This is a genomic window from Tsukamurella soli, from assembly GCF_039541155.1.
Classification (GTDB): domain Bacteria; phylum Actinomycetota; class Actinomycetes; order Mycobacteriales; family Mycobacteriaceae; genus Tsukamurella; species Tsukamurella soli.
Genome location: NZ_BAABFR010000039.1, coordinates 1 through 44,328, shown reverse-complemented (window position 1 = coordinate 44,328; position 44,328 = coordinate 1). Strand labels below are relative to the sequence as shown.

Below are 44,328 nucleotides of genomic sequence, written 5' to 3'. Positions count from 1 at the left end.
CTTCCTAAGACCGCTTGGCCTCCGACTTGTTCGCGGCCCCCCGCGCGACGCGGGCGCTCCCGCCGGCGAACCACGCGGCCAGCGCGCCCGTACTCGAGATGTCCGGTTTCTGCACCGGGCCAGGCTAACAGCGGTCGCTGACACCGACCCTGGCGATCACCCCAACGGGATCCGGGCGATCAGCGCGCGGTGGTCGGATCCCGGAATGCTGTACGACCTCACGGAGGCGACGGAGGCACCCCGGACGAGAACGTGGTCGATCTGCAGCATCGGCGGGTACCAGCGATTCGTCGGGTACGTCGGCAGCCACTTCGCACCCACCGTCTCGGCGGCGTCGCGGTACCCGCCGCGGAGGAACTCCCGATACTGCCGGTGGTCCCACGTGGAATTGAAGTCCCCCAGGGCGATCACTCGCCGGTCGCTCGGCACGGCGGCGAGAGTCGAACGGGCACGGTCGATCTCGGTCGACCAGCGCGTCGCGTGCGGGTACGGCGGGATCAGGTGCAGGGCATACAGCTGCACGATGCCGCCACCGGGCACTAGCGTCACCGCCGAGAGGTTGGTCATCGCGTAGCCGTCCATCTGCTCCGTCGACTCGAGCGGATAGCGGCTGTAGATCCCTGTGCCATCGGCCTGCGGCAGGGCGTTGGTGTACGTGTAGGGCAGGTCGAGGCTGAGGGTGCTCCCGTCGAGCTTCGTCATCGCGTCGACCGTCAGCTCGGACACCGCCAGGATGTCGACGTGGTTGTCGCGCACCAGTTTCGCGAGCGCAGCGGGGTCGCCCTCACCCAACCTGATGTTGGCCTGCATCACGGTGAGCACGACGCCGCGGTCGGCCGCCGCCGTCCCCAGGAACATCGGCAGTTGCACGACGACGCACAACGCCACCGTCAGCACACCGATGAAGGATCCGAGCCAGCGACGCAGGATCGCGAACAGGATCAGCCCCACCAGCGGCGCGATCAGCCATGCCGGCCCGAACGCGGTGAACGCGATCGCCGGTGCCGAGCTGTAAGTGAGGAAGTGCGCCGCGATCGACGCGATCCCGATCAGGACGAGAAGCGACGCCAACACCAGGAACACGAGCCGCAGGGCCTTGCGCATGGCGGCCATTGTGCCCACGCGGCCACCGCGCGAGGGCCAGCGACGCGCCCACTCGAGGCCGTCGCTACCGAACCGAGACCTGTCGGTGCCGACTGCGACCCGCTACTCGCCCCAGAACACCCGGTCGACCACGGCGCGGGCACGTCGCGTGGTTCGGAGATAGTCGTCGAGGAAGTCGAGCGAGCTGCCCTCACGCCAACCCGCCACGTAGGCGACGTTGGACAGCACCGCACCGGGGCCGGGCAGCTGGTCGATGGGCTTGCCGCGCACCAGGAACAGTGCGTTGCGGGCGCGGGTCGCGGTCAACCAGGCGTCCCGCAGCAACGTCACGTCGGATTCGGCGAGCACCTCGGTGGCGCCGATCGTGTCGAGCGACTGGAGCGTCGATGTGTTCCGTAGGGCGCGAACGGCGCTCGCGTGCCGCAGCTGCAGCAGCTGCACCGTCCACTCGATGTCGGACAGCCCGCCGCGACCGAGCTTGGTATGCGTCGCGGGGTCCGCACCGCGCGGCAACCGCTCGGAATCGACTCGTGCCTTGATCCGCCGCAGTTCCCGCACCGTGTCGGCGGACACCCCGCCGTCGGGGTAGCGGATCCGGTCGATCATGTACAGGAACTCGAGGCCGAGTTCCTCGTCACCGGCCACCTGGGTGGCGCGCAGCAGTGCCTGCACCTCCCAGGGCTGGGCCCATTGGTCGTAGTAATGGCGGTACGCAGCCAGAGTGCGGACGACGGGGCCGTTACGCCCCTCCGGGCGCAGACCGGTGTCGATCTCGAGTCCGGGGTCCACCGACGGTGCCCCGAGCCGCTTCCGCACCGCCTCGGCGATGTGGTCGGCCCACTTGACCGCCTCCGACTCGCTGTCCGGGCCGCCTTCGACCGGGTCGCACACGAACAGCACATCGGCGTCCGATCCGTAGCCGATCTCGTGCCCACCCAGCCGACCCATGCCGATCACGGAGATCCGCGCCGGTGCCTGGTCGCCGCGGCCCGCCGCGCGCCGCTCGGCCACCGACGCGTTGATCTCGGACACGAGCGCCGCGTTGACCGCCGCCGACCAGACCGATGACAGTGCGGAGCAGACCTCCGGCACCGTGAGCATGCCCAGGACGTCCGCCGACGCGATCCGCGCGATCTCTGCGCGCCGCATGGCACGGGCGACCGCGATCGCCCTGTCCCGGTTGGCCGCCCGAGTCACGGCGGCGAGCATGCCGTTGGTCACCTCGCCTGGCTGCACCTCGACCAGCTTGGGTCCGTTCGCGCCGTCGGCGTACATGCGGATCACCTCGGGCGACCGCTGTAGCAACTCGGCGACGAACGTCGACGATCCGAGCACCGTCATCAGCCGCTGCGCCACGACGGATTCGTCGCGGAGCACGCGCAGGTACCACTCGACACCCGCGAGAGCCTCCGACAGCTTGCGGTAGTTCAGCAGGCCGGCATCGGGATTCGGTGTCTCGCTGAGCCATTCGAGCAGCGTCGGCAGCAGGATCGTCTGGATCCGGCCGCGGCGCGATCCGTCGGCCATCGACTTCAGGTGCTGCAGCGCGTGTTCCGCCTGCTCGAAGCCCAGGGCCTTGAGCCGCAACACGATCGACGCGTCGGACAGCCGCACCTCATCGGCGTCGAGTTGCGCTATCGACTCCAGCAGCGGCCGGTAGAACAGCTTGGTGTGCAACCGGCGGACGCGGGTGGCCTGCCGGCGCACCTCCGCTCGCAGCACGCCCGCAGCATCCCGGTCACCGTCGGGCCGCACGTGCGCCGCGCGCGCCAGCCAGCGCCACGCCTCGTCGTCGTCGAACGGCGGCAGCGTATGTGTCCGCTTGAGCCGCTCCAGCTGCAGACGGTGCTCGAGCAGCCGCAAGAACCGGTACGACGCCGAGAAGTTCGCGCCGTCGTCGCGCCCGACGTAACCCCCTTCGGTCAGCGCGGCCAACGCGTCGAGGGTGCCGCGGACCCGCAGGGACTCGTCGGTGCGACCGTGCACGAGTTGCAGTAGCTGCACCGCGAACTCGACGTCCCGGAGGCCGCCGCGGCCGAGCTTGAGTTCGCGCTCGCGCAGCTCCGGCGGGACGTTCTCCTCGACTCGGCGCCGCATCTGCTGCACCTCGGGCACGAAGTCTGCGCGCTCCGACGCCTCCCACACCATCGGGCTGAGGGCATCGACGTACGCCTGCCCCAGCGCCATGTCGCCGATGGCCGGGCGCGCCTTGAGCAGCGCCTGGAACTCCCAGGTCTTGGCCCACCTCTTGTAGTAGGCGATGTGGGAGTCGAGGGTGCGGGTGAGGCTGCCGTTCTTGCCCTCGGGCCGCAGACCGGCGTCGACGTCGAAGAACGCCATCGACCCGATGCGCATCATCTCGCCGGCCAGCCGCGCAGACGGACCGTCGGCGGGTTCGGCGACGAAGATGACGTCGACGTCGGAGACGTAGTTCAGTTCGCGCGCACCGCATTTACCCATCGCGATCACAGCGAGGCGACCCGGTACGGGCTTGTCGGGGTAGACGGTGGCGACGGCGACGGCCAGCGCCGCCGTGAGGGCCGCGTCGGCCAGGTCCGCGAGATACTCGCCGACCTCCACGAACGGCAGCCACGGCTCGTTCTCGACCAGGTCCGCCATGTCCCGCGCGGCCACGACCATCATCAGGTCGCGGTGCTTGGTCCGTAGGGGCGGCACGGCCGTGGCCCCCGCGATGGCGGCCCGGTACAGCAGATCGTCGTCGGGGCGACCCGGCTCCTTGACGGCTCCCACCGCGGCGAGCATCTGCTCGCGGAGCTGCTCGCGGCCGGCCAACGGCCCGCGTTCGGCGAGGAGTCGCCACGCGCTCGGATTGCTCACCAGATGGTCGCCGAGCGCCTCGGAGCCCCCGAGGACACCGAACAGTCGCCCACGCAACGTGGTGTCGGACCGGATCGCGGCGTCGAGCTCCGGCCACCCGTCGCCGAGCGCCTCCCGCAGCCGAACAAGCGCCTTGAGGGTGATGTCGGCGTCGGCCGAGCGGGACAACGCCCAGAGCACATCGACGCTCTCCGGCTCGAACCAGCCGAGGCTCGCCAGGTTGGTCTCGGCGGTCGGCTCCAGGAGCCCCAGCCTGCCGACCCCCGGGATCCGCGATCGTTGCGTATTGGGATTCACGGTGTCTCCGATGGTCGTGTCAGACCGTGAGGAAGCGCTTCAGTTCGAATGGCGTGACCACCGATCGGTAGTCGTTCCACTCCGACCACTTGTTGCGCAGGAAGTACTCGAAGACGTGCTCCCCCAACGCTTCCGCAACCAGCTCGCTCTTCTCCATGAGCACCAGCGCGTCGTCCAGGCTGGCGGGGAGGTCGCGGTAGCCGAGCGAACGCCGTTCGCGGGCCGTCATCCGCCACACGTTCTCCTCGGCCGCCTCGGGCAGGTCGTATCCGCCCGCGATTCCCGCGAGTCCGGCCGCGGCGAGCACGGCGAACGCCAGGTAGGGGTTGCACGCCGAGTCGGGTGACCGCACCTCGATGCGGCGCGAGCTGGCCTTGTTCGGGGTGTACAGCGGCACCCGGACCATCGCGGACCGGTTCGCCGCGCCCCACGTCGCCGCCGTCGGCGCCTCGTCCCCGGCCACCAGCCGCTTGTAGGAGTTGACCCACTGATTGGTCACGGCCGAGATCTCCGGCGCATGGTGCAGGATGCCCGCGATGAACGCCTTGCCCGTGGCCGACAGCTGGAGCTCGTCGTCGGGATCGTGGAAGGCGTTCGTGTCGCCCTCGAACAGGCTCATGTGCGTGTGCATCGCCGATCCGGCGTGGTGGGTGAACGGCTTCGGCATGAAGGTGGCGTGGACGCCCGCGTTCATCGCCACCTCCTTGATCAGGTAGCGGAAGGTCATGACGTTGTCCGCCATCGACAGTGCGTCCGCGTACCGCAGGTCGATCTCCTGCTGGCCGGGTGCCGCCTCGTGATGGCTGAACTCGACGGAGATGCCCATCGACTCCAGGGCCCCGATGGCGTCCCGCCGGAATGTCGGCGCGACGTCGTGCACCGCCTGGTCGAAGTAGCCGCCGTTGTCGGCTGGTATCGGCTCGCTGCCGTCCGTAGGGAGGTTCTTGAGCAGGAAGAACTCGATCTCGGGGTGCACATAGCAGCTGAATCCGAGGTCGGCGGCCTTGTTCAGCTGGCGCCGCAGCACGTGTCGAGAGTCGGCCCACGACGGGGTGCCGTCGGGCATCGCGATGTCGCAGAACATGCGGCACGAGTAGTGCCGGTCCCTGTCATCGGTCCACGGCAGGACCTGGAATGTCGAGGGGTCGGGTTTCGCGACGGTGTCGGCCTCCGACACTCGCGAGAAGCCCTCGATGGAGGAACCGTCGAACCCGATGCCCTCGCTGAACGCACCGTCGAGCTCGGCGGGCGCGATCGCGACCGACTTGAGGAACCCGAGGACGTCGGTGAACCACAGCCGCACGAAGCGGATGTCCCGTTCCTCGATCGTGCGAAGGACGAACTCCTGCTGCCGATCCATGCTGGTGACCCTATTCACATCGAGTTAACTGCGTGTAATGACCCCGCGATTCGTGGTGCGGCGCCCCGGATAGACCCTACGCGGCTCGCCGGCCCCACACCGGGATGCCCTTCCCACACGCGGGTGTTCGGCCCCCGTGCACGGGCATCGGGGGCCGAACATCGCCGTGCGCGAGGTTCTACTCGCTGCAGCGCAGACCGGCGGGCGGCACCGTGAGCGACTGGAAGTAGCGGGTCACCGCGCCGTCGACGCAGGTGTTCCCCTCGAAACTCGCGGTGTGCTGGCTGCCCTCGAAGGTGATCAGTGCGGCGTTGAGCTGGTTCGCCAGACTCACACCGTTCGCGTACGGCGTCGCAGGGTCGTGGGTGGTGGACACCACGACCACCTTGGCCATGTCGGCCGGGACGACCACCCTGTGCGGGCTGAGCGTGTTCTTCGCCGGCCAGTACGCGCAGGCACCCTTCGCGGCGTGGCCGGTACCGCGACCGTCGTCGTTGAACGGCGCGGCCTGCCGCAGCTCGGTGTCGAGCCGGCCGAGCGCGACAGGGTCCGTGATCGCGGGGCTGTCCATGCAGTTGATGGCCGTGAAGGCGTCCATCATCCCGCTGTAGTGGCCGTTCGCATCGCGCCCCTGGTAGGCGTCGGCGAGCCGCTGCATCATCGTGCCGGTCCCCGTCCGCAGCTGTGCCAAGCCCACCGTCAGGGCCCTCCACAGGTTGGGCGAGTACATCGCCTGGATCGTGCCGGTGGCCGCGTCCTGGTAGCTCAGCGGCCGCCCCGGTGAGGCGGGCACGGGGTGGTCGATCAGCGGCCACACCAGCTTGTGGTAGTTGTCGACGGCCTTGGTTGGATCGGTTCCCAGGGGGCAGGCCGCGGACTTCGCGCAGTCCTTGGCGTAGTCGTCGAACACGGTCTGGAACCCGGCCATCTGCCGCACGTTCGATTTCGACGGGTCCTCCGACGGGTCGACCGCGCCGTCCAGCACCATCGCGCGGATGTTGTGCGGGAACTTCTCGGCGTAGATCGCGCCGATGAACGTGCCGTAGCTGAAGCCGATGTAGCTCAGCTTCTTGTCACCGAGCACCGAACGCAGCACGTCGAGGTCCTGCACCGTGTCGGCGGTGCCGACGTGTGCGAGGAAGTTCGTCCCCATCTTCTGGTCGCACAGCTCGGCGTTCTCCTTGTTGAACGCCTCCTGCTTGATGATGCCCTCGGGGCTGTTGTCGTCGCCCAGGGTCGATTGTCGGTTGGCGTCCACCTGCGCATCGGTGTAGCAGCGGATCGTCGGGGTCGACGCGCCCACCCCGCGCGGGTCCCAGCCGACCATGTCGAAGGTCTGGTTGACGGCGAGCTTGCTCCAGTTGGTCGCCGAGCCGCCGACGAGTTGCACCCCGGAACCGCCGGGCCCACCGGGGTTGACGAGCAGCGAGCCCTGCTTGGTGCCCTGAGCCAACAGCCTGTCGACGGCGATCGTGGCGTCGCCCGCGCCGGGGTTCGAGTAATCGATCGGGACGGTGATCGTGCCGCATTGGAGCCTGCTGGTCCCCGGATCATCGAAGTCGTCGGTCGCCGCGAACGAACTGCAGGACCCCCACGCGATCGACTGGTCGTAGTACTTGCGCAGCGCCTGGTTGGGCGCGCCGCCACCCGCCGTCGACGCCGGTGCCGCCACCGACGCCGTGGACTCGCCGCCGGCGGACGATTGCGCCGGAGTCGAGCGGCCCGGCACCGTTGTCGAGCACGCCGCAGCGAGCGCGACCACCGCCACCGCCGCCACTGGTGCACTCCATCTCGGCCGGGGCAAAGTCATCCGCATTGCAGCGATACTGCCAGAAGCAGCTGACAGGCCGAGTGTGTCGGACCCGCCCCGGCGCGGAGTGCATTCGGTCGCCTAGTGTTGCGGTATGACGCCTGTCCGTGTCGCCGCCTGCCAGATGAACCCCGTCGTGGGCGACCTGGACGCGAACGTGCGGCGCATCACCGCCGCGGCGAAGGACGCCGCCGAGCAGGGCGCGCAGGTCGCCGTTTTCGGTGAGATGGCGCTCACCGGATACCCCGTCGAAGACCTGCTGCTGCGGCATTCGTTCGCGGTCGACTCCCGGCTCGCGGTGCACCGGTTGGCGGAGTCACTGGACGCCGCCGGCTGCGGCGACCTGATCGTGATCGTCGGCTATCTCGACCGCGACAGCGACGTGCCGCGGCGCACGGAGGGGACGTACGACCCGCGACCGTCCGCCCGCAACAGCGCCGGGGTCCTGCACGGCGGCGCGCTGGTGGCCCGCTACGACAAGCACTTCCTGCCCAACTACGGCGTATTCGACGAGGACCGCTGGTTCGTGCCCGGCGAGCGGCTGGTGACGCTCGACGTCGACGGCGTGCGGCTCGGCATCACGATCTGCGAGGACGTGTGGTGGCCGGACGGGCCCGTCGCCGGCCTCGGCGCGCTCGGCGTGGACGCGGTGCTGTGCCTCAACGCCAGCCCGTTCCAGATCGGCAAGCCGGCGGAGCGGCGGCAGGTCGTGGCCGACCGGGTCGCCGAGGGCGGGGCGCCGATCGTCTACGTCAACCTCGTCGGCGGCCAGGACGAGTTGGTGTTCGACGGTGACTCGTTCACCCTGGGCTCCGACGGTGTCATGGGCCGCGCACCGCAGTTCGCCGAGTTCACGTACCTCACGGATGTCGCGCCGCTCGGGCGTGAGCGGACCGCCGCCGTCGCCGGGTGGGACGTGCAGACGTATCCGCTGCCCGCGCGCTCGACCGTCGGGGACGCGCTCCAGGTCACCGACCACACCGAGCTCGACGAGGAAGCACAGGTGTGGGCCGCGCTGGTCACCGGAACCCGCGACTACGTGCACAAGGTGGGCGGGCGGACGGTGGCGCTGGGCCTGTCCGGCGGCATCGACTCCGCGCTGGTCGCCGCCGTCGCCGCGGACGCGTTGGGCCCCGAGAACGTGTACTGCGTGTCGATGCCCTCGAAGTACAGCTCGGAGCACTCCAAAGATGATGCCGCCGACCTCGCCGAGCGGGTGGGCCTGCACTACCGCGCGGAGCCGATCGAGGACATGGTGCACGTCTTCGTCGACCAACTGCAGCTGACCGGCCTCGCCGAGGAGAACATCCAGGCGCGCTGCCGCGGCATGACGCTCATGGCGATCTCCAACGCGGAGGGCCACCTCGTGCTGGCCACCGGCAACAAGAGCGAACTGGCCGTCGGCTATTCCACGATCTACGGAGACGCGGTCGGGGCGTTCGCGCCCATCCGGGACGTCGAGAAGTCCCGGGTGTGGGCCCTGGCGCGGTGGCGCAACAAGGTGGCGTCAGAGCGCGGCGAGACCCCGCCGATCCCGGAGAACTCCATCACCAAGGAGCCGTCCGCCGAGCTTCGCCCCGACCAGAAGGACAGCGACTCGCTGCCCGACTACGAGATCCTCGACGACATCCTGCGCCGCTACGTCGAACTCGACCAGGGCGTCGCCGAGATCTCGCAGGCCGGCTACGAACCCGACCTGATCCGCCGGGTCGCGCGTCTGGTGGACCGCGCCGAGTACAAGCGGCGGCAGTATCCGCTCGGCCCCAAGGTCACTCCCAAGGCGTTCGGCCGCGATCGTCGGATGCCGGTCACCAATCGGTGGCACGACCAGACCTGAGATCACCGCTCGATCCAAGGAAGTGGAGAGATGCCCGAGAGCACGGTGTACGGGGGCGGCGAGCCGCCCGCGGACAAGCCCCGCCGGAGGAAGGTCCGCATCCAGCACCTTGGTGAGATGCGCGACCGCGGCGAGAAGTTCGCCATGTTGACCACCTACGACTATCTGACCGCGCAGATCTTCGACACGGCCGGCGCGCACGCGCTGCTGATCGGCGACAGCGCCGCCAACGTCGTCTTCGGCCACGACTCGACGTTGCCGGTGGGGCTCACCGAGCTCGCCCCGCTCGTGGCGGCGGTGCGCCGGGGCGCGACGTCGGCGTTGGTCGTGGCAGATCTGCCGTTCGGCTCGTACGAGCGCTCACCCGAGCAGGCCTTCGATGCGGCGTCGGTGATGATGAAGGCCGGCGCCGAGGCCGTCAAGCTCGAGGGCGGAGTACACATGGCGCCGACGATCGAATTCCTCACGCGCCGCGGCATTCCCGTGATGGCACACATCGGATTCACGCCGCAGTCCGTCAACACCCTCGGCGGCAATCGGGTGCAGGGTCGCGGCGACGCAGACGCCGAGCGGATCCGCGCCGACGCCAAGGCCGTCGACACTGCCGGTGCCTTCTCGGTGGTGCTCGAGATGGTTCCCGCCGCCGTGGCGAAGCAGGTCACCGAGGCCAGTGGAATCCCCACCATCGGGATCGGCGCGGGCGCCGACTGCGACGGGCAGGTGCTCGTGTGGCAGGACATGGCGGGCCTCGCCCGTGGCCGCGTCGCACGCTTCGTCAAGCGCTACGCCGATCTGGGCGATCAGCTGGAGCACGCTGCAGCAGAGTACGTCTCGGAGGTCGCCTCCGGCGAGTTCCCCGGCCCGGAGCACACCTTCTGATGACGCCGGCGACCCGCGACTTCTATCCCGAGATCGAGCCGCACTCCACCGAGCTGCTCGACGTGGGCGACGGCCAGCAGCTGTACGTCGAATGCAGCGGTAACCCCGACGGCAAGCCGGCTGTGTTCGTGCACGGCGGGCCCGGCGGCGGCACCTCCCCCGCCGTACGCCGCTTCTTCGATCCCGCGGCCTACCGGATCGTGGTCTTCGACCAACGCGGGTGCGGGCAGTCGGTGCCGCATGTCGCGGACGCCGTAGGCGGATCGAACGGCACAGCCGGTGTCCTTGAAACGAATACCACGTCGAACCTGATCGCGGACATGGAGAGGATCCGCGAGCACCTGGGCATCGAGCGGTGGCTGGTGTTCGGGGGGTCGTGGGGCTCGACGCTGTCGCTGGCGTATGCGCAGGCGCACCCGGCGCGGGTCACAGAGCTGGTGCTGCGCGGCATCTTCCTGCTGCGGCGCAGCGAGATCGACTGGTACTACAACGATGGTGCCTCGCATATCTACCCGGACGCCTGGGAGGGCTACCTCGCGCCGCTGGCACCGGCAGACCGCGGCCCCAGCGTCGACAAGGTAACCGCGTACCACAGGCTGCTGCACTCCCCCGATCCCGAGGTCGCCACCGCCGCGGCGATCGCGTGGACCACATGGGAGAAGAGCACCAGCTACCTGATCAACACCCCGGAGAAGACCGCCGGGGCCGAGGATCCGCGGTACGCCTTGGCGTTCGCGCGGATCGAGAACCACTACTTCGTCAACCACGGCTTCCTCGACGAGGGCCAGCTGCTGCGCGACGTCGGGCGCATCGCCCGCATCCCCGGGGTGATCGTGCAGGGCCGATACGACGTGGTATGTCCGGCGCGCAGCGCGTGGGACCTGCACCGAGCGTGGCCGGCTGCGGAGTTGCACATCGTCCCCGACGCCGGTCACGCCTCGTTCGAGCCGGGGATCCGGACTCGGCTGCTCGAGGCGACCGACCGATTCCGAACGCGCTGAAGGACTCCCGGCATGAGTGAGCAGCTCGAGATCGAGACCAAATACGAGGTCGACGAGGACACGCCCGCCCCCGATCTCAGCGCCGCCGACGGTGTGGCTCGCACGACCGTCGACGAGGTGTTCCACCTCGCGGCGACCTACTACGACACCGAGGTACTGGACCTGGCCCGGCACCGGATCACGTTGCGGCGCAGGGTGGGCGGCAAGGACGACGGCTGGCACCTCAAGCTGCCTGCGGGCGCCGACCGGCGAGAGGTGAGCGCGCCGCTGTTTCCCGACGACCCGACCGCGCCCGCACCCGGCGACGGCGTCCCCGCCGAGCTCGCGGCGCGGGTGTTGGTGTACACCCGCGGCCGGGTGCTGGCGCCCGTCGCCATCGTCGAGAACGACCGGCACACCACGTACGCGTGGGACACCGAGGGCACTCTGCTGGGCGAACTGGCGGACGACCACGTGCACACCGTGTCGCTGCTCGATGACGGTGTCGAGAAGGCCTGGCGTGAATGGGAGTTCGAGGTCCCGGACACCGACGCCGGGCGGGTGGCGGCGCGCACCGTCGACCGCTTCCTGCGCGCGGCGGGCGGGCGCAGCCCGCACAGCGCGTCCAAGCTGGCGCGGGCGATCGACTCCGACCCCGCGCCGGTCGAACCGACCACCGTACGCAAGCCCACGAAAGCCGCGGCGAGCGAGCTGCTGGTGGCCGCGCTGGCGGGCTACCGGGACCGCCTGACCGCGAACGACCCCCTGGTGCGCGCTCGCGCCGACGACGCCCTACACCAGATGCGGGTCGCGACCCGGCAGTTGCGCAGCGCCCTCACCGAGTTCTCGGCGTACTTCTCCGGACCGGCGCCGGCGGCACTCTCATCCGAACTACGTTCCCTTGCATCAGTTCTCGGCGGCGTCCGGGATGCGGAGGTGTTGGCGGAACGGTTCTCCGCGCAAGCGGAGGCCGAGCCCGAGTTGGCCGCGGCCGTGGGATTGTTGGCGGCCGAGCAGCGGCGTCGCGAGGCCGCGGGCTGGTCGCGGGTCGACGCCTACCTCTCCGCGGACCGGTACTTCGCGCTGCTCGACGCCGTGGACGCGACCATCGCCGAGCCTCCCCTTGCCAAGCGCGCCGCGAGGCCGGCCGTGTCGACGCTGGCGCCGATGATCCACCGCCGGATCCGCGGGTTCGCCCGGGACGCTGACGACCTCTTGGCGGCGCCGGACGCTACCAACGACGATGTGCATGCGATCCGCAAGCGGGCCAAGCGACTCCGCTACGCGGCTGCGGTCGCGGAACCGGTACTGGGCAAGGCGATCCGCGCCGAGATCGTTGCCCTGGCCGCCGTGCAGACCCGGCTCGGCGAGTTCCAGGACGCCGCCATCGCCCGCGATGCGGTGGCCGAGGTGGATCTGAGCGGCGTCGCCCCGGCGACGGCGTTCCAACTCGGGCGCCTCGACGCCGTCGAGGAGCGACGGGCGGCCGACGCCCGGGCCTCCCTCCCCACGCTGCTTCGGCGCCTCGGCTGACGGACCCGAGCTCGGTTCCGTCCAGCCGGCATCGGGCCGACCGTCGGCCGACAGCGTAGGCTGGGAACCAAGAGGGTCGATATCCATCGAATCACGCGATGCTCCAACCCCCACCTATCGGCGTCGCATCACGGCGCCCACCGATTGGAGCGTCCCTCATGACGCAGTTGCCCCATGCCGCGCGGCCGACACCCCGCCTGCGGCTCTCCCCCGAGCCCGCCCCCGGCAGACAGACGCACGCCCGGTTCGACGGTGCCTGGTGGCCACGTACCCACGACCTCGAGGCCGAACTCGTCGACGTCATTCCGCTTCTCGATGCGCGGGTCACACGCGTCGAGCGGGTCTGCTATCCGATCGCCGACTGGACGGACACACCGAAGCGGCTGATGACAGGGCACCGTCGTCTCGACCTGGACGGCTACAACTATCAGGCCACCGGGACCGTGCGGTTCGCCGGCCCGGACGACACCGTGGTGCTCGCGGTGGTCGCACCCGAAGCGGAACCCGAGAGTGCCGCGTGGGAACTGCAGGCCGCCCTCGACAGCCACGAGCACCGGACCGCGGACGAGCTCTCCCGGGCAGCCGGGCCCGCATCCCGCGCGCAGGCGACCGACAGGTCGGCGACGGCGCAGTGGGAGAACGACGGTGGCGGCGGCGACCAGGCTCCGCTGGCGAGCGACTACATCCCCGCACCTTCACCGCTTGCGGGGTTGACGCGATGACCACCCTCCTGGCCTCTGCCGCCGCCGACCTGGTGCCGTCGTACTGATGGCGATCACGGACATCGCCGGCCTGGCGCATCTCACGGAGGACGACGTCGAACGCCTGCATTCGGAGCTGGAGGATCTGCGTATCCGGGTCCAGCGCTCCCTCGGCGCGGGCGACGCCGCCTACATCCGGCGGACCATCGCGGCGCAGCGGGCGCTCGAGGTCGTCGCCCGGACGCTCATCGCGACGACCCGCTCGCGGCGCGGCTGGGCGGTGGGAACGGCGGCCCTCGCGCTGGCGAAGATCATCGAGAACATGGAGATCGGCCACAACGTCTGCCACGGCCAGTGGGACTGGATGAACGATCCGGAGATCCACTCCACATCGTGGGAGTGGGACATGGTGGGCGTCTCCCGACACTGGCAGCTCTCGCACAACTTTCTGCACCACCGCTATACCAACGTCGTGGGCGTCGACGACGACCTGGGCTACGGGATCGCGCGAGTGACTCCGGATCAGGACTGGCGCCCTACAGATCTCGGCCAACCGGTGCGCGCAGTGCTGCTGGCGCTGCTGTTCGAATGGGGAATCGCACTGCAGGGCTACGACGCTGCGATCGCAGCCGCCGCCACCCCTCGGGCGCGTCGTGAGGTGCGACTGTCGTTGCTGCGCAAGGCGACGCGCCAAAGCGCCAAGGACTACCTCGTGTTCCCGCTACTCAGCCGCAACCGGTGGCGGCGTACCCTCGCGGCCGACGCGACGGCGAACATCATCCGGAACGTGTGGGCGTACCTCGTGATCAGCTGTGGCCACATCCCCGGCGAGGCCGCGAAGTTCGACCGCACTGTGCTGGACGACGAGACACCCGGCGAGTGGTACCTGCGACAGCTGCTCGGCTCCACCGACTTTCGCGCCGGGCCCGTGATGGGGTTCCTCAGCGGACACCTCAGCCACCAGGTCGAGCACCACCTGTTCCCCGATGCGCCGAGCAACCACCTCGCGGGCATCAAGCGAGCGGTCGACGCCATCTGTGCCCGCTACGGAGTACAGCGGCCGACGCACTCGCTGGGGCACCAGATCGTGGAATCACACCGACCGATCATGGTGCTGGCGCTGCCGTGAGGGCGGGCCGGCCCGGCCGGCTCCAGAACCGACGGGGCGGGCCCGGTCTCCCATGAGGAGACCGGGCCCGCCGCGCTGAGAACAGGTGGTCAGATGACCTTGACCGAAACGGCCTGCGGGCCGCGATCGCCGGCCTGCTCCTCGAAGCTGACGCGGTCGTTCTCGTTCAGGGTGCGGAAGCCCTGCCCGCCAACGATTCCCGAGAAGTGCACGAACAGATCCTTGCTACCGCTGTCGGGGGTGATGAAACCGAACCCCTTGTCGCCGTTGAACCACTTGACAGTTCCCTGAGCCATGAGGACTCCTTCAATACGTACCGGGACAGCACAAGACTGGCACCCGAGGCCAGCGGAGGAGAATCAACTCGGTGATGAATCTGTGAACCTGCCGCGCAGTTCTTCGCGAGCGAAGCCACTGAATGAAAACTTGACCACAACCAAAGTAGCACAACCACGGGGCCGCGCGCCATCCCAATGAGAGGGATTGCAGTCCAACAGGTTCCGAAAGGCGCGATCAGCCTGACCGCTCCGAGGGGGACGACACCCCGGATCCGATGAGGCGGTCGGCGAGACGCCCGCGTTCAGCGAGACGCGCGCGGCCCGACGGGGACGCGACGCACTCGACGCCGCGTGGCCGGGCCGACGGTGGCATCGTGACGGCGAGCTCGAGCCTGTGTGCCGGTCCGACACCTAGCAACGTGACCGTCCCCAGCCGGGCACGGAGATATCCGTGCAGCTCGATGCGGTCATCGTCGACAGTGCAGAACGGCGGCTGGACTCCCCAATCATTCAATCGATAGACGACTCGGTCCACCGCGGACATCTGGCCCGAGACCGCGTCGAGCAGCGTGGGCAACTCCCGCGCCAGGTCGCCCGACGCCGGGCACCACAGCCCGTCGAGGACGCCGATCGACGTGGGGAATCGCTCGATTCGCAGCAGGGAGCGGTACGTATGGTCGGGACGTGCATAGTCGATGGACGGCGTCATATGCCGCTCCGTTTCTCCCGCCGTCGGGGCGGGGTGGTATCGGCGTCGGACATAGCCGACGCCGTAGGTAACGGGGATTCGTGTGGGCGGACGCTCGCCGAAGCATCCGGGCTTGCCGGACGTGCGGCGCGCCTCCGCCGCTGCGCCTATCGGGATACCTACCTGCAGGAGCGCATGCTCACTGGAAAGAGGCAGTTGCCCACCCGGGTACGCCCACGGTCACGCCCACGAGGACGCCCATGTGGGCGCCACTTGCCATCCACCGTACGCGACGGCGCATCGCGACGACAATCGCCTGTCGCGGCCGGAGCCGAGCCCGCGGGTCACGGCGGAAGGGCACGTACGTCGAGAACCCGAGCCGGCGAGTGGCAGTGTCGATGAATGACATGTGTCGCGGATCACATAGTGGGGTCGCTCGTCAGCATCCCAGCTCCGGATCGGATGCATCGCCGCCGGCGTGCGGCACCCGTCGCCGCCGGGATCGTTCACCTAGTCCAGCCGGCGGCGCAGGAGCAGGAGCGAGGTCATCTGCTGCTCCGCGGTCGAGGCGGGAACCTCGGGCGCGACGAGCCCGAACACGACTGTGGAGTCGGGACCGATGAAGCTGATGTAGCCGTGCGGGTTGTCCCGACTACCGTCCAGGTCGGTGATCGCACCGCAGAGATGCAGTTCCGGGCCGGCCGGCCGCCAGTCGAGGCTGCTGTACTGCACCCGGGCCAGCGACCGGAGGCGCGTTCCGAGCACGGGGACGATCAGGGGCAGTTCCTCGCCCAGTTCCCGGCAGCGGGGCCACCAGACACCGTCGACCACCGCCGCCACCGAACTGCGCCGCGCGAGCCGCAATCGCCCCCGAGTTCCCGCACACGTCCCGGTCGCCGAGGGCATCATCGAGAGGCTCCATCCGGGGTCGCATTGACGCGGCCCGCTACGCGAGAGCCCGGGGCATCACTGAATTCGATGCCCGACAGCCTCTCTCACGAGCCTACGCGCCGGCCCCCCGGACCGTCGGTCAAAGGCCCGCAATCGGCTTGAGCCGGGCCAGGATCGGGCCCGCCGTGTACGACGTGTGCGCGTTCAGCCCGATGCTCATCAGATCACCTGTCCACTGGCACACCGGATCTCCGTTCGTGCAGATCGACAGCGTGTGTGCGCCGATCCGCGGCGGCAGGTCGCCGGGAACGGCTCCGGCCACCACGGCAGCGCGCGCCATGCCCTGCCCGCCGCGGGCGGATCCCATACTGATGACGGTGTCCCCCGGGAGCCGGTCGGGGTCGGCGATGAGCGCCGCGGCGGCGATCTGGGGGCGGTCACCGAGCCGCTGCAGGGCGCGGTGCACGGCGGCGGCACCCTGCGAGTAGCCGATCAGCACGACACGAGTCGACGGGCATGCCCGGGTGACGATCCCGAAGTCCCCCTGCGTGTCGGCGGCACCGGTCTCGATGCTGGCGAGGAACGGGCCGATCCCTGAGATGTCCTGTGGCACCGCCGCGGCGGGGTAGTGCACGGCGCGCACTGTCGCCGTCTTGCCCTCCGCGCGGGCGGATGCGGCGAAGCCGTCCGCGACACCCGCCACCAGTGGACCCAGGCCGCCGTCCTCGCCGCCTTCTCCCGAGCCGGCGGCGCCGATCACGGTGTAGTCGGCGCACACGGGGGCTGCGGACGCGGCAGCAGCCAGCCCGGGGACCACCGGTGCGACGAGGACGGTGGCGGCGAGAGCGGGTGCGCCGACCAGGGCGGCGAGCGTTGCTGACACGGATCGGCGATACTTCATGGGGCCAAAGTACCGTCTGCGTGGCCGCGGCGCGCTTCGTCAGACATTTTCCGCGTCTTGCGCTTTGACGCCCGCGGGCGACATGTCGGGCTGGTAGTCGAACGCGACCTTCCGGGCCGCGACGTCGGCTCTGGCCAGCCGCACCGTGATCGCGCGACCCTCGGGCGGGTCACCCGCGCACTTCGCTATCACCGCCGGCTGCTCGACGAACACCTGGTCGCCGCGCATCACGGTGGCGGCGAACCTCTCGCCGACCCGACCGGCCAGGATCGTCGCCTCCGTGAGGTCGATGCAGGCGCGCCCCACCTTGGCGGACAGCGAGTCGGTGGCATGCATCGTCTCCGCGATCTGGACGAGCGAACTCCGAACCCAATCCGGCACGGGCGCAGAAGCACTCACCGCCAGACACACCTCCGTAGCGAACCTGTCTCCGAGCCGCCGCAGGGGCGCGGTCACGTGCGCATACGGCGCGCCGACTCCGGCGTGCAGGGGCTGCTCGGGCACGGCACCGTCGAACGGTGCGTAACCCGCCCCGCGCAGCAGCGACACGGCGTCGGCCATCACGGCGAGCCCGCGCGGGGTAGACACGTCGACGCCGTCGAGGAACTCCCCCACCGATGTGGACTCCGGCCAGTCGAAGCCGAGGGCCGCGGCGCTGCGGCGCAGCGCTGTCACCGTCTTCGCATCGGCGGGCGGCAGCGTGCGCAGGACCCCCACCCCGGCCCGCAGCATGAGCTGCGCCGCACACATGCCGGTGAGCAGGGAGATCTGCGCGTTCCACTCGTCGAACGCGGTGCGCGGCTCGATCCGCAGCTCCCACCCGTCATCGCCGCGCACGGCCTCCTGCTCGGGTAGCCGGAGGTCGACGGAGCCGTGCGCGCGCCCCCACGCCGCGCGCAACCGCCCCACGTCGGCCAGTGCCTCGACCGAGGGATGCAGCCGCCCGGACTCCCAGTCCGCCTGCACACCGTGATAGTCCAGCCGTGCCACCGAGCGCACGCGGGCCCGATCGACGCGGGCCGACACCACCTCGCCGGCGCGATCGAGCCGGATCTCCCATAGTGCGGCAGGTCGATCCTGCTGCGGCAGCAGCGATCCCGCCCCCTCGGACAACGACAGTGGATGCAGCGGCACGGAACCGTCCGGGAGGTAATAGGTCTGGCCGCGCCGCCGGGTCTCGAGATCGAGGGCACCGCCCGGCGTGACCAGTGCTGCGACGTCGGCGATCGCGTAGTACACGGTGTACCCCGCCGAATCGGCCGCGATGTACATCGCCTGGTCGAGGTCGCACGAGCCGGGCGGGTCGATGGTGACGAGCGGCAGGTCGGCACGATCGCGGCGCCCGATCGCGAACCTGTCGGCCGCGGTGTCCGCCTCCCTCTGCTCAGCAGGCCCGAACACCTCGGTCAGCGCGAACTCGTCACGGACGGCCTGGAAGTCGACGTCGCACACGGCGTCGATCCTCGCACGACGGAACCGCCTCAGGAGGCGGCCGGGAGAAGCGGTGTCACGCACATCGGCGCGGCGGTCCGGGTCCCGCCCGGGTCGTCCTGCACCAGCCACACGAACAACGTGTCGCCGTCGCGGCGCCGTAGCAGCCGCGGCGCGTCCGCCAGCGTCAGGGGCGAATCGTGCTCGACGATGCCCCGCAGCGGCAGCATGTCGCGCAGGTCCGGATACCCGGACAGCGCGTGCTCGAGCGCGGTCCAGTAGACCGCGTTGTTGACGTGGTCGAAGAAGTCCACATCGGTGCTGCGCAGCACGAACGGGACCTCCTCGGCATCCGGGTGCGGGGTGGGATCCAGGAGCCGCTTCCATCGCAGTACGCCGGGCCCGGCCGCGACCCCGAAGCGGGCGACGAACTCGTCGGACATCCGGGTCGGGGTACCGGTCTCGGTGTTGAAGCAGATCCAGAACGCCTCGGTCTCCACCCGGGTCCCGGCCTCGCCGCGCAGGTCGATGCGCACGTCACACCACCGCGAACCCATGCGAGACGCCCACCGTTCGAGTGTCAGGCGCTCCGGCCACGAGCCGTTCGCGTGGATGTCGATGACGGTGCGCCGTGCTATCCACGCGTTATGCGAGTCGTAGAAGCCGGCCGCGACCAGGTGGTCCTGGCCGGTGTCCTGCAGGTAGCGCGCGACACCGTCGAACTTGATGCCGTTGTCCGGGCGCACTGCGTCGGCGCGGACGGTCCGTTCGGTACGGAAGACGGTGTGGTCTGAGCGCAGCGCGGGATCCGACGGTGGCGGGCTGAGCGGCTGTCCGATCACGTCGCCGAGTCTTCCACACGCTGCTGTGCCTGCCGGGCCGCGAGCGCGAGCGCGTCCTGTTCGGCGTGCTCAGCGCGGTAGGCACGCCCGCCCCCGTTGAGCCCGAACAGCCGCTTGCTCCACAGCAGCCACACCACCGCGGCGATGTTGATGGCGAGCGCGATGGCCTTGAACGCCGTCACCTTCTCGAGGATCTCGTAGATCTCGAGCGGCAGGAACACGCTGGTCGCCACCACCGCGAAGTACTCGCCCCAGCGGTGGCCCAGCCACAGCCCCGCCGCCTCGACGAGCTCGATCAGCGCGTACGCCGCGAGCCCGAGCGCGACCCATGTCAGCGCGGTGGACGATAGGGAGAACGCCTTGTCGATCTCGTGGATGATCTTGGAGTGGTCGGGGTTCCACCCGAACTGGTCGGCCAGCGGCCGCACGAGCGGGAGATCCCGATCGAACGCCGCCTGGAGGTGCTGACGCGAGCCGCGCACCTTGAACACGCCCACCGCGAGCAGCGTGAAGATCAGGGTCCGGATGATCCGCTCGCACGCCAGCAGTCGCGTGATGAAGCGGTCCCGGATCGCGCGGCCGCGCAGCACCGTCGGGGCCTGGGAGCGGGGCCCGGTCGCCGCGGCCGGTCCGACCACGAACGAGTCACAGCGCAGGCAGCGCCACGCCTCGCCGTGCGCCGTGTCGACGCGCAGGCGCTCGCGCAGTTCGGGCTCGTCGGGGGCGTAGGTGACGTGGCCATGCAGCCCGCACGCCCGCAGTCCGATATCCATCCGGCGAACCTAGCAACCCGCGCATGACCAGCGCCGTCAGCGCGAGCCGCGCCCCGGGACGAATCGCCCAGACCGCTACAGACCCGACACCTGCGCGCGGGCCGGACCCGCTGCGATGCCGTCGGCGAGATCGAGACCTTCACTGGAGCGGGAAGTGTTGTCACGCAATGTCTTCGCATGACGGCGTGGCGGGCGCCGTGAGCTCTCCTAGGGCTGAAGCGCGTTCATGTAGTCCTGCCAGCGCGTCACCTTGCCGTCGCGACGGGTGATGAACCCGATGTAGCTGAGATCCCTGGGCGTGCCATCCGGGCGTCGGTGACGGCCGGTGGCCTGGACGATCGTCTCGTCGCCGACCTCGCGCACCTGAACGTCCTCGAACGGTCCGAACACGATGTGCCCCGGGAGCTGGCGCATATAGGCCGCGATGGCTTCGCGGCCCTCGAGCCGGCGAACCTGCCCCTCGGACGCCCACGGGAACTCGTGGACGGCATCGGGAGCGTAGATGGTCCGGTGCGTCGCGGCCGCCCGCCCGCCTCCCCCTCGCGCATACTCGCCGCTGCCGATGTCCTTCTCGCTGATGCCGACGTCCCGCAGACGGTGACGATGGATCACATCGCCGCCGCAGCCGGCGTTGGAAAGGGAACCCTGTTCCGAGCGTTCCGCAGCCGCGACGGCCTCCTCGACGCGCTGTGGACCGGGAAGCTCGCGGCCCTACGCGAGGCCGTAGAGGAAGGCACGGAGCCGCTCGGCCCCGGCACGCCGTCGCGCGAACGGATCGTGGCGTTCCTCGACGCACTGCTCAGCTTCAAGCTCGCGAACCGCCACCTCATTCGCATGCGCCCGAAGAGCCCCGTCGGAGTACGTCAGGCGACGAGCTACAAGTGGTCGCACGGTCTACTCCGGGCCCTGATCGACGACGCCGCTCCCTGGGCGACCGCGGACGACTCGGGTTACGCGGCCCACGTCCTGCTTGCGGCGCTGGATATCGATCTCCTCGAGGAGCTACTCGGCTCCGGACGAGCGCCAGAGGACATCCGACGCTCACAGGCTGCGCTCGCGCTCGCGATCATCGACGGAGCCCAGGCGGGCGGTTGGGGCGGACGAGCTGACGTGTAAGCCGGATCCTGTCCCGGCCGAAGCCGGGGGCGACCATCCATCTGGGCACACCGTCGCCGGGTGCCTCGAGCGGTCCACCCGCGCGCTCGGGCGAGCAGCCCTCTTTCACGCGCGCAGCAGCACCGTCGGCCCGCAGGCCGCTGGTGCCGCCTTCGACCTTGCTCCGGGTGGGGTTTACCGAGCCGCTCCGGTCACCCGGAGCGCTGGTGCGCTCTTACCGCACCGTTTCACCCTTACCCGCCCCGAGAGGCGGGCGGTCTGTTCTCTGTGGCACTGTCCCGCGGGTCACCCCGGGTTGCCGTTAGCAACCACCCTGCCCTGTGGAGTCCGGACTTTCCTCGACGCGGGCTGCGCTGGTGGGCCAGCCGTTCCCGATCGCCGCGGCCGCCCGGTCAGCTCGTCCGCGCTATGCAGCGTAGTCCAGCCCACCCGGTGCGCCCGAATCAGCTCCGGCCGGCGTCCGGCCCCCACGCCGCGAGCGCCGCGGACTCGATGACGCTCACGACCGCGTAGAGGGCGATCGACACCACCACGCCCACGAAGGCCAGAGCCCACACCTCGGTGGAGTGCCCCAGCCCGTGCGCGGTGGCGATCAGGCCGCCGAAACCGCTGAAACCGGAGATCCATTCGCCGAGCATCGCGCCGACCATCGCACCGGGCACCGAGATGCGCACGGCGGCGAGGAGGTTGGGCAGCGCGGACGGGATCTGCACCCGCACCAGCGCCGACAGGCGTCCGCCGCCGTTCACCCGGATCACGTCGAGCGCCTCCGGCGCGGCGGACCGCAGGCCGAGCACGATGTTGATCAGCGCCGGGAACAGCACGACGATCGTCCCCACCAGGGTGATCGCCACCTTCGTGTGCCCGAAGATCAGCAGGATCAGCGGCGCCATCGCAACCAGCGGCACCGAGCGCAGCAGCATCGCGATGGGCATGAAGGCGAACTCGAACGCGTCGAACAGCACGAACAGCGACGCGACCACGAGCGCCACCACCATGCCGACGACGAAGCCCAGCGCGGCGTCGGTGAGCGTGGTCCACAGCGCGCTCAGCGCATCCGACCGGGCCTGCCCCGCGGTCTGACTCTGCGGCCGCACGCCCAGCCTGGGGTGGTTGTCGAAGAAGAAGTTCCACACGTCGGCGGGGGTCTTGCCGACCAGGGGGTCGATGGAGAAGATCTTCAGCCCCGCCCACCAGATCACCAGCAGCACCACGATCGAGACCACCACGACCAGGGCCGACCATCCCACCCGGCGGCCCACGGCGCCCGCGACCGAGCCGGTCCGCGCGTCGTCGACCGTCCCGGGCGCCGACGGTGCCGGGGCCGCCGTGGGCGCCTCCGCGTCCGACTGCGCCGGGGCGGTCACTGCGCGGCTCCGGCCATGGCGCCCCACGGTGTGACGAGCCGCGCGATTCCGGCCACCAGTAGGTAGCCGATGCCGGCGACGGCGCCGCTGGTGAGCGCGATCCACCACAGCACGTCCGACTGCAGGTGGCTCTGCGCCGAGATCAGGGCTACGCCCACCGAGTCGTCACCGCCACCGCCGACGAACTCGCCGAGCACGGCGCCGAGGAACGCCGCCGGAGCCGCGATCTTCAGCGCGGCGAAGATGTTGGGCAGCGCCGTGATGACCCGTACCTTCCGCAGCTGGGTGAGGTATCCCCCGCCGTACGCGGTGATGACGTCCAGGCTGGCCGACGACGCCGAGCGCAGGCCCACGAGGGTCCCGACGACCGTGGTGAAGAACGGGGCCATCGCGGCCAGGATGATCGGCGGGACGTGGCTGCCGAGCGGCGCGGCCTCGACCAGGATCGCGCCGATCGCGACCGGCGGCAGGCAGTAGCTGACGATGGCGACCTGATTCGCGACCTCGCTGAGCCGCGGCACGAGCAGCACCAGCGCGGCCGCCGCGAGCGCGAGCAGGTCGCCCCACAGGAATCCCCAGAGCGCCTCGGCCGTGGTGGGCGCGAAGTCGGCCCGAAGCGTCACCCAGTCTGCGCCGCTGCCGTAGTGCCTCACCACCGACCAGGGGGTGGGGATGGCGTGGTCGGTGGTGTACAGCGTCTGCGACGCGAGCCACCACAGCAGCACGATCACGATCAGCCCGATTCCGCCGCCCACCCAGCGCCGGACCTGCGGCGAGGTGGACAGCGCGGCCGGCGTCACCGTCCGGCCCCCGCCCCGTCTGCGCCGCCCCGCCCGAACAGGATCTCGGAGATGCGGTCGTGCAGGTCGTGGAACTCGGGGGTGCGCATCATGTCGGGCGTGCGCGGGCGCGGCAGGTCGATCTCGACGATCTCGGCGATCCGGCCGGGCCGCGGGCTCATCACGGCGACCACGTCGGACAGGAAGATCGCCTCCGCGATGCCGTGGGTGACCATGAGCGTGGTGGCGGGCCGCTCGGTCCAGATCCGCAGCAGCTCGACGTTGAGCCGCTGGCGGGTCATGTCGTCTAGGGCGCCGAACGGCTCGTCGAGCAGCATCACCGTCGGCTTCACCACCAGGCAGCGCGCGATCGCGACGCGCTGCCGCATCCCGCCGGACAGCTGCGCCGGCTTGGCCTTCTCGAATCCGGTGAGGCCGACGAGCTCGACCAGGTCGGCGATCAGTCCGGGCTCGGGCTTGATCCCGGCCACCTCGAGCGGCAACCGGATGTTCTTCTCGACGGAGCGCCACGGCAGCAGCGCCGCCTGCTGGAACGCGATGCCCAGCTCGTGGTCGCGCTGGATCTCGCCGACGGACCGGCCGTTCACGAGAACCGCGCCGGCGGTGGGCTGTTCGAGCCCGGCCAGGATCCGCAGGATCGTCGACTTGCCGCACCCCGACGGGCCGAGCAGCGCGAGGAAGGAGTTCTCACGCGTGCCGAGGCTGACGTCGTCGACGGCCGTGACCGAGCGCCGGCCCAGGCGGAACGACTTGGTCAGCCCGGAGATGCTGACCCCGGTGGCGGCAAGGGGTTCGGCGGCCGGGCTCGCGGTGCTCAACGGCGCGCTGACGGTGGCCGACGGCGCCGGATCATGATGGGACACTTCGGTCATGGGATTCAGCCGATCAGTTCCGGATGCTCCTTGTAGACCTCCGCCAACAGCGACATATCGAACAGCTGCCCGCCGGTGATCGTGATCCCCTCGGCCGCAACCGCTTTGATGATCTTCGCCTGCAGGTCACCGGTCAGGGTGAACAGGCCGTTCTTCTTCGTGTCGGCCGAGACCACGAGCGCGTTCTGCGCGGTGGCCTCCTTCGTCTGCTCGGGCACCGTCAGCTTCTGGTCCTTGCCGTACACGGTCACCGCCAGCCGCGCCGCCTCGGCGGGCGAGGCCACCGCGTCCTTCCACCCCTTGATCTCGGCGAGCAGGAACGCCTTGAGCATGTCCCGCTTGGTGTCGATCGTCTTCTGCAGCACGGTGAACGTCTCGGCGGTCAGCGGCAGTCCGTTGTCGGCGAACCCCAGGGTGACGGGCGTGAGCTTCGCGGCCTCCACGAGGAACGGCTCGTTGGTCAGGTAGGCCATGTAGCCGTCCTGATGGCCCGCGATCAGCTCGTCGGGGGTGAACCCGGCGCTGACGATCTTCATATCGCCGGCGCTGAGGCCGTTGGCCTTCAGGAAGCCGGCGAAGATGCCCTGGTTGGGGCCGGGTTGGATGGCGATCGTCTTGCCCTTGAGGTCCGCGGGCGTGCGGATCGGCTTGTGCTCGGCGATCGACAGGATGCAGAAGGGGTTCTTCTGGTAGGTGCTGCCGATGATCTTGAGCGGCGTGCCGCTGTCGGTGATGTGCCGGGCCGTGGAGTCCGGCGCCGAGAGGCCGACGGTGACCTTGCCGGTCGCGACGGCCTGGTCGATGTCAGTGGTGCCGCCGTTGTTGGCGACCAGATCGACCGACGAGAAGCCGGCCGCCTTGTAGTACCCCTTGGAGTCGGCGAAGAACTCGCCCGCGAACTCGATGTTCTTGATCCACGAGAGCTGCACCGAGATGTCGCCGAACGCCCCCGCGCCCCCCGTGCTGCTCGAGGAGACCGCCGCGGACCCGCTGCTACTGGACGAGCAGGCCGCCAGCAGCGGGCCTGCCGCGGCCAGCGCGCCGAGGCCGAGTCCCCCACGGAGCAGAGCGCGGCGGCTCAGGGGGCGTAGGGCGACGGAAAGGTGTTCGTCGGACATGGAGCTCCTCGGCGGTCGGCGTTGCGGAACCCCGGCGAACGCTCCGGGTGATTCGCACGCTAGAACCGCGTCGTTTCGCCGGTGTTACCCCGCAGCGTCGGCCGGATGACGCCCTACCCGCCGAGCTGCGCGGTCCGGTTGACCAGCCGCACCGACGCACCACCGTCGGGGTAGAACTCGACGATCGACACCGACGCCAGGTCGAGGTGCATCCGGTACAGGACGTCCGCGGTGCCGCCGAGCGCGATCCGCAGCATCGTCTTGATCGGGGTCACGTGGGAGACGGCGAGCACGGTCTGCGCCGGGTGATCGGCGACCAGCCGGTCGCGCAGGGCGGTGACCCGCACGAGCACCTCGTCGAAGCTCTCGCCGCCGGGGGCGGGCACCGTCGGGTCGGCGAGCCAGCGGGCGTGCAGCTCGGGATCCCGCTCGCGCGCCGCCGGGAACGAGAGCCCTTCCCAGCCACCGAAATCCGTCTCGATCAGCAGAGGTTCGACGGTGACGTGCAGCCCGCGCGGACCGGCCACGGCAGCGGCGGTCTCGCGGGCGCGTCCGAGCGGTGACGTGTATGCGACGTCGATGGGTACTCCGCCGAGTTGCTCCGCCGCGGCGGCGGCCTGCGCCCGGCCGATCTCGGTGAGCGGCGGATCCCCGTGGCCTGAGTACAGCCGGCGCACGGACGCGGCGGTCTGGCCGTGCCGCAACAGGATCAGCCGGGTGGGCTCGTGCGCGGAGACGGTCCACCCGCCGCGCTGCGCTGCCGAGGTCACTCGGCGGGCTTCGCCTGCGCGAGGCCGGACTCGTTGGTGCGCACGAGGATCGCGCCGCATTCGTCGCAGTTGACCACCACGTCGGCGAGCGCGCGGGTCACGCGGTCGAGGAAGCCCCGGTCCAGCTCGATCCGGCACGCGCCGCACCGCCTGGCGCGCAGCAGCCCGGCCCCCACCCCACTCGCGGAGCGCCGCCGCTCGTACTCGGCGACCAGGTCGGCGGGGAGTTGACCTAGGAGCGCGCCGCGGTCGCGCTCGATCCGCCCACGCGCGGCCTCGATGTCCTCGAGCGCCTCCGCGCGGCGGCCCAGGGCGGCGTCGATCTTGTCGTTGGTGGCGTTCACGGTGGCCTCGGCGCGCTGCTGCTCGAGCTCGACCGCCTCGCGTCGCTCCATCAGCTCCAGCTCGGAGTCCTCGAGTGCCGACTGCCGCCGCTCGAGGCTGCGCAACTCGTGCTCCAGCTCGGACAGCTGCTTGGAGCCTACGGTGCCGGCCTGCAGCAACGCCCGGTCCTTCTCCTCGCGGAAACGGGTCTGCTCGACCTCCTTCTCCAGCTTCGCGATGTCGCGGTCGAGGTCCTCCACCAGGATCGATACCCGCACCGACTCGTCCCGCTCGGCGCTGGCGGCCTTCTGCAACTCGGCGATCTCCGCGTCCTCCGGGAGGTTCCGCGAACGGTGGGCCAGGCGAGCCGTCTCGGAGTCGAGCTCGGCGAGGTCCAGCAGCTTCCGCTGTACAGCGGGATCGGCGTTCATTCGGTCCACCTTACTGACCCGCAGCCGCCCCCACGCGCAACATGTGCACCCGACCGTCGGCCCGCCGCAACATGTGCACCCGACCGTCGGCGCTCGGGCCGACGGTCGGGTGCACATGTTGGGTCAGGAGACGTACACCGTGAAGGGGTCCGTGGGGCGGGTGAACACGTCGACGGCCAGGTCGGGCGCCAGCAGCTCGGCGACCACCATGCACCAGGGGAACTCGGTGGCCCAGTGTCCGGCGTCGAGCACGGGGCAGCCACCGGCACGCAGGTGTTCGTCGACGGGGTGGTGCCGCAGGTCACCGGTCACGTACGCATCCACCGGGAGCCGGCGCACCGCGCCGAGCAGCGAGTCGCCGGCGCCGCCGCATACGGCGACGGTGCGCACCACGGCATCGCCGGGTCCGGCGGCCCGCACCGGCACGCCGAGGGCAGCGGCTACGGACGCGGCGAACTCCGGCAGCGACACCGGGACGGGCAGCACACCGATCCGTCCCAGCCCCCACTCACGTTCCCGCGCAGCGAGTTCCACCACATCGAACGCGGGCTCCTCGTAGGGGTGCGCCGCACGCAACGCCGCCAGGACGGCTGCGCCGGCCGCACGGGGTGCGACGAACTCCGCGCGGGTCTCGGCGACAGTCTCCAGCCGGCCGGACGTGCCGATGGCGGGGTTCGCTCCCGCGCCGGGGCGGAACTGCCCGGCACCGTCGACGCGCCAGGCGCACTCGGAGTACTCCCCCACCCGGCCCGCACCGGCGGCGAACACGGCGGCCAGGACCGCGTCGGTATCGGCGAGCGGCACCTTGACGTTCCACGCGTCCAGCGGCTCGGCGTCGCCGAGGTACTCGATCGGACCGGTCACCTCGAGTGCCAACGCCGCGGCGAGGGCGTCGCCCACGCCCCCGCGGGCCCGGTCCGCGTTGGTGTGCGCGGTGTAGAGCGCGCAGCCGCCCGCGATGAGTCGGTGGATCAGCGCGCCCTTCGGCGTCGAGACGGCGACGGTGTCCACGCCGCGCAGTAGCAGCGGGTGGTGCGCCACGATCAGCTCGGCGCCGCTGGCGAGCGCGGCGTCCACCACGTCGGCGGTCACGTCCACGCAGGCGAGCACCCGCGTCACGTCGGCGGCGGGGTCGCCGCACACCAGCCCGACGCTGTCCCAGTCCTCGGCGAGCCGCGGCGGGTACGCCTCTTCCAACACATCGATGACGGCTGTCAGCTGCACGTGGTACAGGATAGATACGTGACCAACGGCTTCGCTCGCACGCCGCGGGACGGGCAGCGCCCGCTGCACGTCACGTTCGTGTGCACCGGCAACATCTGCCGCTCGCCCATAGCGCGCATCGTCTACCAGGCCGCCGTCGACGACGCCGGGCTCTCCGACAGGGTGCGGGTGACCAGCGCCGGGACCAGCGGATGGCACGCGGGCGACCCCGCAGACCCCCGCGCGCGGGAGGTGCTCGCGGCCCATGGGTACCCCACCGATCACACCGCCACCGAGGTCGGCGACGACCACCTGGCGGCCGACCTGGTGGTGGCGTTGCACACGTCTCATGTGCACGAGCTGCGGGCCCTGGGGGTCCCGGACGAACGGCTACGCCTGCTGCGTTCGTTCGACCCCGCTGCGCCCGTGCCCGACGTCCCCGATCCCTACTACGGGCAGCTCGAGGACTACGAGACCACCCTTGCACAGGTCGAGGCCTCGATGCCGGGGCTGATGACATGGACGAGGGGCAACATTGGCTGACCACAGGATCGCTCAATACGCGCGGGTGGTGTTCCAGCCGCGGTGGATCGCGCTCGCCCTGTTCGTGGTGGGCTTCACCGCGCTGTGCTGGTCAGTTCTCGCGCCGTGGCAGCTGGGCAAGAACGTCACCACCAGCCACCGCAACCAACAGATCGCCGACTCGGTGAACGCGGCGCCGGTGCCCGCGGCGCAGTTGCTCCGGGGTGTCACCACCGTGGGGTCGACGCTGGAGTGGCGCAAGGTCACGATCACGGGGCACTATCTCGACGACAAGGAGGTGGTGGCTCGCCTGCGTACCTGGGACGGCGATCCGGCATACGAGATCCTCACCCCGTTCGCGGCCTCGGATGGCACCGACTACCTCGTCGACCGCGGCTTCGTGAAGACCGCGTCGGGCGACACCGTTCCGGCGTACGACGCGGCCCCGACGGGCACCGTCACACTCGTCGCGCGGATCCGCAAGTCGGAGGGCACGGGCGCCGGCCGCGGCGTGCGCGAGGAGGCCGGGCACCTGCAGGCCGGGTCGATCGACCCGGACACCGTGGGCCACGCCGTCGGGCTCGACCTGGCGCCCGGCTACCTCAACCTGAGCGACAGCCAACCCGGCGGGCTGGGCACGGTCCCGCTGCCGCAGCTCGACGCGGGCCCGTACCTCTCGTACGGCCTGCAGTGGCTGGCGTTCGGGATCATGGCCCCCGGGGCGCTCGGCTACTTCATCTTCAGCGAGGTCAAGCGGCGGCGCGAGGAGCGGGCGGTGATGGCCGCAGCGGAGGGCTCCGGCGCGCCGGAGCCCTCCGCAGACGGCGACGGTGCCGGATCTGTCCCCGCGGAACCGGTCCGCGAGGTCACGCCCGAGGAGGCACGCGCCGCCCGGCTCGCCGACCGGTACGGCCGGCGGGGCTGAGCGCCGCCCGCGCGGAACGCCGGAGCCGGGGCGCCGCCCGGCGTAGGGCGACGACGGTGACCAGCGCGCCCAACTCCACGACCAGCGACAGCCGTGCGGCACGCCGCAGGTCGGCCGGCTCGGGCGGGCGGCCGTCGCCGAGGACCGGCCGCATCTCCACGCCGTGCCGGTACTGCGTCCGGCCGCCGAGACGCAGGCCCAGCGCGCCCGCCGCCGTCGCCTCCGCGACACCGGCGTTGGGGCTCGGATGGCGGTGCGCGTCGCGACGCCACGCCAGCGCCGCAGCCGACGGTGAGCCGCCCACCACCGGGGCGGCGGCCACCGTCAGGACCCCCGTGAGGCGGGCGGGCAGATAGTTGGCCACGTCGTCGAGTCGCGCAGCGGCCCAACCGAAGTTCTCGTATCGGTCGTTGTGGTAGCCGATCATGGCGTCGAGGGTGTTGACGGCGCGGTACCCGAGCAGCCCCGGCAGGCCGAGCGCGGCGCCCCACAGCAGCGGCGCGACCGCGGCGTCGGAGGTGTTCTCCGCCAGCGACTCCAGCGCCGCGCGGGCGAGCCCTCCGCCGTCGAGCACCGACGGGTCGCGACCGCACAGCGACGGCAGCAGCTCGCGGGCGCCGTCGACGTCCCCCCGCCCCAGCCGGTCTCCGAGGCGGGTGGCGACCGCCCGCAGGCCCGCGCCGCCGAGCACGGTCCAGGTACCGATCGTGATGGCGCCGGGCACCTTTCGCAGCCCGTAGCCCAACCCGGCGGCGCCGCCCACCAGTACCGCCGTATACGCCGCGCCCGCCAGGCGGGAGTCGGCGTAGAGGACCTCCTCGAGTCGGGCTGCTACGGTGCCGAACCCGGCGACGGGGTGGTAGTGGCGCGGATCGCGCAGCGCCTCGTCCGCCGCGACCCCCGCTGCCAGCGCGCCTCCGACCGTCATGGCGGCCACGCTAGCAACCGGATGTCAGGCGCCCAGTTTCGCCTTGATCGCCTCGACGTCCTCAAGCAACTGGGCGACGGCGTCGACGAGGGTGTGACCGCCCAGCTGCGGCCAGCCCGGGTACGACTGCTGCACATCCAGACGCCCGTCGGCGGTGTACACATCGTTCCGCGCGCCGGTGAGCTGCTCGCGCACCGTCTTGGTGTCGGTTATCTCTGGGCCGATGTAGCCCGTGACGAAGTCTGTGAAGTACTTCTGCGTGAGCGGCACATCGGGGTTCGGTCCGGTCATCACGCCTCCCTTCGGTCGATACGACCACTGGCCGTAATCGGTTGTCAGTGCCCAGTCGACGTCGCACTGCACGCCGTCGACGTCCGCGTAGCCGGCCTCGTTGTCCTGCAGGATCGCGATGCGCTGGTCCTGCTGTCCGCCCGACCATGCCTGGGTCTGCCAGGCGTAGGCGGCGACACCGTCGTTCAGGGCCCGCGAGACGACCCAATAGCCGCCGTACACACCGACGTTGGCGGGACCCAGGACCGACGCGCACCCCTGCAGGTACGCGTCGATCGGCGTCTGCTGCGCGGGTGTCGCGTCGAAGTCGGCGGAGAAGTAGATCGGCCGGTCGCTCCGGCCCCCACACGAGAGCACCTGTCGGATCGCTGCATTCGCGTCGGCGACCCCGGCGCTGTAGCCGTCCAACATGCGGTCGGCGGTGGTCTCCCAGTTCGACACGATGTCGATCCCGGCGGCGCGCAAAGCATCCGCCTCACCGGGCAACAGCTGCTTGCCGGGCAACGCCGCGCCACCGTCGGACAGGTACCGACACACGAAACCCACCCCAGCGGCGGCGATGTCGGCGGGCTCCGGGCGACCGCCCGCGTAATCCAAGCCCTTGATCACCGCACACCTTCTCTCACGCCCAGTCGGTGACCGCCTTGGCGAGCAGGTCGATCCCCGAGATCGCCTGTCCCGCCGCATCCTTCCACAGCTTCAGTCCGTAGTCGGTGGTGTGTCGGCCCTCGAAGAACCCCTCGATCAGGTTCCAGGCCTGCGGCAGCTGTGTGAGAGCGTCCCACCACGCGACCCCGCCGGCCAGAGCGAGTTGCTCGGCCTGGGGAAGACTACTCTCGATCAGCTGCCGGAGTTCCTCGTCGGGATTCGTGAAGCTGAACGACAGCAGCGGTCCGGGCAGGAAGCGGATGATGCTGTCCTCGGGGCAGGAGGTGATCACGTCGGCGGGGTTCGCGATCTCGACGACACGCGTCCCCGAGACCCTGGTTCCGTCCGAACCCGGGTCGCCGGGGTTCGGCGCACCGATCTGGGTGTGGGTGCATACGCCCGACCCGACGGAGACCGCGCCGTGGCTGTTGCCACTGAGCCGGGCCGGGTTCGCGAGACAGCCGACCAGCAGGCAGTGCGGATCGAGGCCGCGCTCGGCCAGCCACCGGGTGACGACGATGGCGCCCAGGCTGTAGCCGAGCACGGCGTATGTGGCGCCGGCGGGGAGGGCGGCGACGGCGGATCGGAGGTCCGCGACGCCCTCGGTCACGGAGTCGATACCCGACGGGGCGAACGGATCCGCGCCCAGACTGTAGACGGACAGCGACGCGCTGTACGGGATCTCGACGTGACTGAAGTTCGCTGTGTCGAGCTGTCCGACGACGCCCGAGAGCATGTTTCCCGTGAGGGCCTCTGTGGCCCCCCTGACCGTGAACACGGTGGTCATGGCGACTCCCTTCACCGGGGCCCGCGACCATCGCGAACCGAACGGAACGCCTATCAGTAGAACGCCTTCCGCGGACCCAACCTTCCCGACAGGGCACACATCTCGGCCTCGACGCCGTTCGCGCGCGACGGCGGAGACGATGAGCGCGGAGACGATGGGCGCGGAGACGATGGGCGCGGCCACGAACGCCCACACCCTCCGGATCGCGCCTGCGATGCCGTCACGCGAGCGACTTCTGGTGCGCACAGAGGGACTCGAACCCCCGACAACCGGTGTGTAAGACCGGGACTCTAACCAACTGAGCTATGTGCGCGGACCGGATGAGGTTAACGCAGCCAGTGCATCTTCCCAAAGCTGCTGGTCGCGCGGGACGCCGGCCTCGTTCATCTCGGAGAAGCGGACCACGCCACCGCGGTCGATCACGAAGGTGCCGCGGTTGGCATAGCCGGACTTCTCGTTGAACACGCCGTAGGCACGGGCGACGTCGCCGTGCGGCCAGAAGTCGGACACGATCGGGAAGAGGTACCCCTGGGCGCCCGACCACACCTTGTGGGTGGGCGGCGCCCCGACGGAGACGGCCACGATCGCGGTGTCGTCGTTCTCGAACGCGGGGAGGTTGTCGCGCACCTGCCCCAGCTCGCTCTCGCACGTCCCCGTGAAGGCGAGGGGGAAGAACACCAGCACGACGTTCTTGTCGCCGCGGTAGTCCGAGAGCCGGACCGGCTGGTTGTTCTGATTGCGCAGCGTGAAGTCGGGCGCCACCGCCCCGACGGGAAGCGGCGAGCCTGCGGGCGACGCGGCCACTATCGCTTGGCCCGGCCCGACTTGGGCTGCACCAGGCGGGATCCGATCCACGACCCGAGGGTCGTCGACGACGTCTGTACGAGACCTGCGGTGGGGGCCGCTTCGGCGATCTCACTGGGCTCGACGTGTCCGCTGTGGCCGGTCTTCGGGCTGAGAACCCAGACATAGCCGTCGTCGGACAGTGGCGTGATGACGTCCATCAGCGTGTCCACGAGGTCACCGTCGTCGTCACGCCACCAGAGCACTACGACGTCGACCACCTCGTCGGTATCTTCGTCGAGCATCTCGGCGCCGATCACCCCCTCGATGGCGGCACGTAGGTCATCGTCGGTGTCCTCATCCCATCCGATCTCCTGCACTACATCACCTGGGCGCAGGCCCATCTTCTGGGCGTTGGCCCCGTTCGTGGACACCGGTTCAATCCTCCTGACGACGACACTGGCACGTGACCCGAGCAGTGCTGACCATACAGACCGCCCGGGTATAGCAGACCGCGCCCGACGATTCGACGCAACATTTGGACCTCCGCGGGTTCTTTAGCGGAACTCAGAGGTGGCGTGCGACAACGCCGCCGCCCACGTCCACGGGGAGGTTCCTGCACGGCGTGGACCACACTCGAGGCAGGATGGAGACCGGGATTACACGCCCATCAGTTGTTCCCAAACGACCCCTCCTAGGAGCATCTTCCGTGACCGAGTCACTCAGCGCTACGAACCGTGCCGGCGCTCTACCGCCTACCGATCACACCGGCCACGATCGCGTCCGCGTCATCCGCGACGGCGTCGCGTCGTATCTCCCGGACATCGATCCCGAAGAGACCGGCGAGTGGCTCGAATCGTTCGACGACGTCCTCGATCGCTCCGGTCCCGCACGCGCGCGCTACCTGATGCTGCGCATGCTCGAGCGTGCCGGCGAGAAGCGGGTCGCGATCCCTGCGCTGACCTCCACGGATTACGTCAACACGATCCCTACCGACCTCGAGCCCTGGTTCCCCGGCGATGAGGAGACCGAGCGCCGCTACCGCGCCTGGATCCGATGGAACGCCGCCGTCATGGTCACACGCGCACAGCGCCCGGGCGTGGGCGTCGGCGGTCACATCTCCACGTATGCGTCGTCTGCGTCGCTCTACGAGGTCGGCTTCAACCACTTCTTCCGCGGCAAGGACCATCCCGGCGGCGGCGACCAGGTCTACATCCAGGGCCACGCCTCCCCCGGCATCTACGCCCGCGCGTTCCTCGAGGGCCGCATCTCCGCGGACCGCATGGACGGCTTCCGCCAGGAGCAGTCCCACGCCCACCAGGGCGGCGGCCTGCCGTCGTACCCGCACCCGCGCCTGTTCCAGGACTTCTGGGAGTTCCCGACGGTGTCGATGGGTCTGGGCCCGATGGGCGCCATCTTCCAGGCCCGGTTCAACCACTACCTGACCGACCGCGGCATCAAGGACACGTCCGACCAGCACGTCTGGGCTTTCCTGGGCGACGGCGAGATGGACGAGCCCGAGTCGCGCGGCCAGATCCAGATCGCCGCCACCGAGGGCCTCGACAACCTGACCTTCGTGATCAACTGCAACCTGCAGCGACTCGACGGCCCGGTGCGCGGCAACGGCAAGATCATCCAGGAGCTCGAGTCGTTCTTCCGCGGCGCCGGCTGGAACGTGATCAAGGTGATCTGGAGCCGGGACTGGGACGAGCTGCTGCACAAGGACCGTGACGGCGCGCTGGTGAACATCATGAACACCACGCCCGACGGTGACTACCAGACGTTCAAGGCCAACGACGGCGCGTTCGTCCGCGAGCACTTCTTCGGCCGCGACCCGCGGACCAAGGAACTCGTCAAAGACATGACCGACGACGAGATCTGGGGCCTGCGCCGCGGCGGCCACGATTACCGCAAGATCTATGCGGCCTACAAGGCGGCGATGGAGCACAAGGGCCAGCCGACGGTGATCCTGGCCCACACCATCAAGGGCTACAGCCTGGGTTCGCACTTCGAGGGCCGCAACGCGACCCACCAGATGAAGAAGCTCACCCTCGAGGACCTCAAGCAGTTCCGCGACCACCTGCGCATCCCGATCAGCGACGCCGAGTTGGAGGCGAACCCCAAGCTCCCGCCGTACTACAACCCCGGCCCGGAGTCGAAGGAGATCCAGTACCTGCTGGACCGCCGCAAGGCCCTCGGTGGCTTCCTGCCGTCGCGGCGCACCGAGAGCCGCCCGCTGCAGATCCCGGACATCTCGACCCTCGACGTGATGCGCAAGGGCTCCGGCAAGCAGCAGGTCGCCACCACCATGGCCCTGGTCCGCATCTTCAAGGAGCTGCTGCGCGACAAGAACATCGGCCCGCGAATCGTCCCGGTGATCCCCGACGAGGCCCGGACGTTCGGCATGGACTCGTGGTTCCCGTCGCTCAAGATCTACAACCGCAACGGGCAGCTGTACCGCGCCGTCGACGCCGAGTTGATGCTGGCGTACAAGGAGAACCCGCAGGGCCAGATCCTGCACGAGGGCATCAACGAGGCGGGCTCGACGGCGTCGTTCACCGCAGTGGGCACGTCGTACTCGACACACGACGAGCCGATGATCCCGCTGTACATCTTCTATTCGATGTTCGGCTACCAGCGCACCGGTGACGGCCTGTGGGCAGCCGGCGACCAGATGGCCCGCGGCTTCGTCATCGGCGCCACCGCCGGCCGCACGACGCTCACGGGCGAGGGCCTGCAGCACGCGGACGGGCACAGCCACGTCCTCGCGTCGACCAACCCGGCGACGGTCGCGTACGACCCGGCGTTCGCGTACGAGCTCACCCACATCGTGCACGACGGCCTCCGCCGGATGTACGGCGAGAACTCGGAGAACGTCTACTACTACATCACCGTCTACAACGAGCCGATCTCGCAGCCGGCGGAACCCGAGAACCTGGACGTCGAGAGCCTGCTCAAGGGCCTGTACCTGTACGCCGAGGGCATCGGCGGCCACGACAAGAAGGCCAACATCCTGGTCTCGGGCGTCACGATGCCGGACGCGCTGAAGGCCCAGCAGCTGCTCGCCGACGAGTGGGGCGTCTCGGCGCGGGTCTACTCGGCGACCAGCTGGGTGGAGCTACAGCGGGACGGCATCGCGGCCGAACGGGACGCCGTGCGCGACCCGGGCACGCCGATGCGCACCCCGCACGTCACCAAGGTGCTGTCCGACGCCCAGGGCCCGACGGTGGCGGTGTCCGACTACATGCGCGGCGTGCAGGACCTGATCCGCGCGTGGGTGCCGGGCACGTACGTCACGCTGGGCACCGACGGTTTCGGTTTCTCCGACACGCGGCCGGCGGCGCGGCGGTTCTTCAACGTCGACGCCGAATCGATCGTCGTGGCGGTCCTGCTGGGGCTCGCCCGCGACGGCGAGCTGGACTTCTCGGTCGCGGCCGAGGCTGCGAAGAAGTACCGGATCGACGACGTGCTCGCCGCTCCGGAGCAGACGTCCGACCCGGGCGTAGCGTAAGGCCCTATGACGGACACCGGCTCGTGGCCAAAGCCCGGGAAGACGGATCGCGGGTTCGCTCGTAACCGGCCCGAGCCGCGGGATGTCCTGCCGGAGTCGCTGCTGAACCGTATTCGGCAGTACTCCGGCAGGGTCTCCACCGACGCCGTCCACTCGATGGCGGAACAGCTGCCGTACTTCGAGGCCCTGGAGGCCAGCCAGCGGGCGTCGATCCAGCTCGTCGTGCAGACCGCGGTGGTCAACTTCGTCGAGTGGATCGGCGACCCCGAGGGCAACGTGCAGTACACCGTCGAGGCGTTCCAGGTGGTCCCCCAGGACCTCGCCCGACGGGTGTCGCTGCTGCAGACCGTCGAGATGGTCCGCGTGGCGATGGAGTTCTTCGAGAAGTGGCTGCCGCTGCTGGCACGCAACGAGGAGCAGCTGGTGGCGCTCACCGAGGCCGTGCTGCGGTACGGCCGCGAGATAGGCTTCGCGGCGGCCGCGATCTATGCGGGCGCGGCCGAGGCCCGCGGCGCTTGGGACTCGCGGATGGAGGCACTGGTCGTCGACGCCGTGGTGCGGGGCGACACCGGCGCCAACCTCCTGTCGCGGGCCGCCGCCCTGAACTGGGACCCGCAGGCGCGCGCCACCGTCATCGTCGGGTCACCGCCGCCCGACCAGAACGTGTCCGTGGCCGCGTCCATCCACGAGACTGCCCACGCGCACGACCGCGGCGCCCTCGCGGTGGTGCAGGGCAGCAAGCTCGTCGTGATCGTGAGCGGCTCCGTCACCGCGCACGACGCCTTCACGCACGCCCTGATGGACCACTTCGCCGACTCCCCGGTCGTGATCGGTCACACGACGCCCACGCTGGAGGATGCGCACGCGTCGGCAGTCGAGGCGATCGCCGGCGTCAACGCGGTCGCGGGCTGGCCCGGGGCGCCACGGCCGGTGCACAGCTGGGAACTCCTCCCCGAGCGCGCCCTGATCGGTGACAAGCACGCGAGCCGGACGCTGTACGACTATCTGGTCAAACCGCTGCAGGAGGCCGGGTCCGCACTGTCGGACACCCTGGACGCCTACCTGGACTCCGGCGGCGCGGTCGAGTCGTGTGCGCGCGAGTTGTTCGTACACCCGAACACAGTGCGCTACCGCCTCAAGAAGATCGCCGAGATCACCGGACGGGACCCCCAGGCACCCCGCGACGCCTTCGTCCTGAGGGTCGCCGCGACCATCGGCCGCCTGTCCGACGCAAACCCCGAACGCTTCACACCGATCACTCCCACAACCTCAGTCACAGATTCGCTGACAGACATCGACCACGTGTAAGAGATTTCGATCCGGTAAAGACCCGGCCACGTTCACGCCGGGTTTTGTGGGAAGTCCACAAAATGCCCCCGCAAGGTTCTCAAGGTGCGACACCTACGCTGCGGCCCGCAACAGTGTTTCCTAGAGCATGTGATTGCACTACTCGCTCCCGGACAGGGATCTCAGAAGCCCGGCATGCTGACCGCGTGGCTCGATGAGCCGTCCGTGGCCGCGCGTCTGGCCGCTTGGTCGGACATCGCCGGACTCGATCTCGTGCGCCTCGGCACGATCGCCGAGGCCGACGAGATCACCGACACGGCCGTCACCCAGCCGCTGGTCGTCGCAGCCGCGCTCCTCGCGTTCGAGGCGATGGGCGGCACCGCATCGCACTCCGCCGACACCGTCGTCGCCGGCCACTCGGTCGGCGAGCTCGCCGCGGCCGCCGTCGCCGGCGTGATCTCGGCGGACGACGCCGTGCGACTGGCGGCCATCCGCGGCCGCGCCATGGCCGCCGCCTGCGAGCTGGTCCCCACGTCGATGACCGCGATCCTCGGCGGCGACGAGGCCGACGTCCTCGAGACGCTCAAGTCGTACGACCTGGTCCCGGCCAACCGCAACGCGACCGGCCAGATCGTGGCGGCCGGCACCGTCGAGAACCTGGCCAAGCTGGCCGACAACCCGCCCGCGAAGGCGCGGTTGCGCTCGTTGGCCGTCGCCGGCGCGTTCCACACGGAGTTCATGGCCCCCGCGCGCGACGCTGTGGCCGAGGCCGCCGCGTCGATCACGCCCCGCGACCCGCAGCTGACCCTGCTGTCGAACCGCGACGGCTTGGCCGTCACCACCGGCACGGCCGCGCTCGCGCAGATCGTGGACCAGGTCACACGCCCCGTGCGCTGGGACCTGTGCACCCGGTCGATGCGTGAGGTCGGCGTCACCGCCGTCGTCGAGCTGCCGCCGGCCGGTACCCTGGTGGGTATCGCCAAGCGCGAGCTCAAGGGTGTCCCGCAGCACGCGATCAAGCAGCCTTCCGATATCACCGACCTGATGGCGTCGGCCGCTCGCTGAGCGGTCCGCCACACACACTCCCGGGCCCTGGGCGGGTCACGGGTCAACCAATAGAAGGGGACCACACCAGTGGCTACCAGCCAGGACGAGATCGTCGCCGCCATCGCTGAGATCATCGAAGAGGTCACCGGCATCGAGCCCTCCGAGGTGACCCTCGACAAGGCGTTCATCGACGACCTGGACATCGACTCGCTCTCGATGGTCGAGATCGCGGTGCAGCTTGAGGACAAGTACGGCGTCAAGGTGCCGGACGAGGACCTCGCGGGGCTGAAGACCGTCGGCGACGCAGTCGCGTACATCCAGAAGCTCGAGGCGGAGAACGCTGATCTCGCCGCCGAGCTCAAGGGCAAGTACGAGGCCGAGAAGAACAAGTAAGCCAGTGGCAGGGCTCAGGAACTTCTCGACGCTCGGCGGTCAGTTCCCCAGCGTCGTGGTCACTGCGGTCGAGCTGACCACGTCGATCGGCGTGGACACCGAGTCCACCTGGAAGGGGCTGCTCGCCGGCGAGAGCGGGATCCGGCAGCTCACCGGCGACTTCGTCGGCGTCGAGATCGCCGACCTTCCGGTGCGGATCGGCGGCCAGCTGCTGCAGGATCCGGCCGACGAGGTGCCGGAGCGTCCGGACCGCGCCTACGCGGGCGACATCTCGAAGCAGCACGTCTCCAAGCGCCGCATGTCGTACGTCGAGCAGGTCTCGCACGTCATGACCAAGCGGATCTGGGACAACGCCGGCCGACCCGATGTCGATCCCGACCGCCTCGCCGCGGTCATCGGCACCGGCCTCGGCGGCGGCGAGACGATGGTCCAGGCCGTCGACAACATGCGCGACTTCGGCTACCGCAAGGTATCGCCGTTCGCCGTGCAGATGTCGATGCCGAACGGCGTCTCGGCCGTCTCTGCGCTCGAGATCGGTGCCCGTGGCGGAGCCATGACGCCGGTCTCGGCGTGCTCGACCGGCAACGAGGCCATCGCCCACGCGTGGCGCCAGATCGTGCTCGGCGACGCCGACATCGCGGTGTGTGGCGGCATCGAGGGCCGGATCGACGGTGTGCCGATCGCGTCGTTCGCGATGATGCGCGCCCTGTCGACCCGGAACGACGACCCCGCGGGGGCGTCGCGCCCGTTCGACTCCGGTCGCGACGGCTTCGTGTTCGGTGAGGCCGAGGCACTGCTGATCATCGAGACGGAGGAGCACGCGCTCGCCCGCGGTGCCAAGCCGCTGGCTCGGCTCATGGGCGTGGGCATCACGTCGGACGGCTACCACATGGTCGCCCCCGATCCGGCCGGCTCCGGTGCGGCCCGGGCGATGACCCGTGCGATCCAGACCGCGGGTATCACCGCCAAGGACGTGGACCACATCAACGCCCACGCGACCTCGACCCCTATCGGCGACAGCGCCGAGGCTGCGGCGATCAACGCCGTGGTGGGCAACGGGGCTGCCGTGTACGCACCCAAGAGCGCGCTGGGCCACTCCATCGGAGCGGTCGGTGCTCTCGAGGCTGCGCTGACGGTGCTCGCGATCCGCGACGGCGTCATCCCGCCGACCCTCAACCTGGAGAACCAGGACCCCGAGATCGATCTGGACGTCGTGCACGGTTCCGCGCGCGAGATGCAGATCGAATACGCGCTGAACAACTCGTTCGGCTTCGGTGGGCACAACGTCGCGCTGGCCTTCGGCCGGTACTGACGCACAACCGAACATCCGCTGCGGCTCGCTCGCAGCACCCGACAGGCGCCGCTTCCGGATTCATCCGGGGGCGGCGTCTGACGTGTCCGGATGGCACTGGGCGTGCAGACCGGCCGGTAAGACCGGCTAGCCCTGCCGCCCCGTCCACACCGGACCCACGGACGCCGAAGGGGCCGGCCCCGGAGTCATCCGGAGCCGGCCCCTTCGCCTGGCCCTCGTCCAACAGCGCGGCCGGGCGGACCCGGCCACCGTGCTACGTCAACCGACCGCCTGAGACAGCCAGGTGACCTCGGCGCCTTGTCCGCCGCGACGGAAGGGCTCGAGCGCCTCGTCCCATGCCACGCCGAGTACGGAATCGAGCGCCGACTGCAGCCCCTCACCGCCGTACTCGGCCATGAGCGCACGGAGCTGCGTCTCACCGATGACGGTGTCTCCCGACGCCGACATCGAGCCGCGCCACAGGCCTAGGCCCGGGGCGTAGCAGAACCGCTCACCGTCGACCCCCTCGGAGGGGTCCTCGGTGACCTCGAACCGCAACGAGGTCCACTCGCGCAGTGTCGCCGCCATACGCGAACCGGAGCCCACCGGGCCTACCCAGTCGACTACGGCACGCTGCATGCCGGGGACGGCCTCCTGCGCCGTCCACTTCAAGTTGGCCCGGGCGTCAAGGGTCGTCGACAGCGCCCACTCCACGTGCGGGCACAGTGCAGCAGGCGACGCGTGGATCCACACGACTCCGGTCGTCACCTCTGCAAACTGACTCAGCTGCTGCATGAGTTGTTGCCACCTTCCCTGTTCGACGAGGACGTCTTCCCCAAGCGCCTCTTCAAACAGCGGTAGCCATCAGCTGCTTTATCACATCGATGTAGTTATGTAGCCATTGTGCACCATGGTGCGCGTGTTGTGCCAGTTACGCGCCGTGAGTCTCCTGAGAGATCAGCCCGTCGTTGAACTCGCTCCATAGCGGCTTGGCCCACGGACCGAACGGCCGGTCGGTCAGCACGACGGCAGCGCGCCCCACCGCGGGGTCGATCCAGAGGAAGGTCCCGGCCTGCCCGAAGTGCCCGACGGTGGCCGGCGAGTTGCGCGCGCCGGTCCAGTGCGGCCACTTGGTGCCGCGCACCTCGAAACCCAGCCCCCACGTGTTGTCGTTGAACCGACCGTAGCCGGGTACGAAGCCGAGCAGGCCCGGGAAATGCACTTGCCGCGCCCCGGCGACGGTATCGGGGTGGAGCAGACGAGGCGTGACCACCTCACGCGCGAACGCGACGAGGTCGGCCACCGTCGACCGTGCACCGTGGCCGGCGGGCCCGGCGAGCTCGGTGTCCGCCATGCCCAACGGCGCGAAGACGGCCTCACGCAGATACTCAGAGAACGGCATGCCGGCCTCGTTCTCGACCAACTCGGCGACTACCTCGTAACCGCGCGAGCTATAGATCCGCCGCGTGCCCGGCGCGGCCGCCACGGCATCGCTGTCGAAGGCCAACCCGGAGGCATGTGAAAGCAGGTGTTCGACGGTGGAGCCGGCAGGTCCAGCGGGCTGATCGAGCGCGACGGCCCCTTCCTCCACCGCAATCAGTACGCCGTAGGCGACCAGCAGCTTGGTGACGGAGGCAAGCTCGTACACAAGTTGTGCATCACCATGGAAAGCGACGGCATCGGTTGATGTATCGAGTAGCGCACCCGACGCACTGTGAACCGGCCATCGAGATAGGTCTGCGAGCACCGATCCCCCTTATCTGCATGGTGTTTGCCCCTCCTGCCTCGCGCATTCCACACCGGCCGAGCGACCCGGTCCGAGCCTACCGCTACCGGGGACGCCCGTCCTCGCACCCGCTACAGGAACCCGTCTGCGAAGAGACACAGGATAGTTTTTGGAGTGTTGGCTCTTAAGTGCTCTATACCTTTGCATAAGTGTTAAGTCAGCCCGAGATTAATTATATCGAACCAACCCCGGTGAAATATGCCTTGAGCGTCAACAACGTTCTCACTATCACACCCTCCAGAGCAGGCCCTCCGACCTGCGCGTACGCCGTACGGAAAACAACCCACGTTTCCGCAACCAAAGTTGCTCGATCGACCACTTATTACGTGAGGCACGCAAATCTCTTTAGGAATTCGTTATCTGCCTTAAGGGTGGTCCTACCGTTATTGCGGCACTCGATTTCGACCCTGCCACATGGATTTCCCGCTTAATTCAAGGAGAGAGCAATGGCTGTTGCTGTCCATCACCCCGTTCGAATCCACCCGAGCGTCCGCACCCGGGCGGCAGCGGCCGCAACCGCCGTCGCCGTCGCATCGGCGCTGACGATCGGCGCACAGGCCCCCGCGGCCAACGCCGCGGGCGTCCTGCAGACGCTCTCCTCGGCCACCGACAGCGCATTGCAGTCGATCGGCACCGCGACTGCGGCAGGCGCGGCGGCGTGGAATTCGATCGCGTCCCTAGCCCCCGGAATCATCCCGGCGGCGTATTCGAACACCACCAGCACGACGGGGACCAACACCGGCACCACGCTGGTCACCGGCCTGGGTGGCATCCTGGGCGGCGCAGGCGCCGACGTCGGCAACAACTACGACTCCGCGTCCAACACCTGGTCGACCAGCGGTCTCGTCGGCGTGTACGGACCTCTCGGGCTCGGGACCGCAACGGTGTCGGCATCCAACTCGATCTCGACAACCGATGACTCGGTGACGATCGACCCCGCCATCGAGGCCGTCGTCACCGCCCCGCTCGGCCTCGCCAGTGCCACCGTCGACGCGACACCCGGCGTGGTCACCGCCAGCACCGACGGTCTCACCGTGACCAACCCCGGCGTGAGTGTCGACCTGGCCAGCGCGCTGCTCGGACTGGACCTGACGGCGGGCATCAGCGCGGGCACCGTCGCGATCACGTCCGACGGCATCACTATTGAGAATGCCGGCCTGAACCTCGGCCTCACCACCCCGCTCGGCTCGCTGGCGGCCGGGGCGACCGGCAGCCTCACCGCCGGCCTCGACGGCGTCGGTGTGAGCGGCTCGGCCGGCGCCGCACTGAACTCGCCGTTCGCGAACGCGAGTGCTATCGCCGGGCTGGGCCAGACGACCCTCGACGGCAACGGGCTCACCGTGGGACAGACCGGCTTCGACGTCGGCGCCGGCGTGCCCGCCCTGGGCACCAGCGCGGCCGCAGGTGCCGGTATCGGCGGCGCCACGGTGACGCCCACCGGCGTCACCGTGAGCGACGCGAACGCCGACGCCTCGGTGACCAGCCCCGTGGTGAGCGGGGTCGCCACAACCGGTGACGCCGACCTCTCGGCAGGCACGTCGGGCGTGTCCGGCTCGGTGACGGGTGCCGGCGGCAGCGTCTCGACGCCGATCGGCGGGGCTTCCACCAGCACGAACGCCGGCGCCAGCGCGAGCACATCCGGCGTTTCCGGCTCGGTGAGCAATACCACAAGCGGCAGCCTCGGCCCGGTGAGCGGGTCGACCTCCACCTCCGCAGGGGCGAGCGCCGGCACGTCCGGCGTCTCGGCGGGCGCAAGCAACAACACCGGCGTGAGCGCCGGACCGGTGAGCGCATCGACCCACGTCGGTGGCGGCGCGCGCGCCCGCGCGAGCGGGGCGTCCGCAGGTGCCGGCGCC

The 44,328-nt window shown here is 69.9% G+C and carries 40 protein-coding genes, 1 tRNA gene and 1 other RNA gene; 14 read left to right on the top strand and 28 right to left on the bottom strand.

Annotated features, from left to right (window positions below; translation table 11 throughout):
• Nucleotides 1-156: 156 nt before the first annotated feature.
• The 4 genes from ABD908_RS13765 to ABD908_RS13750 form a co-directional block, all read right to left on the bottom strand.
• On the bottom strand, nt 157-1,104 hold the full coding sequence (locus tag ABD908_RS13765) for an endonuclease/exonuclease/phosphatase family protein (protein ID WP_344996639.1): 948 nt from the start codon (nt 1,102-1,104) through the stop codon (nt 157-159).
• Nucleotides 1,105-1,206: 102 nt separating this feature from the next.
• Nucleotides 1,207-4,239 (bottom strand): bifunctional [glutamine synthetase] adenylyltransferase/[glutamine synthetase]-adenylyl-L-tyrosine phosphorylase, encoded by a 3,033-nt coding sequence (locus ABD908_RS13760; protein ID WP_344996637.1) that lies wholly within the window; start codon nt 4,237-4,239, stop codon nt 1,207-1,209.
• Between the two features lie 19 nt (nt 4,240-4,258).
• Nucleotides 4,259-5,599, bottom strand: a complete 1,341-nt coding sequence (glnA, locus tag ABD908_RS13755) for a type I glutamate--ammonia ligase (RefSeq protein ID WP_344996634.1) — start codon at nt 5,597-5,599, stop codon at nt 4,259-4,261.
• A 178-nt stretch (nt 5,600-5,777) separates the two neighbouring features.
• Nucleotides 5,778-7,409 carry an alpha/beta hydrolase gene (locus ABD908_RS13750; protein WP_425584381.1) on the bottom strand — a complete coding sequence of 544 codons (1,632 nt, stop codon included), beginning with the start codon at nt 7,407-7,409 and terminating at the stop codon, nt 5,778-5,780.
• 94 nt (nt 7,410-7,503) lie between these two features.
• Between ABD908_RS13750 and ABD908_RS13745 the strand changes: the two genes are divergently transcribed.
• The 6 genes from ABD908_RS13745 to ABD908_RS13720 all read left to right on the top strand — a co-directional run bounded on the left by ABD908_RS13745 (nt 7,504) and on the right by ABD908_RS13720 (nt 14,468).
• On the top strand, nt 7,504-9,246 hold the full coding sequence (locus tag ABD908_RS13745; protein WP_344996630.1) for an NAD+ synthase: 1,743 nt from the start codon (nt 7,504-7,506) through the stop codon (nt 9,244-9,246).
• 30 nt (nt 9,247-9,276) lie between these two features.
• Nucleotides 9,277-10,125: a 3-methyl-2-oxobutanoate hydroxymethyltransferase gene (panB, locus tag ABD908_RS13740; protein ID WP_344996628.1), complete on the top strand. Its 849-nt coding sequence runs from the start codon at nt 9,277-9,279 to the stop codon at nt 10,123-10,125.
• Nucleotides 10,125-11,126 (top strand): prolyl aminopeptidase, encoded by a 1,002-nt coding sequence (pip, locus tag ABD908_RS13735; protein ID WP_344996626.1) that lies wholly within the window; start codon nt 10,125-10,127, stop codon nt 11,124-11,126. Before panB ends, pip begins: the two co-directional genes overlap by 1 nt.
• Nucleotides 11,127-11,138: 12 nt before the next feature.
• On the top strand, nt 11,139-12,638 hold the full coding sequence (locus ABD908_RS13730; protein WP_344996623.1) for a CYTH and CHAD domain-containing protein: 1,500 nt from the start codon (nt 11,139-11,141) through the stop codon (nt 12,636-12,638).
• 158 nt (nt 12,639-12,796) lie between these two features.
• Entirely contained in the window at nt 12,797-13,360 is a 564-nt protein-coding gene (locus ABD908_RS13725) for a DUF5994 family protein (protein WP_344996621.1), read from the top strand.
• 46 nt (nt 13,361-13,406) lie between these two features.
• Nucleotides 13,407-14,468: a fatty acid desaturase family protein gene (locus ABD908_RS13720; RefSeq protein WP_344996618.1), complete on the top strand. Its 1,062-nt coding sequence runs from the start codon at nt 13,407-13,409 to the stop codon at nt 14,466-14,468.
• 89 nt (nt 14,469-14,557) lie between these two features.
• Here ABD908_RS13720 and ABD908_RS13715 read toward each other — a convergent pair whose 3' ends face one another.
• From ABD908_RS13715 to ABD908_RS13640, 16 genes are all read right to left on the bottom strand, one after another.
• Nucleotides 14,558-14,764: a cold-shock protein gene (locus ABD908_RS13715; RefSeq protein WP_344996616.1), complete on the bottom strand. Its 207-nt coding sequence runs from the start codon at nt 14,762-14,764 to the stop codon at nt 14,558-14,560.
• Between the two features lie 217 nt (nt 14,765-14,981).
• Complete coding sequence (locus tag ABD908_RS13710) at nt 14,982-15,455, bottom strand: DUF5994 family protein (RefSeq protein ID WP_344996613.1); 474 nt, start codon at nt 15,453-15,455, stop codon at nt 14,982-14,984.
• 489 nt (nt 15,456-15,944) lie between these two features.
• Nucleotides 15,945-16,343: a DUF5994 family protein gene (locus ABD908_RS13705; RefSeq protein WP_344996611.1), complete on the bottom strand. Its 399-nt coding sequence runs from the start codon at nt 16,341-16,343 to the stop codon at nt 15,945-15,947.
• Nucleotides 16,344-16,464: 121 nt separating this feature from the next.
• Nucleotides 16,465-17,226 (bottom strand): cutinase family protein, encoded by a 762-nt coding sequence (locus tag ABD908_RS13700; RefSeq protein WP_344996609.1) that lies wholly within the window; start codon nt 17,224-17,226, stop codon nt 16,465-16,467.
• 39 nt (nt 17,227-17,265) lie between these two features.
• On the bottom strand, nt 17,266-18,678 hold the full coding sequence (locus ABD908_RS13695) for an RNB domain-containing ribonuclease (protein WP_344996607.1): 1,413 nt from the start codon (nt 18,676-18,678) through the stop codon (nt 17,266-17,268).
• Nucleotides 18,679-18,707: 29 nt separating this feature from the next.
• A complete protein-coding gene (locus ABD908_RS13690; protein WP_344996605.1) occupies nt 18,708-19,499 on the bottom strand; it encodes an acyl-[acyl-carrier-protein] thioesterase in 792 nt (263 codons plus the stop codon).
• Nucleotides 19,496-20,272 (bottom strand): DUF2127 domain-containing protein, encoded by a 777-nt coding sequence (locus ABD908_RS13685; protein ID WP_344996603.1) that lies wholly within the window; start codon nt 20,270-20,272, stop codon nt 19,496-19,498. Before ABD908_RS13685 ends, ABD908_RS13690 begins: the two co-directional genes overlap by 4 nt.
• A 207-nt stretch (nt 20,273-20,479) precedes the next feature.
• A complete protein-coding gene (locus ABD908_RS13680) occupies nt 20,480-20,884 on the bottom strand; it encodes a nuclear transport factor 2 family protein (protein ID WP_344996601.1) in 405 nt (134 codons plus the stop codon).
• Between the two features lie 485 nt (nt 20,885-21,369).
• Nucleotides 21,370-21,788: RNase P RNA component class A (gene rnpB, locus ABD908_RS13675), an RNA gene on the bottom strand.
• 43 nt (nt 21,789-21,831) lie between these two features.
• Nucleotides 21,832-22,755 (bottom strand): ABC transporter permease, encoded by a 924-nt coding sequence (locus ABD908_RS13670; protein WP_344996598.1) that lies wholly within the window; start codon nt 22,753-22,755, stop codon nt 21,832-21,834.
• Nucleotides 22,752-23,555 (bottom strand): ABC transporter permease, encoded by an 804-nt coding sequence (locus tag ABD908_RS13665; protein ID WP_344996597.1) that lies wholly within the window; start codon nt 23,553-23,555, stop codon nt 22,752-22,754. The genes ABD908_RS13670 and ABD908_RS13665 overlap by 4 nt, the downstream gene beginning before the upstream one ends.
• The gene (locus tag ABD908_RS13660; protein ID WP_344996596.1) at nt 23,552-24,427 is read right to left on the bottom strand and encodes an ABC transporter ATP-binding protein; all 876 of its coding nucleotides are present in this window, start codon (nt 24,425-24,427) and stop codon (nt 23,552-23,554) included. Before ABD908_RS13660 ends, ABD908_RS13665 begins: the two co-directional genes overlap by 4 nt.
• A gap of 5 nt (nt 24,428-24,432) precedes the next feature.
• Entirely contained in the window at nt 24,433-25,545 is a 1,113-nt protein-coding gene (locus tag ABD908_RS13655; RefSeq protein WP_344996594.1) for an ABC transporter substrate-binding protein, read from the bottom strand.
• 113 nt (nt 25,546-25,658) lie between these two features.
• Entirely contained in the window at nt 25,659-26,315 is a 657-nt protein-coding gene (locus ABD908_RS13650; protein ID WP_385920127.1) for a histidine phosphatase family protein, read from the bottom strand.
• Nucleotides 26,312-27,070: a zinc ribbon domain-containing protein gene (locus tag ABD908_RS13645; RefSeq protein WP_344996592.1), complete on the bottom strand. Its 759-nt coding sequence runs from the start codon at nt 27,068-27,070 to the stop codon at nt 26,312-26,314. Before ABD908_RS13645 ends, ABD908_RS13650 begins: the two co-directional genes overlap by 4 nt.
• Nucleotides 27,071-27,193: 123 nt before the next feature.
• Nucleotides 27,194-28,294 carry a Nif3-like dinuclear metal center hexameric protein gene (locus tag ABD908_RS13640; RefSeq protein WP_344996589.1) on the bottom strand — a complete coding sequence of 367 codons (1,101 nt, stop codon included), beginning with the start codon at nt 28,292-28,294 and terminating at the stop codon, nt 27,194-27,196.
• Between the two features lie 18 nt (nt 28,295-28,312).
• On the opposite strand from ABD908_RS13640, the gene ABD908_RS13635 reads away from it, so the two are divergent.
• Both ABD908_RS13635 and ABD908_RS13630 read left to right on the top strand, forming a co-directional pair.
• A complete protein-coding gene (locus ABD908_RS13635; RefSeq protein WP_344996586.1) occupies nt 28,313-28,816 on the top strand; it encodes a low molecular weight protein-tyrosine-phosphatase in 504 nt (167 codons plus the stop codon).
• Nucleotides 28,809-29,720: an SURF1 family cytochrome oxidase biogenesis protein gene (locus ABD908_RS13630; protein WP_344996584.1), complete on the top strand. Its 912-nt coding sequence runs from the start codon at nt 28,809-28,811 to the stop codon at nt 29,718-29,720. Before ABD908_RS13635 ends, ABD908_RS13630 begins: the two co-directional genes overlap by 8 nt.
• On the opposite strand, the gene ABD908_RS13625 is transcribed toward ABD908_RS13630, so the two are convergent.
• The 6 genes from ABD908_RS13625 to ABD908_RS13600 all read right to left on the bottom strand — a co-directional run bounded on the left by ABD908_RS13625 (nt 29,662) and on the right by ABD908_RS13600 (nt 33,561).
• On the bottom strand, nt 29,662-30,648 hold the full coding sequence (locus ABD908_RS13625; protein ID WP_344996580.1) for a cobalamin biosynthesis protein: 987 nt from the start codon (nt 30,646-30,648) through the stop codon (nt 29,662-29,664). The genes ABD908_RS13630 and ABD908_RS13625 overlap by 59 nt on opposite strands.
• 24 nt (nt 30,649-30,672) lie before the next feature.
• Nucleotides 30,673-31,548, bottom strand: coding sequence for a DUF1906 domain-containing protein (locus tag ABD908_RS13620; protein WP_344996577.1), 876 nt, complete (start codon nt 31,546-31,548; stop codon nt 30,673-30,675).
• Nucleotides 31,549-31,561: 13 nt separating this feature from the next.
• Nucleotides 31,562-32,374, bottom strand: a complete 813-nt coding sequence (locus tag ABD908_RS13615; RefSeq protein ID WP_344996574.1) for a PE-PPE domain-containing protein — start codon at nt 32,372-32,374, stop codon at nt 31,562-31,564.
• Nucleotides 32,375-32,610: 236 nt separating this feature from the next.
• Nucleotides 32,611-32,687: transfer RNA gene (locus ABD908_RS13610), tRNA-Val, on the bottom strand.
• Nucleotides 32,678-33,178, bottom strand: coding sequence for a peroxiredoxin (locus ABD908_RS13605; RefSeq protein WP_344996646.1), 501 nt, complete (start codon nt 33,176-33,178; stop codon nt 32,678-32,680). Before ABD908_RS13605 ends, ABD908_RS13610 begins: the two co-directional genes overlap by 10 nt.
• On the bottom strand, nt 33,178-33,561 hold the full coding sequence (locus tag ABD908_RS13600) for a DUF3052 domain-containing protein (RefSeq protein ID WP_344996644.1): 384 nt from the start codon (nt 33,559-33,561) through the stop codon (nt 33,178-33,180). Before ABD908_RS13600 ends, ABD908_RS13605 begins: the two co-directional genes overlap by 1 nt.
• A gap of 242 nt (nt 33,562-33,803) precedes the next feature.
• Here ABD908_RS13600 and aceE point away from each other — a divergent pair, with 242 nt between their 5' ends.
• From aceE to ABD908_RS13575, 5 genes are all read left to right on the top strand, one after another.
• Nucleotides 33,804-36,668, top strand: a complete 2,865-nt coding sequence (gene aceE, locus ABD908_RS13595) for a pyruvate dehydrogenase (acetyl-transferring), homodimeric type (RefSeq protein WP_425584380.1) — start codon at nt 33,804-33,806, stop codon at nt 36,666-36,668.
• A gap of 6 nt (nt 36,669-36,674) precedes the next feature.
• Entirely contained in the window at nt 36,675-37,976 is a 1,302-nt protein-coding gene (locus tag ABD908_RS13590) for a PucR family transcriptional regulator (RefSeq protein ID WP_344996571.1), read from the top strand.
• 129 nt (nt 37,977-38,105) lie between these two features.
• On the top strand, nt 38,106-39,020 hold the full coding sequence (locus ABD908_RS13585) for an ACP S-malonyltransferase (protein ID WP_344996568.1): 915 nt from the start codon (nt 38,106-38,108) through the stop codon (nt 39,018-39,020).
• A gap of 69 nt (nt 39,021-39,089) precedes the next feature.
• Nucleotides 39,090-39,395 (top strand): meromycolate extension acyl carrier protein AcpM, encoded by a 306-nt coding sequence (gene acpM, locus ABD908_RS13580; RefSeq protein WP_344996564.1) that lies wholly within the window; start codon nt 39,090-39,092, stop codon nt 39,393-39,395.
• A gap of 4 nt (nt 39,396-39,399) precedes the next feature.
• Nucleotides 39,400-40,707, top strand: coding sequence for a KasA/KasB family beta-ketoacyl-ACP synthase (locus ABD908_RS13575; protein WP_344996561.1), 1,308 nt, complete (start codon nt 39,400-39,402; stop codon nt 40,705-40,707).
• Between the two features lie 258 nt (nt 40,708-40,965).
• Here the strand turns inward: ABD908_RS13575 and ABD908_RS13570 are convergent, their stop codons facing one another.
• Both ABD908_RS13570 and ABD908_RS13565 read right to left on the bottom strand, forming a co-directional pair.
• Nucleotides 40,966-41,481: a DUF3145 domain-containing protein gene (locus tag ABD908_RS13570; protein ID WP_344996558.1), complete on the bottom strand. Its 516-nt coding sequence runs from the start codon at nt 41,479-41,481 to the stop codon at nt 40,966-40,968.
• A 136-nt stretch (nt 41,482-41,617) separates the two neighbouring features.
• Nucleotides 41,618-42,433, bottom strand: a complete 816-nt coding sequence (locus ABD908_RS13565; RefSeq protein WP_344996555.1) for a serine hydrolase domain-containing protein — start codon at nt 42,431-42,433, stop codon at nt 41,618-41,620.
• A gap of 485 nt (nt 42,434-42,918) precedes the next feature.
• Here ABD908_RS13565 and ABD908_RS13560 point away from each other — a divergent pair.
• Nucleotides 42,919-44,328: hypothetical protein (locus ABD908_RS13560; protein ID WP_344996552.1), on the top strand; the 1,410-nt coding region annotated here is incomplete at its 3' end.

What these genes read in the sequence shown, in the direction of transcription:
- ABD908_RS13765 (WP_344996639.1), bottom strand. Translation starts at nt 1,104, where the DNA reads ATGCGCAAGGCCCTGCGGCTCGTGTTCCTGGTGTTGGCGTCGCTTCTC.
- glnA (WP_344996634.1), bottom strand. Translation starts at nt 5,599, where the DNA reads ATGGATCGGCAGCAGGAGTTCGTCCTTCGCACGATCGAGGAACGGGAC.
- ABD908_RS13750 (WP_425584381.1), bottom strand. Translation starts at nt 7,409, where the DNA reads ATGACTTTGCCCCGGCCGAGATGGAGTGCACCAGTGGCGGCGGTGGCG.
- ABD908_RS13745 (WP_344996630.1), top strand. Translation starts at nt 7,504, where the DNA reads ATGACGCCTGTCCGTGTCGCCGCCTGCCAGATGAACCCCGTCGTGGGC.
- panB (WP_344996628.1), top strand. Translation starts at nt 9,277, where the DNA reads ATGCCCGAGAGCACGGTGTACGGGGGCGGCGAGCCGCCCGCGGACAAG.
- pip (WP_344996626.1), top strand. Translation starts at nt 10,125, where the DNA reads ATGACGCCGGCGACCCGCGACTTCTATCCCGAGATCGAGCCGCACTCC.
- ABD908_RS13730 (WP_344996623.1), top strand. Translation starts at nt 11,139, where the DNA reads ATGAGTGAGCAGCTCGAGATCGAGACCAAATACGAGGTCGACGAGGAC.
- ABD908_RS13725 (WP_344996621.1), top strand. Translation starts at nt 12,797, where the DNA reads ATGACGCAGTTGCCCCATGCCGCGCGGCCGACACCCCGCCTGCGGCTC.
- ABD908_RS13720 (WP_344996618.1), top strand. Translation starts at nt 13,407, where the DNA reads ATGGCGATCACGGACATCGCCGGCCTGGCGCATCTCACGGAGGACGAC.
- ABD908_RS13715 (WP_344996616.1), bottom strand. Translation starts at nt 14,764, where the DNA reads ATGGCTCAGGGAACTGTCAAGTGGTTCAACGGCGACAAGGGGTTCGGT.
- ABD908_RS13710 (WP_344996613.1), bottom strand. Translation starts at nt 15,455, where the DNA reads ATGACGCCGTCCATCGACTATGCACGTCCCGACCATACGTACCGCTCC.
- ABD908_RS13705 (WP_344996611.1), bottom strand. Translation starts at nt 16,343, where the DNA reads ATGATGCCCTCGGCGACCGGGACGTGTGCGGGAACTCGGGGGCGATTG.
- ABD908_RS13700 (WP_344996609.1), bottom strand. Translation starts at nt 17,226, where the DNA reads ATGAAGTATCGCCGATCCGTGTCAGCAACGCTCGCCGCCCTGGTCGGC.
- ABD908_RS13685 (WP_344996603.1), bottom strand. Translation starts at nt 20,272, where the DNA reads ATGGATATCGGACTGCGGGCGTGCGGGCTGCATGGCCACGTCACCTAC.
- ABD908_RS13660 (WP_344996596.1), bottom strand. Translation starts at nt 24,427, where the DNA reads ATGACCGAAGTGTCCCATCATGATCCGGCGCCGTCGGCCACCGTCAGC.
- ABD908_RS13655 (WP_344996594.1), bottom strand. Translation starts at nt 25,545, where the DNA reads ATGTCCGACGAACACCTTTCCGTCGCCCTACGCCCCCTGAGCCGCCGC.
- ABD908_RS13645 (WP_344996592.1), bottom strand. Translation starts at nt 27,070, where the DNA reads ATGAACGCCGATCCCGCTGTACAGCGGAAGCTGCTGGACCTCGCCGAG.
- ABD908_RS13625 (WP_344996580.1), bottom strand. Translation starts at nt 30,648, where the DNA reads ATGACGGTCGGAGGCGCGCTGGCAGCGGGGGTCGCGGCGGACGAGGCG.
- ABD908_RS13615 (WP_344996574.1), bottom strand. Translation starts at nt 32,374, where the DNA reads ATGACCACCGTGTTCACGGTCAGGGGGGCCACAGAGGCCCTCACGGGA.
- ABD908_RS13600 (WP_344996644.1), bottom strand. Translation starts at nt 33,561, where the DNA reads ATGGGCCTGCGCCCAGGTGATGTAGTGCAGGAGATCGGATGGGATGAG.
- aceE (WP_425584380.1), top strand. Translation starts at nt 33,804, where the DNA reads ATGGAGACCGGGATTACACGCCCATCAGTTGTTCCCAAACGACCCCTC.
- ABD908_RS13590 (WP_344996571.1), top strand. Translation starts at nt 36,675, where the DNA reads ATGACGGACACCGGCTCGTGGCCAAAGCCCGGGAAGACGGATCGCGGG.
- ABD908_RS13570 (WP_344996558.1), bottom strand. Translation starts at nt 41,481, where the DNA reads ATGCAGCAGCTGAGTCAGTTTGCAGAGGTGACGACCGGAGTCGTGTGG.